The 42,545-nt window shown below is 32.3% G+C and carries 45 protein-coding genes, 1 pseudogene and 1 riboswitch (1 of these 47 running past the window's edge); of the genes and pseudogenes, 43 read left to right on the forward strand and 3 right to left on the reverse strand.

Annotation, left to right across the window (positions count from 1 at the left end; all coding sequences use genetic code 4):
• The 12 genes and pseudogenes from LD125_RS03760 to rpmA all read left to right on the forward strand — a co-directional run.
• On the forward strand, nt 1-1,006 hold the 3' portion of the coding sequence (locus tag LD125_RS03760) for an ATP-binding cassette domain-containing protein (protein ID WP_308700563.1). 905 nt of this gene lie to the left of the window's left edge; the window shows 1,006 of its 1,911 coding nt (coding positions 906-1,911); its start codon lies beyond the left edge, outside the window; it ends in the stop codon at nt 1,004-1,006.
• A 15-nt stretch (nt 1,007-1,021) separates the two neighbouring features.
• Nucleotides 1,022-3,439: an ABC transporter substrate-binding protein gene (locus LD125_RS02840; protein ID WP_250137488.1), complete on the forward strand. Its 2,418-nt coding sequence runs from the start codon at nt 1,022-1,024 to the stop codon at nt 3,437-3,439.
• Between the two features lie 396 nt (nt 3,440-3,835).
• On the forward strand, nt 3,836-5,281 hold the full coding sequence (locus LD125_RS02845; protein WP_250137487.1) for a DNA translocase FtsK: 1,446 nt from the start codon (nt 3,836-3,838) through the stop codon (nt 5,279-5,281).
• Nucleotides 5,282-5,375: 94 nt separating this feature from the next.
• Nucleotides 5,376-5,960, forward strand: a complete 585-nt coding sequence (locus LD125_RS02850; protein ID WP_250136415.1) for a hypothetical protein — start codon at nt 5,376-5,378, stop codon at nt 5,958-5,960.
• 7 nt (nt 5,961-5,967) lie between these two features.
• The gene (locus tag LD125_RS02855; RefSeq protein ID WP_250137486.1) at nt 5,968-6,702 is read left to right on the forward strand and encodes a hypothetical protein; all 735 of its coding nucleotides are present in this window, start codon (nt 5,968-5,970) and stop codon (nt 6,700-6,702) included.
• A 17-nt stretch (nt 6,703-6,719) separates the two neighbouring features.
• Complete coding sequence (gene uvrC, locus LD125_RS02860; protein WP_250137485.1) at nt 6,720-8,510, forward strand: excinuclease ABC subunit UvrC; 1,791 nt, start codon at nt 6,720-6,722, stop codon at nt 8,508-8,510.
• 77 nt (nt 8,511-8,587) lie between these two features.
• On the forward strand, nt 8,588-9,055 hold the full coding sequence (greA, locus tag LD125_RS02865) for a transcription elongation factor GreA (RefSeq protein WP_250136418.1): 468 nt from the start codon (nt 8,588-8,590) through the stop codon (nt 9,053-9,055).
• A 58-nt stretch (nt 9,056-9,113) separates the two neighbouring features.
• Nucleotides 9,114-10,010, forward strand: coding sequence for a 16S rRNA (cytidine(1402)-2'-O)-methyltransferase (gene rsmI / locus LD125_RS02870; RefSeq protein ID WP_250137484.1), 897 nt, complete (start codon nt 9,114-9,116; stop codon nt 10,008-10,010).
• 31 nt (nt 10,011-10,041) lie between these two features.
• On the forward strand, nt 10,042-10,419 hold the full coding sequence (locus LD125_RS02875) for a hypothetical protein (RefSeq protein WP_250136420.1): 378 nt from the start codon (nt 10,042-10,044) through the stop codon (nt 10,417-10,419).
• A gap of 162 nt (nt 10,420-10,581) precedes the next feature.
• Nucleotides 10,582-10,875 (forward strand): annotated as a pseudogene (gene rplU / locus LD125_RS02880) (50S ribosomal protein L21); the annotation flags it as partial.
• 89 nt (nt 10,876-10,964) lie between these two features.
• Nucleotides 10,965-11,279 (forward strand): ribosomal-processing cysteine protease Prp, encoded by a 315-nt coding sequence (locus LD125_RS02885; protein WP_250136421.1) that lies wholly within the window; start codon nt 10,965-10,967, stop codon nt 11,277-11,279.
• A 1-nt stretch (nt 11,280) separates the two neighbouring features.
• Nucleotides 11,281-11,571 (forward strand): 50S ribosomal protein L27, encoded by a 291-nt coding sequence (gene rpmA, locus LD125_RS02890; protein WP_250136422.1) that lies wholly within the window; start codon nt 11,281-11,283, stop codon nt 11,569-11,571.
• A gap of 15 nt (nt 11,572-11,586) precedes the next feature.
• Here the strand turns inward: rpmA and LD125_RS02895 are convergent, their stop codons facing one another.
• The gene (locus tag LD125_RS02895) at nt 11,587-12,285 is read right to left on the reverse strand and encodes an HAD family hydrolase (protein ID WP_250136423.1); all 699 of its coding nucleotides are present in this window, start codon (nt 12,283-12,285) and stop codon (nt 11,587-11,589) included.
• A gap of 127 nt (nt 12,286-12,412) precedes the next feature.
• Between LD125_RS02895 and LD125_RS02900 the strand changes: the two genes are divergently transcribed.
• The 20 genes from LD125_RS02900 (at nt 12,413) to LD125_RS02995 (ending at nt 32,051) form a co-directional block, all read left to right on the forward strand.
• The gene (locus LD125_RS02900; RefSeq protein ID WP_250137483.1) at nt 12,413-13,456 is read left to right on the forward strand and encodes a J domain-containing protein; all 1,044 of its coding nucleotides are present in this window, start codon (nt 12,413-12,415) and stop codon (nt 13,454-13,456) included.
• Between the two features lie 19 nt (nt 13,457-13,475).
• Nucleotides 13,476-14,309, forward strand: a complete 834-nt coding sequence (locus LD125_RS04020) for an aldo/keto reductase (protein WP_250136425.1) — start codon at nt 13,476-13,478, stop codon at nt 14,307-14,309.
• Between the two features lie 288 nt (nt 14,310-14,597).
• Nucleotides 14,598-15,443, forward strand: a complete 846-nt coding sequence (gene rpsB, locus LD125_RS02910) for a 30S ribosomal protein S2 (protein WP_250136426.1) — start codon at nt 14,598-14,600, stop codon at nt 15,441-15,443.
• Between the two features lie 17 nt (nt 15,444-15,460).
• Nucleotides 15,461-16,348, forward strand: coding sequence for a translation elongation factor Ts (gene tsf, locus LD125_RS02915; protein WP_250136427.1), 888 nt, complete (start codon nt 15,461-15,463; stop codon nt 16,346-16,348).
• Entirely contained in the window at nt 16,348-17,091 is a 744-nt protein-coding gene (locus LD125_RS02920) for a hypothetical protein (protein WP_250137482.1), read from the forward strand. Before tsf ends, LD125_RS02920 begins: the two co-directional genes overlap by 1 nt.
• Before the next feature lie 45 nt (nt 17,092-17,136).
• Nucleotides 17,137-17,242: riboswitch (TPP riboswitch) on the forward strand.
• Between the two features lie 49 nt (nt 17,243-17,291).
• Complete coding sequence (locus LD125_RS02925; protein WP_250137481.1) at nt 17,292-18,257, forward strand: energy-coupled thiamine transporter ThiT; 966 nt, start codon at nt 17,292-17,294, stop codon at nt 18,255-18,257.
• Nucleotides 18,258-18,302: 45 nt separating this feature from the next.
• Nucleotides 18,303-19,013 (forward strand): UMP kinase, encoded by a 711-nt coding sequence (gene pyrH / locus LD125_RS02930; RefSeq protein ID WP_250137074.1) that lies wholly within the window; start codon nt 18,303-18,305, stop codon nt 19,011-19,013.
• A gap of 11 nt (nt 19,014-19,024) precedes the next feature.
• On the forward strand, nt 19,025-19,576 hold the full coding sequence (gene frr / locus LD125_RS02935; protein ID WP_250136431.1) for a ribosome recycling factor: 552 nt from the start codon (nt 19,025-19,027) through the stop codon (nt 19,574-19,576).
• Nucleotides 19,577-19,815: 239 nt separating this feature from the next.
• Complete coding sequence (argS, locus tag LD125_RS04025; protein ID WP_250136432.1) at nt 19,816-21,495, forward strand: arginine--tRNA ligase; 1,680 nt, start codon at nt 19,816-19,818, stop codon at nt 21,493-21,495.
• Nucleotides 21,496-21,564: 69 nt separating this feature from the next.
• Nucleotides 21,565-23,100, forward strand: coding sequence for an MFS transporter (locus tag LD125_RS02945; RefSeq protein WP_250137480.1), 1,536 nt, complete (start codon nt 21,565-21,567; stop codon nt 23,098-23,100).
• Nucleotides 23,081-23,764: a hypothetical protein gene (locus LD125_RS02950; protein WP_250137071.1), complete on the forward strand. Its 684-nt coding sequence runs from the start codon at nt 23,081-23,083 to the stop codon at nt 23,762-23,764. Before LD125_RS02945 ends, LD125_RS02950 begins: the two co-directional genes overlap by 20 nt.
• A 92-nt stretch (nt 23,765-23,856) precedes the next feature.
• Nucleotides 23,857-24,342: a hypothetical protein gene (locus LD125_RS02955; RefSeq protein WP_250137070.1), complete on the forward strand. Its 486-nt coding sequence runs from the start codon at nt 23,857-23,859 to the stop codon at nt 24,340-24,342.
• Nucleotides 24,343-24,526: 184 nt separating this feature from the next.
• Complete coding sequence (gene guaA / locus LD125_RS02960; RefSeq protein ID WP_250137069.1) at nt 24,527-26,068, forward strand: glutamine-hydrolyzing GMP synthase; 1,542 nt, start codon at nt 24,527-24,529, stop codon at nt 26,066-26,068.
• Between the two features lie 4 nt (nt 26,069-26,072).
• On the forward strand, nt 26,073-27,206 hold the full coding sequence (guaB, locus tag LD125_RS02965; protein ID WP_250136437.1) for an IMP dehydrogenase: 1,134 nt from the start codon (nt 26,073-26,075) through the stop codon (nt 27,204-27,206).
• 204 nt (nt 27,207-27,410) lie between these two features.
• Nucleotides 27,411-28,253, forward strand: a complete 843-nt coding sequence (locus LD125_RS02970) for a segregation and condensation protein A (protein WP_250137068.1) — start codon at nt 27,411-27,413, stop codon at nt 28,251-28,253.
• Entirely contained in the window at nt 28,246-28,848 is a 603-nt protein-coding gene (scpB, locus tag LD125_RS02975; protein ID WP_250136439.1) for an SMC-Scp complex subunit ScpB, read from the forward strand. The genes LD125_RS02970 and scpB overlap by 8 nt, the downstream gene beginning before the upstream one ends.
• The gene (locus LD125_RS02980; protein ID WP_250137067.1) at nt 28,841-29,605 is read left to right on the forward strand and encodes a pseudouridine synthase; all 765 of its coding nucleotides are present in this window, start codon (nt 28,841-28,843) and stop codon (nt 29,603-29,605) included. The genes scpB and LD125_RS02980 overlap by 8 nt, the downstream gene beginning before the upstream one ends.
• Nucleotides 29,606-29,772: 167 nt before the next feature.
• A complete protein-coding gene (locus LD125_RS02985) occupies nt 29,773-30,402 on the forward strand; it encodes a deoxynucleoside kinase (protein ID WP_250136441.1) in 630 nt (209 codons plus the stop codon).
• Nucleotides 30,403-30,489: 87 nt separating this feature from the next.
• On the forward strand, nt 30,490-31,206 hold the full coding sequence (locus LD125_RS02990; protein WP_250136442.1) for a YebC/PmpR family DNA-binding transcriptional regulator: 717 nt from the start codon (nt 30,490-30,492) through the stop codon (nt 31,204-31,206).
• A 56-nt stretch (nt 31,207-31,262) separates the two neighbouring features.
• Nucleotides 31,263-32,051: a hypothetical protein gene (locus LD125_RS02995; protein WP_250137066.1), complete on the forward strand. Its 789-nt coding sequence runs from the start codon at nt 31,263-31,265 to the stop codon at nt 32,049-32,051.
• Nucleotides 32,052-32,089: 38 nt separating this feature from the next.
• Here LD125_RS02995 and LD125_RS03000 read toward each other — a convergent pair whose 3' ends face one another.
• On the reverse strand, nt 32,090-32,656 hold the full coding sequence (locus tag LD125_RS03000; protein WP_250136444.1) for an inorganic diphosphatase: 567 nt from the start codon (nt 32,654-32,656) through the stop codon (nt 32,090-32,092).
• Nucleotides 32,657-32,739: 83 nt separating this feature from the next.
• Here LD125_RS03000 and LD125_RS03005 point away from each other — a divergent pair, with 83 nt between their 5' ends.
• From LD125_RS03005 to LD125_RS03040, 8 genes are all read left to right on the forward strand, one after another.
• Nucleotides 32,740-33,510, forward strand: coding sequence for a hypothetical protein (locus LD125_RS03005; protein ID WP_250137065.1), 771 nt, complete (start codon nt 32,740-32,742; stop codon nt 33,508-33,510).
• 58 nt (nt 33,511-33,568) lie between these two features.
• Nucleotides 33,569-34,426 carry a hypothetical protein gene (locus tag LD125_RS03010; protein ID WP_250136446.1) on the forward strand — a complete coding sequence of 286 codons (858 nt, stop codon included), beginning with the start codon at nt 33,569-33,571 and terminating at the stop codon, nt 34,424-34,426.
• Nucleotides 34,427-34,526: 100 nt separating this feature from the next.
• Complete coding sequence (locus LD125_RS03015) at nt 34,527-35,198, forward strand: hypothetical protein (protein ID WP_250136447.1); 672 nt, start codon at nt 34,527-34,529, stop codon at nt 35,196-35,198.
• Nucleotides 35,199-35,209: 11 nt separating this feature from the next.
• Nucleotides 35,210-35,884, forward strand: a complete 675-nt coding sequence (cmk, locus tag LD125_RS03020) for a (d)CMP kinase (protein ID WP_250137479.1) — start codon at nt 35,210-35,212, stop codon at nt 35,882-35,884.
• The gene (gene der, locus LD125_RS03025; protein WP_250136449.1) at nt 35,884-37,197 is read left to right on the forward strand and encodes a ribosome biogenesis GTPase Der; all 1,314 of its coding nucleotides are present in this window, start codon (nt 35,884-35,886) and stop codon (nt 37,195-37,197) included. Before cmk ends, der begins: the two co-directional genes overlap by 1 nt.
• A 5-nt stretch (nt 37,198-37,202) precedes the next feature.
• Entirely contained in the window at nt 37,203-38,195 is a 993-nt protein-coding gene (locus LD125_RS03030; RefSeq protein WP_250136450.1) for an NAD(P)H-dependent glycerol-3-phosphate dehydrogenase, read from the forward strand.
• Nucleotides 38,196-38,261: 66 nt separating this feature from the next.
• On the forward strand, nt 38,262-38,537 hold the full coding sequence (locus LD125_RS03035) for an HU family DNA-binding protein (protein ID WP_250136451.1): 276 nt from the start codon (nt 38,262-38,264) through the stop codon (nt 38,535-38,537).
• Between the two features lie 92 nt (nt 38,538-38,629).
• Nucleotides 38,630-39,187: a DnaD family protein gene (locus LD125_RS03040; RefSeq protein WP_250136452.1), complete on the forward strand. Its 558-nt coding sequence runs from the start codon at nt 38,630-38,632 to the stop codon at nt 39,185-39,187.
• Here the strand turns inward: LD125_RS03040 and LD125_RS03045 are convergent.
• Entirely contained in the window at nt 39,162-39,668 is a 507-nt protein-coding gene (locus LD125_RS03045; RefSeq protein ID WP_250136453.1) for a Holliday junction resolvase RecU, read from the reverse strand. The genes LD125_RS03040 and LD125_RS03045 overlap by 26 nt on opposite strands.
• A 76-nt stretch (nt 39,669-39,744) precedes the next feature.
• On the opposite strand from LD125_RS03045, the gene LD125_RS03050 reads away from it, so the two are divergent.
• The 3 genes from LD125_RS03050 to LD125_RS03060 all read left to right on the forward strand — a co-directional run.
• A complete protein-coding gene (locus LD125_RS03050) occupies nt 39,745-40,128 on the forward strand; it encodes a DivIVA domain-containing protein (RefSeq protein WP_250136454.1) in 384 nt (127 codons plus the stop codon).
• A gap of 130 nt (nt 40,129-40,258) precedes the next feature.
• Nucleotides 40,259-40,678 (forward strand): hypothetical protein, encoded by a 420-nt coding sequence (locus LD125_RS03055; protein WP_250136455.1) that lies wholly within the window; start codon nt 40,259-40,261, stop codon nt 40,676-40,678.
• 1,221 nt (nt 40,679-41,899) lie between these two features.
• The coding region (locus tag LD125_RS03060) for a lipoprotein (protein WP_250137478.1) at nt 41,900-42,545 on the forward strand (646 nt) is incomplete at its 3' end.

Raw genomic sequence — 42,545 nt, forward strand, 5'->3', positions numbered from 1 at the left:
GATTGGTGATGCTAAAATCATTAGTGCGCTTTGTGCTCGTTCTCAACATAAACAAAAATATCTTCGTTATGTTAGTGGACAAATTAAAAAAAATGAAGAAATTGACAATAAATTACTGGTTGAAAAGTTCACTAAGATTAAAAAACTTTTAAAAGAACCATCAATTACTCAAATAGTAGAACAAACTCCAATTTTTAAAGATCCTATTCGAAAAGAAACTAGAAACTTAAAAAAATCAATGCAAATGATTTTTCAAGACCCAGCATCTAGTTTAAATGATCATTTACCAGTTGAACAAATTATTGGTGAGGGATTGGCTAACTTTCCCGAATTATATAAAAATCAGGAGGTTAAAGATGCTTATCTTAAGTGATACAATCACGATAAGCCAGAAGAATCCCAACTAAGTGCTGATCAAGTCAAGAGTAGTGATTTAAAACACTTTTTAGTCAAACAAACCTTAACTTCAGTGGGAATGCTTCCTGAACACTTGTCACGTTATCCTCACGAGTTTTCTGGGGGTCAACGTCAACGGATTGGGATTGCTCGGGCTTTAGTGATGCGTCCTGAATTTATTGTTGCTGATGAACCAATTTCAGCTTTGGATGCTTCAATCAGAGCTCAAGTGATTAACTTGTTAACACGTTTTCAAAAAGAATACGATTTAACTTATATTTTTATCGCTCACGATTTGAGTATTGTTCACTTCATTGCCGACCGGATTGCGGTCTTATATCATGGTGATATTGTTGAGCTTGCTCCTGCTGATACATTGTTTGATCATCCTTTGCATCCTTATACTAAGAGTTTGCTAAGTGCGGTTCCTTTACCAGATCCAGAACAAGAAAAAAAGAAAGTTCATTTTGTTTATAATCCACAAAAAGAACACCACGATTACCTGGTTGATTTTCCAGTTTGACAAGAAGTTCAACCAAACCACTTTGTTTTTGCCAATAATCGCGAATTCAAAGCGATGCAAAAACAATTAAAGAAAAGAAAAAAATAAAAGGAGGGCAGAATAATGTTAAAAAGAAGTTTATCAGTTTTAAGTGCACTTGGTTTAACTACAATGACAACTGCAACCGTTGTTAGTTGTGGACCGATGACTTTTGGCAAGTTAATGAATCGAGCAGTTGACACTTCTGTTTACAAGACATATTATGCTGCACCAATGTCTTCGTGATCAACAGGAGTGACGATGCAAAACGAAGATTTAAAAATCCTTGCTAATTTACAAGAAACACTTTTAAAAGCTAATGTTAATAAAGAGGTTGAGGGAAATTTAGCAACTGAATTTGATGGAAGTGATGCTGACAAGACTTGAACCTTGACTTTGAAAAATGATGCTCATTGGTTTGATTATAAGGGGAATGTTGCAGAGCAGAAATGAATTAAGGCAAGCGATGTTGCCAATACGTTACGTTATATTTATAATCCTTCAACCACTTCACAAATTAACGGGTTATGAGGAGTGGTTATGAGTCGTGCTGATGAGTTGTCTAACGCAATTACAACTGCAACAGGAGCTGATTATCAGTATGAAAATGAGGCGAGTCAGAACTTTGCTTTGGATGAGATTATCAAACATTACATTCAAATTACTAAAAATGGTTCAACAGTTGATATGCCCGGGTTTTGAACCGAAGGTAAGGCTGGAACTAGTGAAGCATTACCATCAATCAGTGACAAAACTGCCACTTATCCAGATTCACCAATGTTAACTGTTGAGGATGGAGTTAATGATGAGGGTGAAGTGGCAGGAGGAACAGTTATTTTTCATTTAGCTTCAACTGCACCTTACTTTCCAACCATGTTAACTTATTTAGCTTTTTCACCCTTACCAGATATAGCAGTTGACTATACAAAATCAATGACTGCTGGGTATAGTTATGGAAATGCTGCGAATAACTCTAGAGGATATGATCACGTTTATTATTCTGGTGCTTATGTTCCTAGAGATGTCAATATTTCTGTAGGAATGAAGTTAGTGGCTAATAAAAACTATTTTGATTATGATCAAACTTCAATTAAAGAAATTATTTATAATTACCCAAAAAATCAGAGTCCTTCTAATTTAGTCTTCTTGTTTGAAACTGGTGATCTTTCTGAAACGCCAATTTCACCAACTGATGCTCGAAGTTGAAGTAAGTATGTTGGAAGCGACCTGACAAATCCTAAATTTAAAGGGTTAAAAGATGTTTATGCAGGAACTCCAGCCACTTGAATGATTACTTATAATTTTGGTTATCGTCCCGAAGGCACTAGTTCAGGAGCTGATATTTCTGGTTTAGATGAAAATAAACTTTTAGCCCAAAATTCAACCCGGGCATTGATTTCTTATGCAATTAACCGAAGTACAGCAGCACACTATTATTCAAGTGCCTTGGACCCTCAAGGTGCGGTCAAATCTTCATTGTTAAGAAACATTTATACTGCTAATGACTTGGCTTTAGATGTTAATGAAAAAGATTATACTGATTATATTAAAACAAGTTATGGTGCTAAAGTGCAAGATGTTGCTACTCAAATGGGTCAAACTTTGACAGATGATGAACTTGCTGAGCAAGAAGCGTTGACTGATAATGGTCAAGACTTGTACTTGCAAAATGATTACTTAGCTTATTCTGCTCTAACTGATGAGAGTTTAAAACAAGAATTTATCAACGATCAAAGTGTGGAAGCAAAAATTCAGACTTTAATTAAGCAAGTTAATCTGGATCGGGATGCCAACGAGATTAAAAATAACGTTAAGTTTCGGTTCTTAGAAAACGGAGCGTTAAAAACTACTTTCCTCCCTTGACTTAATAGTATGATTGATGAATTTGATCAAATTCCTAACCTTCCATTTAGTATTACTTATAACGATTCTCAGAGTATTGACCAAGCTGATTTTGCACAAAAACAACGTCAAAGTGCTTATAGTATGAACATTACGGGATGAAGTCCTGACTATGCTGATCCTTCAACTTATTTAAATACTATTAGATATAAGGGTGATTATGATGCATATAACAACTTTAGTAAAGTTATTGATAGTACCACCAGTGATGGACAAGAAACTTTAAAAGGAAAAAATAGTAGTTATGATGATTTAGCAACTAAGCTAAGTGCTTATGGTAAACTGCTTGATGAAGCCAGTCAACAAGCAGATACCATTTCTCGTTATCAACAATTTTCTCAAGCAGAAATGAGTGCTTTGTATGAGACGCAAGTGATTTTACCACTTTACACCAGAACTCCTGAAACTCTACCTACCTTAACTTACTTGGATCACAGTACTGTTCCGTCGGTTGCTTATGGAACAAGTAACTACCGTTTTACTGGTGTTAAGATGATTAAGAAGTTAAGCGATGGTGTTGTTGAAACACAATCTTGACAAGAGCAATTAGTTAATAAGTTAATTAACATAAATTTTAAAGAGAAAGTTACAGATAGTTAGGTGTTTGGAATAAATTCCAAAATAAAACATAAAAAACAGAACTTTTTATTATTAATAGTTTTTTATCAAAACTTTTTCAAAATGAGAATATTATGTAAATGTGGTTGTTAATCACATGTTAATTTATTTCATAATTTTATACTAAATGTTGGGCGATAATTATATTTAAAATAATATTTTTGTCTTTGTGATATAAAACTCATTTTATAACTTGTTAACTATTTCCCTTAAAATTAAACGATTAAATCGTTCTTATCCATGTCCAATATTTAGTACCAAAGAACAGTTCTTTTCCCGACTGTTCTTTTTTTGTAAATTTTTAGTTTTAATATGAAACATGAAAATTAGTTAAAATAAGGTAGAATATAAAAAATAGTCTTGAAGAAGAGAGAAGCTATGAACAAAAAAATTAAAGAGTTTGTTAGTGACACTGATCAGAGCACAGTGTTATCAACCAAAAACTACAACGAAAACCGGACGATTATTTTTGAAACTAATAAAAAGGTTCACAAGAGCGATTCAATTGCTTGAGTGGTCGGGTCAGTGACCTTTTTCTTATTTTTAATTCTATCTGCAGGAAGGTTTTTAACCATCGGTGCTTTTTTTGACGATGTATTTTTCAACTTTATTTTCGGTTGATTAAAATATCCTATCTATTTAGTCTTAATGTTTATTGACCTTTCGATTTTATTTGGTTTACAACTTAAGGCTAAAAAACGATTTTTAGGAATGCTACTAGCGCTTGGTTTAGCAGTTGCCTGAATTTGTTCTGCGGCTTTATTAATTGGTTTAAAAGTTCACCACTTAGATGGGATTAAGTTATGACAAAAAAACATTTTTGTTAAATCAATGACGATTTATACTAGTAACTGGTTAGAAAACAGTCTTTTTAGTAGTAAGTTTAATAATGTCAGCGGTCACGCCAAGTTCTTAATTTACCCATTATTTGGTTATCTTAACTTATATCAAGGTGGTGGCTTTCTTGGTAATTTCTTTGCAGGAATTTTTGCTTATACTTCACTTCCGATTAGTTTAGTCTTGGGTGTTGTTGCTTTGTTTTTAAGTATTATCTGGACTTTAACTGGAAATCCACTTTTCTTATTCTTGCCTAAAGCAAAAAGAAAAGGAAAAAAAGTGAGGGTGCTTGCTTTAAGAAGTAATAACAATCCTCACGATCAAAAAAAACCGTTGTTTAATTTAACTAACCATAAAGACTCATCTACTAAAGTGTTATCTTGAGCAGAAGAATCAGAAGCGCCTTTACTAGATGTTGTTTCGCCTCCTGCTCAAGAATCACCATTGGTAATTAAAAAGGATTTTAGTGAAATTAATTGAAATGAACCAGAAGATGAGTACGAGACTTTTACGATGTTTGATGAGGAACAAGATATTGATCTAAAATATCATCAAGTTGAACCAACACAAACCTTAATAGACACTGGTGTAAAAATTGATCCTCAGCTTGGGGTCTATGGTTTTAAACCATTAAGAGAACCAAGCATGGAAACTTTTATAAACAATGATGGTCAAGAAGTTGATGATTCTTTATTCTTTGAAGAAATTTTAAAACCATCTCTTGATGGAAAAACTCAAACAGATGGGATGGTTAAATCATTGGTTTCTCTTCCTGATTCTGTAAATTTAAACCAAAAAGATTTGTTGTACAAACAAGCATTAGCAGAAGTTTTAAAAACCAGAAAGGCTAGTGCCTCATTTTTAAAACGTCAGTTAAAGATTTCTTTTAGTGAAGCAAGTGAAATTATTAACCGAATGGAAGCAGAGGGTCTAATTGGTCCTGATAACGGTTGAAAAACCCGAGAAATCTACTATAAACCAAAATAAAGTCGAAAAAAAATCAAACCAAAAGTAAAGGTTTGATTTTTTTAAATTTATAGCATATATTTTATTTAAAATAAAGCGGGTAAAGAATATGCAAATGGAACAAATTAGCTTAACTTGATCAGTGATAAACGATGAAAAAGCTGCTTTGACTTTTTTTAAGGAATTGGATCAAAAAGAAAAGAGTTTTAACCTTAATTTTCAAAAATCAGATGGGTTTGAAGCGGGTTTCAAAGAAAGTTTTACTAACTTTAAAAATGATTCTGATTTAAAATGAGATCAAGTCCAACCTTTAGTAATTTGCTGATCATTACGCTTAAACTTGAATAAACCAATCAAAGATATTTTAATTGATAAAACTGATAGTATTAGTGCAAGTTACGAACAATATATGAAAGAAGAAGATCACTTTGATTATTCTTTGGTTGATGAAATTGTTAACCGTTTAAAAGAACTAATTATTGAAGTTTATGAAACTCATATCCCCTTTAATTTCAACGAATTGTTTGAAACTTTTTTTGATCAAGAAGAAAGCTTTGGTTTTGACTTATACCAACTTAATGCTACTAATACAAGTGAAGATGAAATTTTTATTATTGATGTTGATTCAGCACAAAGTAATGGGGTCTTTCCATTAATTATTGATGAAGTGGTTAAACGAATCAAACTTCGTCGACGTTAAGGTGTTTATGAACAAAAGTGATTTAAAGAGTTATTTACATATCCAATCCAAGAAGTTTTCCAATACGCTTTTAATTAACCTAGTTTTTTTCTTGGGTTTAATGATTTTTTGAGCAATTAACCTTTATTCTTCAATTAAAAATGTTAATAATTCCCGACCAAATCAGATTTTAATTTATGATGGTTTAGTTTTTTTTACAGTTTGAGTGCTTTACACAATAGTTAAAAACTATCTTGGTTATTCCAAACTGCAACAATTGATTAAAATAGTTTCTCAAGATTATAATCTTGAAGTTTTGAGGTTGATTAATTTTCCCTTATATTGAACCTTTTATGGTGGTTATTATCATTTAATCGAACAGGAGTTGAGTGGTTTAGTTCCTCCCCAATATCTGTTTCATCAATTGAAGGTAAAATCAAACTTGAAGCATTTAAATTGAAAATCAGTAGTTTTAATGCTTGCTCTTTTATTGAGTGGTTTGGGGTTTTTTCTTTCAATGGTAATTTATTTTCCGACCCTTAACTTCAAGAGTCATTGACAACTGGTTTTTACTCTTTGCCTTCTTCTTGTTTTTTGTTTAGGAGTTTTTTGTTTTCTTCTTCCTCGTCAAGTTATTTTAAATTTGAAGGTAAAATTAAACCAAACAGCCCAAATTAGTCAAGATGCCTATTTTAATAATAATCGTTATTTTGGTTTAACCAATACTTTAACTAAACTTTGAATTCCGCCTCTAAAACACTAACTTGTCAGGAGAAACTCATGGATAAAACTTATTTTAATAACCAAACCCTAGAAGATAAAGTTAAAAACCTCCCTCATAAACCTGGATGTTATCTTTATTATAACAATGAAGGAAAGGTCATTTATGTTGGAAAAGCTAAAGATTTACGTAAACGGGTAATTTCGTATTTTAATCGTGCTCACAACATTAAAACTACTCGATTAGTTCGTGACATTCAGGATTTAGACTTTTTTGTGGTTAGTAATGAAGCAGAATCATTTCTATTAGAACAAAACCTGATTAAAAAATACCACCCTCGCTACAACATCATCTTAAATGATGATAAAGCTTATCCTTATATTATTATTACCAATGAAAGGGACCCCCAGTATAAATACGTTCGCAAGTATAACAAAAAAGCGCTTCGCAATTACGGTCCTTTACCACAAGGAAGTAATGCTCGAAACCTTTTAAGGGTGATGGAACGTTTATTTCCTTTGCGTCGGTGCAAGGGATATCAAGGAAAACCGTGTATTTACTACCACCTTCACCAGTGTTCTGGTGCTTGTTTTAAAGTAGTTGACCCCCAATATTACCAAGAACAAATTCGTCATGTTGACCGCTTTTTTAAGGGAAAAACTACCGAGGTTCGGACTGATTTATTAGAAAAAATGGATTATGCTGCTTCTAATTTACAGTTTGAAGAAGCAGGAAGGTTGAAAGAGTTGTTAGAATCACTTGATTATGCGCTTTCACGCCAAGAAGTAACCATTGATGATGAGGCTAATCGCGATGTGATTGCTTATGAAGTTGATGATGAACATCTTGTTTTTGTGACCTTGTTTTATCGGGCAGGAAGATTGTTGTATAAAGACCAGTTAGTCAGTGTTTATCATGATCAGGATTTAGAAGAATTAGTAATTAATTATGTGAGTCAAATCTATGAAAAAAACATCTTACCAGACCAAATCATTCTTCCTAAAGACATTGATTTATTTCAATTAGAAGATAAAGTTAAACCTTTGGCAACCCACCCGTTAAATCCTCAAGAACAGGCACTTTATCAATTAGCCCAAGAAAATGCAATTGAGGCTTTAAACCAAGTTAATCTTCAAAGTCAAAGTGTTAATGATAAAGAGAGTGAAGTTTTAAAGCAACTCCAAATTCTTTTGAACTTGCCAACCTTTCCAGAACATATTGAAATGTTTGATATTTCCAATTTGGGTGATGAGTTTGTTACTGGAAGTTGTGTCGTTTATTATAATGGTAAGCCTTCCCGGAATGATTTTCGGAAATATAACATTGAAATCGAAGCTCGTGATGATGCGAGTCGGTTAGAAAATTTGGTTTACCGTCGGTACCAAAAGAGTTTAGTCGAGCATCGTCCGCTCCCTGATCTTGTGATTATGGATGGAGGCTTAAAACAAGTTCACGCCGCTAAAAAGGTGCTTTCAGCCTTAGGTTTAGAACAAATTCCTGTGATTGGTTTGATTAAAAATAGCCATCATAATACAGAAAAAATTCTTGATTTAACCCAAAGCGAACAAGTTTTAGATAAACATTCAGGGTTGTATAACTTTTTAGCGAGCATGCAGTTAAGGGTTGATAGTTATGCTAAATCTGGTTTTAGACAAAAACAAAATCGTGCCTTTCTAACTAACGAGTTGTTGACAATTAAAGGGTTAGGATTAAAAAAGATTCAGGAGTTAAATAAGCATTACCAAACTAAAGGTGATTTAAAAAGAGCTAGTTTTGAAGAACTGGACCTGATTATTAAAAATCGGCAAACGACAATGAAACTTTATCATTATCTTCATGATGATGATTAAAATTTCGTAGTTTTGTGCTAAAATGGCAGAAAAATTAAGTTATAATGTAAAAATCAAAACGGAGGTAGTGAAAACTGATGGCAGAAGAGATTATTTTAACTAAAGAGGGGTTAGAAGAAAAAAGAAAGGAACTACGACATTTAATCGATGTAATTCGTCCCCAAGTAATTGATGAATTGGTAGAAGCAAGAAACCAAGGTGACTTGTCTGAAAATGCTGATTATGATGCAGCAAGAAACAAACAAGCAGAAATTGAAAGTCGGATTAAAGAATTAGAATCAGTAATTTCCAAAGCAAAAGTAATTAATACTGGTGGTAAAAAAGGGGAAGTGAAGATTGGTTCTCAAGTTGAATATCAAGATTTGAAAACTCAAAAAATTCATACGGTTAAAATTGTTGGTGCGATTGAAGCTGATCCGTTTGCAGGGTTAATCTCAAACGAGTCTCCCCTTGCTAAAGCAATGCTTGGTCACAAGAGCGAAGAGGTTTTAGAAGTTAGAGAAGTTAATGTTCCTTACAAAGTAAAAGTTGTCAGTGTTAAATAGTTTATTAAACCCAAAAACAAGTTTTGTTTTTGGGTTTTTCTAAGATAGAAAGGTTAAGATGTGAGTTCAACAAACGTTTAAAAACAGTTTACCAACCATTTATGTGGTCGGAACACCGATTGGTAACTTAAACGATTTTAGTCTTCGAGCGATTGAAACGTTAAAAGCAGTAGATTATATTCTTTGTGAAGATACCAGAACTAGTCAAATCCTTTTGCAGCACTTTCAGATTAATAAACCCTTAATTTCCTTGCATAAATACAACGAATTAGAACGTAGTAAGCGAGTTAAAGAATATTTAAATCAAGGTTGTGATTTGGCAATTATTAGTGATGCTGGAATCCCGACCATTAGCGATCCAGGGTCATGATTACTAGCGTCTTTGGTAAATGAAGAAATGCTGAAGTTCAATCTTAGCGGACTTAACTGTGGTCCTGCTTATATTCATGCTTTGGTTGCTAGTGCTTTGGTAGCGAAAAGCAATTACTTTCACGGTTTTTTAACTAGTAAAAATCAAGTAGCAAAGGTTCATGAATTGACAAAGATTGTGCACAATTATTCTGATACTTTAATTTGTTTTTATGAATCAGTACACCGAATAAAAGAAACTATCTTAGCTTTGGACCAAGTATTAATTAACCAACCCCAAACACTTGTAGTCATTGCTCGAGAATTAACTAAGATGAATGAAGAAATTATTCGGGGAACGATTCGCGAAGTTGCTGAGTTTATTCAGAGTCCTGAATTTGTTTTCAAGGGTGAATTTGTAATTTGCTTTGCTAATTCTTCTTTTAAGTTAGTTTTGTCAAAACAAGAACAAATTGCTTTAATTCAAGAACAAATTAATCAAGGATTAAAATTAAAAGCTGCTTGTCGAGTGGTCAGTGTTCAAACTGGTTTACCAATCAACGAACTTTATGCAGTATTTTTAAAAGAAAGTGGTAAAAAAACCTAAAACCTTCCTTATTCTTTAGGGGAGGAAGAAAATGAAAAAATTAACAATTCAAGCAAAAAAACAAATTAAGGCAGGAAAGGGTGTCAGTGGGAGTTTTCTTAGTGGTCTTGGTAGTATTTTTAAAGCAATCGGAGGGTTTATTACTGATACAATTTCAACGATTGCAACAACAGTTTTTATGTTTAATGATCATCAACACCACGATAAGGTCACTTATAAGTTAGGAAACAATCAAATCAGTATTGATGATAGCAAAAGTAATAGTTTAAACCATGATAATCACTCTGATGATGATCATCAAGTTAAACTTGCCCACACCACTCCGACTACTCAATTGCACTTAGAAGACCCTTACCAATTGGGTCAGGAAATAACAGGAGGAGATTATGGTGGTCCTGATTTTACCTAGATTTATTTAGGTGTAGAATTCTTGGTAATCTTTTTTATTGAATCAGATGGTGAAATTAGTTATAATAACTAACGTTGAAATGAGTTTCAACCGCTCTTTTTTGTGTCAAAAAGTTGGTGAAAACCCACGCAATAAGGCGAGTCTAGACTGGAGGAAATAGAAATGTTTGCGATTATTAGAACTGGTGGAAAACAAGTTAAAGTTGAAATCGGATCAGAAATTTATGTGGAAAAAATTTCTGGAGAAGCAAATGACAAAGTAACTTTTGAAGAAGTCTTGATGATTGATGGTCACTTAGGGAACCCAATTGTTAAAGATGGAGTTGTCAAAGGAACGGTGATTAAACAAGGTAAAGGAAAGAAACTTCGCGTTGTTCGTTATCATCCCAAAAAAAACATTCGAAAGGTTTATGGGCACCGTCAACCTTATACCAAAGTGCGAATTGATGAAATTTCGATTGCTAAAAATAAGGTGGTTAAAGAAATTCCTGCCGCAACTAAAACTGCTAAAAGTAAACCAGCAGTTAAAAGTGAAGGGAAATAAGAATGGTTAAGGTGGAATTAACCAAACAAAATGGTCAGTTTTTAGAGTTAAAGATGAGCGGACATGCTAATGGTGGTGATTATGGTCATGATTTAGTTTGTGCAGCTTTAACAGGAATCATGAGCGGCGCTTTAAATGCTTATGATGCTGAATATCGTGATGATGTAATCTTGATGGTGAAAGATAACTCTATCAGTATTAAGGTGAAAAACTTGGCGAACAAGGATGTACAAAAAACTTTTGGGTTTCTTGTTTACCAAATCAAAACCATTTTGGTGCAATATCCACAAAATGTTACTTTAAAGGAGGTCGGATAAAATGCGTTTTTTATTAGGATTACAATTTTTTGCTTCTAAAAAAGGAGTTGGATCAACTAAAAATGGTCGTGACTCAGAATCAAAACGTTTAGGAGCAAAAAAAGCAGACGGTCAATTTGCTAATGCTGGTTCAATCATTTTTCGTCAACGAGGAACTAAAATTCACCCTGGTGAAAATGTTGGTCGTGGAGGCGATGATACTTTATTTGCGTTAGTGAGTGGTGTTGTTAAATACGAAAAGTTCGGGAAGAACCGTACAAGAGTAAGAGTAATTGCTCAAGAAGCTAAATAAAAAATTAAAAAGCGCTTAATTGGCGCTTTTTAATTTTTCTAAATAATCACTAATTCCCTGATAGTTATCAGTGGTACTATCATTAGCTAGTGTTTTTACTTCATCAATAGCATTTTTCATGGCTATACAATAAACTTCAGGATCACTGAAAACAAGAAGATCGTTAAGATTATCACCAAAGTAAATAATGTTTTTCTTTGCCAATGAAACTTGATCAAAATGATTAATTAAGAGCAAACAACTTTCTAGACCTAAAATTTTGTTATTGTTCTTTTCTAAAGAAAGATAAATTTCAAAAACTAACTTATATCAAGTCTCAAAATTATGAACAATAAAGTGAAGAAAACTTCGGTTTTGAAGGTTAATGATTTCATAATTTTTAAAGTTCAATTTTTCAAAAACTTCCTTAATTTTGGTTTTATTTTGAGTATTTATTTGGAAATAACTATCGTTGGTCAAAAAATTATAGATAACTATTCCGTTTAACCCAATAAACCATTTTGTATAATTATCAATACCAATACTTGTGTTAGTCAGGATGTTATATCCATCTTTTGGTAATGCACCAGTATTCATCACAAGATAAATTTTTTGTTCACTCAAACCACTAAGAGTTTTTTGGTTAGCTTCACTCATATTGTGGTAGTTATCTAATAAAGTACCATCAACATCAACCATTATCATTCTGATGGTTTCTTTGATTTTTTTTATCATGATTCAAGTCTCACTTTACTTAGATTTTAGCATTGAAACAGTTGAGAAACGACAAGAAAATTTTTGTTAGCTTTCTTCTTAAATATAAAGCGATAAGATACAATAAAAGTAAGGCAGGTTGAAAAAAATGAAAACAACAGGGGTTATTATCACAATCGTCGTCATCGTTGCTTTACTAATCTTCGGGTTTTTAATTCAAAGTGTTCGACATAAAAAAAGTCAGAAAAAACGTGAAAAAGAGTTCAACCAAAAACATAATAATGCTTCAAGTTCAACTAAGAATCAATCCAGAAATTATTCTGCTTATAATCAACACTTGCGTGATCAGTTTTCAGCAAAACGAAAGATATGATTTACTAACATCCACCATCAAGTAGAAATTCCAGGACTTAATTATCAAGAGTTTATTCAAGTTTTCCCATTTTTTTCTAATTTAGAAGCTACTAAAAAGTATTTAGAAACTCGAAATTTAAGTAGTGAAAAACTTCGTGAAACCATGTTTTTTTTAGAAAAAGCACAAATAAAATTTAATAAAGTATGTCTTAGTGCTGATGATCGTTTATTAGGTCAATTTCAAAACTTAGTTACTTATCTTGATGCTAATGCGATTGAATTTTTTAGTAAATATTATCTTGAATTTTTAGGTTTTAACGCCTATTCATTGGTAAGTTTTTGATACGAAGAAGTTCTTGCTCATACTGTTAATTTAGCTGTAAGTAATCAAACTCCTGATCATAATTATCTAAAAGCAGGTTTGAAAAGTTATGAAAAGAGTTTAAATAGTTCTATTGACCAATTAGTGCAAAGAATGCGCTCAGATTTATATCAACAAACCAGAACTTCTTATGAAGAATTTATCAGCGAGTTCTTAAACCAGTTTTTCCACCAAGGTTCAAACTATAATCGCACTAAATTCAATTCTGGAGGTTATAATGGTTATCAAGGTGAGGAAAGTGAATATTTTTCTCATCAGGATAAGGTTGCTTTAAACGCTGCTTATAAAGAATTGGGTGTTGAATTGGATGCAAGTGATGAGCAGGTGAAAAGTGCTTATCGTCAATTGGCAAAAACTTATCATCCTGACAAAAACCCTTCCGTGCAAGCTCGAGAAAAGATGAGTCAAATTAACGCTGCTTACTCGCTGATTAAAGAACAAAGAAATATTAAATAAAATAAGGAGAAGACAGATTATGGAAAAATTTTTAAACAAAAATGTCAAACTAAATAATGGAGTAGAAATGCCTATGGTTGGTTTTGGTACTTATAAAATTACTGATCCAGTTCAAGGAGAAGAAGCAATTGTTGAAGCAATTAATTTTGGATATCGAATGATTGACACAGCTGATATTTATCAAAACCATGCAATTGTAAAAAAAGCAATTGCCAAATCAACTAAAACTCGTCAGGATCTTTTTATTACTTCAAAGATCTGAAACACTGACCAAAGTCGTGATAAAACCCTTGCATCATTTAACCGCATTTTAACCGAATTAGATACTGATTATTTGGATCTTGTTTTAGTACATTGACCAGCAAAAAGTGGAAACGAATGTTATCATGCTTTAGAAGAACTATATAAAGAGGGAAAAGTTCGTGCGATTGGAGTTTCGAACTACTTAGTTGATGATTTAAAAGGTTTAATTGCTGAAAGCGAAATTAAACCAATGGTTGACCAAGTGGAAATGCACCCAATGTATCCTGTTTTAGACTTACAAGTTTTTGCTAAAGAAAATGACATCCAAATTGAAAGTTGAAGAACAATGATGGGTGGTCAGTTTGATGATGCGTCTTACATCGTGGAATTGAGTGAAAAATATCATGTGCAACCTTCATCAATTGCTTTGCGTTGAGCATTACAAAGTGGAGTTGTAATTATTCCTAAATCAGTTCATGTTGACCGTATTAAAACTAATGCTTCGCAAATTGATGAGTTCGTGTTAACTGATGAAGAGATGGAAAAAATCAACGTCCTGGAACCTTCTAAACGTCTTGGACCAGACCCTTTAGTTTATGATCGTAAATAATTTGCTTTAAAATTGTTTGTAATCTAGACTAAATGCTTTGCAGTTTTGATTAAAAAATAACAAATTGAATGATGGTTAACTTGTCTTAGTAGGCAAGTTTTCTTTTCTGGTTTCTTGGTTGAAATTAAGGCATTTCTTCTTTAAAATAAAAGAGTTATATGATCGTTAAAGAGAAATAACAAGACACATTAGGGAATGACATACCACGTGCTCAAGCTTTTAATATTTGAGTGGAACTGTTTCGAACCTTCTGGAAGTTTAACAAATAAATTAGAAAAGGGAAAAATAATGGCAAAAGAATTAACACGCGAAGAGTTATGAGATGCAGGAGTTCAATACGGACACCAAACCAAAAGATGAAATCCAAAGATGAAGTCTTATATTTATGGGGTTAAAAATAAAAACCATATCATTGATTTACAACAAACAATGAAGGCATTGGATGATGCAAAAAAAATTGTTGAAGAAATCGGAAAAAACGAAGGGAAAATTCTTTTTGTAGGAACAAAGAGAAATGCTAAGTTAGCGGTTAAAGAAGCTGCTTTAAGAAGTCAAAACTTCTATGTTAACACTCGTTGATTGGGTGGAACATTGACTAACATGAAAACGATTTCTTTAAGAATTCGTGCTTTATGAAACATTGAACAAGAAGAAAAATCTGGACAATTGGCTTTAAGACCAAAAAAAGAACAAATTTTAATCTTAAAAGAAAAGGCTAAGTTAGAGAAAAACTTAGGTGGAATTAAGCAAATGCATAAACTTCCTCAAGCCTTGTTTATCACTGACCCAATCATTGATGAAATTGCTGTGAAAGAAGCTAAGAAACTTGGTATTCCTGTGATTGCAATTTGTGATACAAACGCTGATCCAGACTTAATTGACTTAGTGATTCCAGCAAATGATGATTTAACTGAATCAATTAATTTAATCGTGAATAATATCGTAGAAGCTTATGCTGAAGGCGCTAATTTGACGATGGCTCCAAGTGTTTTGAGAACCAAAATTGTTAAACGTGAACCACGTGAGGGTGAAAATCGTTATCCTCGTCGTCGTTTTAATAATGATGAAGTTGAATCTCGACCACAAAGCGAAACTCAAAACCAAGTTCCTAATGAAACTAAAGATAAAGAATAAGAAAGGAAACAAGAAAAATGGCAATTGATGCAAAATTAGTAAAACAGTTAAGAGACATTACTCAAGCAGGAATTGTGGATTGTAAAAAAGCTTTGGAAGCCACTGATGGTGATATTGATCAAGCAATTCTTTGATTAAGAGAAAACGGTTTGGCAAAAGCAGCTAAGAAATCTGATCGTGTTGCAGCTGAAGGAGTTACTTTGGCTAAGCAAGATGCTAAAAGTGTCGTGATTATGGAGGTTAACTCTGAAACTGACTTTGTGGCTAAAAACAAAGAGTTTATGAAGTTGATTGATGATTTGGCTGATGCTTTTTTAGCGCAAAATGTTGAAAGTTTAGAAGCTGCTAAAGGAATCAAACTTACTAGTGGTGAAACTGTTGAACAAGCGTTAGTTAATGCTACAGCAAAAATTGGTGAAAAAATTGATTTACGTAGATTAGAGGTGCGTACTAAAAATGATAACCAAACAGTTAGTGTTTATAACCATGCTAACAACCGGGTTTCAGTACTATTAATTTTTGAAGGAAAGATTAGTGATGCTGATGCTTATAATGTGGCTATGCATGTGGCAGCAATGAATCCTCAATATAAATCAAGAGCAGAAATTCCTGCTGAATTCATTGATCAAGAAGCAAAAATTATTGCTGAAACCACTGATGTTGAAGGAAAACCAGAAAATATTAAAGAAAATATCTTAAAGGGAAGATTAAACAAACGTTTAGCAGAAGTAAATCTTTTAGACCAAGACTTTGTTGTTGATGAAAAATATAAGGTTGGTGATTTTATTAAAGCAAAAGGTGCTACCTTAAAAGAAATGATTCGTTATGAGGTTGGTGAAGGAATTATCAAAATTGAAACTGACTTTGCTTCAGAAGTGGCAGCACAAGTTAAGGGTGGAAACTAATGATGTCGCTTACTTGAACCATTGATGCTGATAAGAATCAGTTACAAAACAACGGTCAAACAGTCACTCAGTTTCTAGTCTTGGCAGTGGTTTTAGCGATTGTTTGAGCAATTCTTAGTGCAATGTTTAGTTACTATTTTTCACGCTTTAGAAAGCTTCCCGCCAAAGAAAAAATTTATGGAAAAGCATCATTGCTAACTACGCTTAGTTTAGGTGTGGTTGTTTTAATTGCTTGAATTCTGGTTTTGGTATTCTATACCCAGCCATCAGCAATTTTTAAAACAGATGGAGTAACTGCTCAAGGGGCGATAATTGCAGTAATTGTGATCGGATTTGTGGCTTTAGTGGCAGTTATGTTGATGATGTGATTCTTTTTGCCTTATTATGGTATTGCTTTTGATGATGAAAGTATTGTGTTTATGGGAGAAGCGATTCCTTATTACAAGATTACAAAAATTATTAAAGATACAAAAACTAGTAATGTTTATGTTAACTATGCTCAAGGGAAACGTACCCATAAAAAGCAAAAATTCCGTAGCACTTCAGTTTTTGGCCAATTTATTTTAGCGAATGCTGCTCTAACAGGAGTTGAGGTAACTCACGAAGACGAACTTGTTTATTATAAGAGTTTGATTCAAGGTCATAAAGTTGAACAAAAACTTGATGATGTAGTGGTTGATCAAAAACTTAAAAGTAAAACTACAAAAACCACTTCTAATGAGAATGAAAAAAATAAAGAATAACCTTAAGGTTATTTTTTTTATCTAATATAATGATTATAATCAAAAGAAGATGAACAAGGGAGCTGGTAAACCAGCTGAGAGTTAGATGCAATCTAAGACCTTTGACCTGATGTGGATAATGCCAACGGAGGAAAGTTTATTTACTTTTTTTGTCTGCCTCTGGTTAAAAATGCGATTATGTCAGGAGTTAGATGAGTAAAATGTTTAATCAAAGAGAAAAAATTTTTCAAATTTTTGAACAAAAACGCAAAGCGTTTTTCATTTATTCAATACTTTGAACACTGGGAATTGGTAGTGCTTTTGTTTTTGGCGTAATTTTTTTAAACCTTCGCTTTAGCACTAATTTAAAAATTAATGGTCAAATAACCGTCTTTATTTTATGATTGGTGGTAGAAGTTTTTGCCACTTTAGTTTATTTAGCATTACTTATGATTAGTCTTTTCAGTCTTAATTATTCCTGAAATGCTTGAAAAGAGCGACTTTTTTATGCTTGTATTAGTTTTAATTTTTATGAAATAGTCAATATCTTAATTTATAGTTTTTCTCATCACTTTTTTAGCTGATCTCACCAAAAGTGAACGACTTATGATTTTTTAATTATCGCTTTAAGTTATGCAGTTTATCTTCTTTTAGTTTTACTTTTTAAACAATTATTAGGAATGGTACCTACAGTTTTTCTTAGTTTTAGTTTTGAATATTTAACCTTATTTTTTGTAGCCTATCTTACCAATTCTTTTGCTAAGACTTTTCTTACCGGATTATTAAGTGGCAGTTCGCTCTTATTCTTTCCTTCAACCTTTTTTATTAACTTCTTCCAGTTTAGTTTTGATTATTTAATTCCTAATTTAATGGTTAGTTTAGCAACGATTGTTTATTTTAACCAGACAAAGCCATCACGAAGTAAATGAATTACTTTCTTCATTTTACCTTATTTAGGAATTTACTTATCTAGAGTAATTGGCGGGGTATTGTTTTATCAAAACTTCACTTACCCTGGTTTTCCTTTATTTTTATATTCTTTAATGATTAATGGTTTAAATACTTTTTTTGATTTTCTTTGTGTTGGTTTAATTGGTGAAATGATCTTTTTACGCTTAGAAGTCTTGAAAAAACGTTATGATCAAAAAAAGAAGCGTTATAAAATGGATTATTCAATTTACAAGTAAAGTTATTTTTTTTATAATCAAGGAAAAGAAGGCGAGGATTAAGTTTTGAAATATCAACGGGTTTTACTAAAGTTAAGTGGGGAGGCTTTGAAAGATCAAGATAATATTTATGACGGTCAAAAACTTAACCAAACTGCTGACCAATTAATTTCGATGGTTAAAGATGGCTTACAATTAGGAATTGTTGTTGGTGGAGGAAACATCTGAAGAGGAAAATTATCAGATGAGTTAGGTATCGAACAAATCAGCGGTGACTATATGGGAATGATGGCAACAGTCATGAATGCTTTGGCCTTGCAAGCGGTTATTAACCAGAAGGGTTATGCTAAAGTAGTTGTTTATTCTGCTTTAAAGATTGAAAACTTAACCAAGGATTATAATTTTTATGAAGCACGAGATTTGTTAGCTCAGGGTTATATTGTCATTTTTGCTAGTGGAACTGGATATGCTTATTTCACAACTGATACTACTGCGATAATTCGAGGTATTGAAGTTAAAGCTGATGCGATTTTGATGGCCAAAAACGGGGTAAGTGGTGTTTATGACTCTGATCCCAAACAAAACCCTGAGGCGAAACTTTTTACTAAGTTATCTTATGATGATATCATTGCTAAAAACTTACATGTGATGGATCAAAGTGCTGCTTTGATGGCTAAACAAGCAAAAATGAAAATTGTTGTGTTTGATATGCAACAACCAGATAGTCTGACTAAGATTATTCAAGGAAGTTTAACTTCAACAATTATTGAAGAATAGGAATTAATGAGATGAGTATCGAAGAGACAACAGTGCAAACTAAGCACGCAATGGAAGACACAATTCAAGGGTTTAAACAACACTTGAATCAAATTCGGACAGGAAGAGCAAATGCTAATATGTTAAGTAGCGTGATGGTTGAAGCTTATGGTGTTTTAACTCCAATTAACCAAACTGCTTCAGTTGGTGCCCCAGAACCACAATTATTAGTAGTTAAACCTTATGACAAATCCCAAGTTGACAACATTATTCAAGGAATTAATCGTGCCGATTTAGGATTTAATCCAATTTTGGATGGAGAAATTATTCGGATTAATATTCCGAGTTTAACTGAAGACATTCGTAAAGATATTGTGAAAAAGATGTACAAGGAGTTAGAAAACTTTAAAGTAAGAATTCGCAATAATCGTCGTAGTGCACTTGACCAAGTGAAAAAGAATAGTGAAATTTCTGAAGATGTTCTCAAAGGATTTGAAAAAGATGTTCAAACTTGAACTGATGAAGCAATCAAACAACTTGATCAATTAGCAAAACAAAAAGAAAAAGAATTAATGACAATTTAACCTTCAAAAGAAGGTCTTAAGCAGAATTCATATAGGATTCTAAACTGGTAACTACTTCAAGTGTTTATCAAAATGGTGGTAATTAAACCAAGAGTTTAACCACCCCTGCTTCTTGCTGATGGTTGGTATAAAAAATTAGTAAGCATCAAAGAAAAAATAAGCAAGAAGACATTGTCGAAAAGAACAATGTTCTTTTTGTTTTCTGGTTTAAAATTAAAAGAAAAGAGAGTGAAAAAGCAATGACTACCAAAACAATTTATCAAAACTTTAAAGAGATGCTGATCAAAACTGCAACTAAACTTGGGATTGATGAACCCCGCCCTCAAATCGAATTAAATAAAACTGGCATTGATGCTCATTTTTCAACTACGGTTGCTTTAACAAACGCCAAGAAAAAACGTGTTGCTCCTCAAGTTTTAGCATCAGAATTTCGTGATCAACTTTTAGCTGATTATCAAGAAGTCTTTGCTGATATTAGTATTGCTGGACCAGGATTTATTAATGTTACTTTTAATCCGAGTTATCTTTCAAAAGTTACTGGTCAAATCAATACTGCAAAACTTGATTATGGAAGAGTAGAAAAGAATCACCAAATTGTTAGTCTTGAAGAAGTTTCAGTTAATCCGACTGGTTATTTGCACGTTGGTCATGCTAGAAATGCAGTGATTGGAGATTCTTTAAAACGTTTATTTGAATTTACTGGTTATGATGTTTTGACTGAATACTATGTCAATGATGCGGGAAACCAAATTAACATTTTAGCAGTAACGGTTTTTGTTTATTATTTAAATCAGCTAGGGATTAAAACTTCTTTACCTGAAGAAGCTTATAAAGGTGAAGGTTATGAATTAGTAGCTCATCGATTAGTCGAAGAGTATGGTGATAAGTTTAAAGATGTCACTTTTACTAGTAACCAAATTGATGATGAAAAAGTAAATGAAATCTTCCGCAAAAAAGCGACTGCTTATTTTTTAGAAATTATCAAAAGTCAATTAAAAAGTATTGGTGTAGAAATTGGTTATTACAATAGTGAGCAAAAAATGTATGACGACCACGAAATTGAAAAAGTCTTGGCACTTTATGAACAAAAAAAAGCGACTTATTATCAAGAAGGAGCCCTGTTCTTAAAAACAACTCAGTATGGGGATGACAAAGACCGAGTATTGGTTAAAAGTGATGGTAAGACTTATACTTATCTCACTCCAGATTTAGCTTCTCACAACGTTCGAATTAACCGTACCAAAGCAAATAAACTAATTAATGTCTGAGGTGGTGATCACCACGGGTATATTGCGCGGATGAAAGCAGGGTTAACATGATTGGGTAACGATCCTGATATTTTAGAAATTCAGATGATTCAAATGGTTCGAGTTATTAAAAATGGTACTGAATTTAAAATGTCAAAACGAAAAGGAACCGCAATTTGAATGATTGATTTAGTCGAAATGATTGGTAAAGATGCCCTTCGTTATATGCTTGCTGCTAAAGATGCTAATTCGCATATGGATTTGGATATCGACTTGGTTCAACAAAAGAACGCTTCTAATCCGGTTTATTATGCTCAATACGCCACTGCTAGATTACACTCTATTCTTCAACAAGCTAATGATCGTGATTTAGCACCAGACTTTAATCAAACTGCTTTATTAAAAGAAGAAAAAGAAACTACCCTGTTAATTACTTTAGATAATTTTCAAGAAGTGGTTAAACAAGCGACAAAACAACGTTCTCCCCACTTAATTACTGACTACATCCAGGTAGTTGCTCGCCAGTTTCATTCTTATTATGCTGAATTTAAAATCATTGATATCAGTCAGTTGGAACTAACTAAGGTTCGCTTGGGTTTAATTGTGAGTGTCTTACAAGTTTTAACTAACGCTTTTGCTTTAATTGGTCTTGATGTAATTGAAGAAATGTAATTTCTTAATGATTAGGGTAAAATAAAATTATTAGTTGTTAATTGAGACTTTAACTCAAGGAGGTTAAGTGTGGCGCAAAACTGAGATTTGTATTTACTTGACCCCTTGTTGGTACTTTTTGGTTTTCTTAGCATTATTTTTGTTATTTATAAAGAGCGCTTAAGTTTGAAGTGAATTGCTTTTGGAGTTGAAACGATTCTTTTTTGGGTTGCTTGTGGGATTATTATCCAATGAAACACCGCCCAGTTGGGGTGAAAAGTTTTTTCTACACCAGTACAGATAACCTTACTCTTTTTTGGAACAAACTCTCTCTTTTTAGTGTTTCTTAAACCCTTAGCAACTTTTTTAACCGGAAAGATTCATCATCGTCGGGTGTGAATGTACTTTGCAGGAATAATGCTCTTTTTAGCAACAATTTTTACCTTTGTTAATAAAAATGGTTCTTCGATTGCTCTGTTTGTAGTCATTGCCTTATTTTTAGCTCTTGCACTTTCAGCAAATTCGTTATTTTTCTTGTTTGAAAATGAACAGTTTTATTATCGAGCTGCTCCCACTTTGAGTGTGACTGTGATTTCGGTTTTTATTTTATTTGGTACTTTTTTTGGTAGTTATTTAGCAGGATTAGAAATTAATTTAACCCAGCAAAAATCTGGTTATAACCATGTTGTTCTTTATAGTTTAACAAGTTTTTTCCTAGTTTTAAGTGCGTTATTTTCGCTTGTCAATTTTAAAGAAGATGTCCATTATGTCAGTGATTTAGATGATCGGCTTCTTGCTGAATTACCTCAGTTTAACTGGAAAATTCTTGTTTGGTTAATCGGGGTTGTCTTTGCTTTTAGTTTAATTTTTGCTACCACCCAGTCAGATTTAATCACAACATACCTTACTACCAGGTTGTTGAACCGGACTAATTTCAACCTGATGAGGATAAGTGCTTTTTTACGTACTTATCAAGTTTTCTTTGTTGCCCCTCAGTTTTTGTTTGGATATTTAATTTACAAGTTCTTCATTGAAAAGTTTGGCTTTCGAAGTTTAATTGTCAATAGTATTGGAATTTGCTTTGCGGCTTTGATTGTCAGTCTTTTTGCTGATGAACCGATTGTTTATTTAATCTTTAACTTCTTTTTAGGGATGGGTAGTGCACAAATTTTCTACGCTTGTTTTGCTATGGCAATTTTATGGAATTACCGAACCCAAGGAATTCCTGCTACTGGTTTAGTGAGTGCTGCTCAAACTTTTGCTCAATTTATTATCAATACAGTTATTAAAGCATTAAAATTAGGAGGGGTAGGAATCTTTAACGTTTATCAATCGATTTGAAAAGATTCCACTCTTGATGTAGATAAAATTAACCAATATAACAACGAGGGCGGAAGGGTTGTAGTGATTCTGTTGTCTGTAATGTGTGGACTTTTGATTGCAATGACGTTAGTTTCTTTTTTTAGTATGAAACTTTACTTTGCTGATACTTTAAACATTAACGAAGCCAGAGCAAATGCTAAACGTTTATTAAAAACAGATTTACAAGCCAGAATCAACCACCGCTCTTCAGTTGAAGAATTAAATAGTTATGGAGCGAAGCGTTATGAATTTAGAAACCATTAATCAAGAGCAATTAACTGATTTAATGACTAATAATAAAACCTTTAAGTTGATTGATGCTGATGTACAAGCTAGATTGCAACAAATGATTGTTGATCAACCACAACCACTTGATCTGACTAGTGTAGATGATCAAAGGGTCGGGATTGAATTTTTAAAGTATCTTTTTAAAAAGAATAACTTTGATCCAACTGATTATTATGAAGATTTGTTAATGTTTTTAAAAATTTGTGCAGGAGTTAATCATCGTCACAATATTACCCAGTCTGATTTGGTTTTCCTAAGTCAAATTAGTTTACCTATTGCTAACTGGAAGACGGTTTTAATTGATACACTAAAATCGACGATGTTCAAGGAGTTGTATCAACAAATGGATCTTAATGGGGATTATAAAGACCAGTTAGTTTTTAAAATAACTGATAACAACCAGATAAGTGAGAAAGATTATCAACAAGCTCAAAAAAATATCACTTGAGGACAAAATGAGATTTTATCATTAACTGCAAGTTTGACCACTTTTCAAACCAATCCCCAAATGGTGAATGAAATTAACCAAACGGTTGTGAATGATTATTATCAAACATCAGTTGATCTAATTTTGCGTCGATTAAAATTTCAAACTTTAGGGTTTCAAGTTTTTTTAAAAAGCGCCTCAATAACAAAATAATTCTTTTATTTCTTCATTGTGTTATAATACAACTATATATTAGTGTGTATAATTTCTATGTACACAAAATTTTATAGATAGGAGATTATCTTGTGCAAAATACAAATATTAAACTACGAAGATTTTTAGCTTCTTTAGTTAACTGAGCGATTGTTATTCCGTTTGTTAACCTTGTCTTTTGAATTTTAAACAAAGAACCATTAGGACAAAAGCTTTTCAAAACTGAAGGGTTTCAAGGAAAGCCAAAAGGTGAACGTGCTGTTTTTGGACTTTTAACTTTGGTTTGTTTCATGACTTTAATTGGTTTATTAGCAAATATTTACTTCTGATTAAAAGAAGAAGATTCAATTCCAGTAATGTTAACTAAAATGATCTACAAGGATTCAACTAACACCACAACTCCTGGAGCAACTGGACCTAGTTCACAACCCACTCAAAGTGGATCTACCTCAACAACCAGTAGTGCTGGTACTTCAAGTTCAACAACTGCTTCAAAGACAACTTCAACTGCTAAACCCGCAAGTACTAGTCGACAAACTACTAGTTCTTCAGCAACAACCAGTAGTCCTAAAAACTAGTTTGATAAACATCGAAGAAAAAAATACTTGTGAAAACGAGTATTTTTTGTTTTCTAAGAGTTATCTTGACTTTAGTTTTTGAAAAAACTATAATTAGTACAATTAAAAAAGATGACAAAACCTAGTGTATAAAGTATCAGATGAGAGGGATGCTTTATACCTTTTTTAAAATAACGGGAGAAAAATGAAACAAACACAAATCATCATTTTAGATTATGGGAGTCAGTATACCCAATTACTGGCACGAAGAATCCGGGATTTGCATGTTTATGCAGAAGTTGTCAACCATAGGTTAACTTGATTAGAAATGCACCAACAATATCCTGATCTAAAGGGAATTGTGCTTTCTGGAGGACCAGCGTCGATTTATGATGCCGATGCTTATTTGGTTGATCCTGCCATTTTTGATAGTGGTTTACCAATCTTTGGGGTTTGTTATGGTCTCCAATTAATTACCCATCTTTATCACGGGAGTGTAGAACGTGCTTCAAAACAAGAATTTGGTCAGGCAAAGTTAAAAATTCTGCACCCAACTAAACTTTTTACTGATGTACCAGATAATCAGGATGTATGAATGAGTCATGCTGATCATATTACTAAAATGCCTGATACTTTTGAGAAACTAGCAACTTCAGAACATTCGATTGCCGCAATTAAACATCACAGCAAGGAAATTTATGGAATTCAGTTTCATGCTGAAGTGACTCACACCTTGTATGGGGAGCAAATTATTAAGAACTTCTTGTTTTTGATTTGTAACTCTACTCAAGATTGGTTTATGAGTGAGTTTATTAGTGCTAAAGTTGAAGAAATTAGAACATTGGTACGTGATCAAGAAGTTATTCTTGGTTTAAGCGGAGGAGTTGATTCTTCAGTTGCAGCAGCGCTAATCAGTAAAGCGATTGGTGACCAGTTGACTTGTATTTTTGTAGATACAGGGTTATTGCGCTTAAATGAAAGTGAAAAAGTGATGCATGCTTATGAGCAAAACTTTATGATGAAAATTATTAAAGTTGATGCTGCTGACCAGTTTTATCAAGCCTTGAAAGGGGTTGAAGAACCAGAAACCAAGCGAAAAATTATTGGTAAAGTGTTTACTGATATTTTCAGTGATCAAGCAGCCAAACTTCAACACGCCCACTTTTTAGCTCAAGGAACAATTTATCCTGATGTAATTGAATCCTCAACGATTAGTGGGACTTCAAAAGTAATTAAATCTCATCACAACGTGGGAGGTTTACCTGATGATTTAAATTTTAAACTTCTTGAACCGTTACGTACTTTATTTAAAGATGAGGTTCGTAAAGTTGGGGTTGAACTCGGGCTACCTGAATCAATGATTTATCGTCATCCTTTCCCTGGACCAGGATTAGGGATTCGAGTAATTGGTGAAGTTACCAAAGAGAAGTGTGATATTTTAAGATTAGTTGATGATATCTTTTTATCAATGATGGTTGAGCACGATTTATATCACCAAGCTTCGCAATCTTTTGCCACTTTGCTTCCAGTAAAAACTGTTGGAGTTATGGGAGATAACCGGACTTATGACTATGTTTGTGCTTTAAGAAGTGTCCAAAGTGTTGATTTTATGACCGCAACAATTAGTCATTTTGATTGAGAGTTTTTAGAAAAGGTTACTACAAGGATTATTAACGAAGTTGATGGGGTTAACCGGGTAGTTTATGATATTACCTCAAAACCCCCAGGAACAATTGAATGGGAGTAGAATAATGAGTGCAATTGAAGAAAAAATTATAAGTGAAGGAATTACTTTTGATGATGTTTTATTAGTTCCTGCAAAAAGCGACATCCTCCCTGGTGATGTTTCTTTAAAGACAACTTTAACTAAAAACATTCAACTAAATATTCCTGTTCTTTCAGCAGCGATGGATACTGTAACTGAAAGTGAAATGGCTAAAGAAATGGCAATTCTGGGAGGAGCAGGAGTTATTCATAAAAATCTGACCCCTGACCAACAAGCTTTAGAAGTGAGCAAGGTTAAAAAAATTAAGGTTCGGAAAACTGATAGTCAAACTGCAGCAATTGATCAGGAGGGGAGCTTGGTTGTTGGAGCGGCGGTTTCCACTGGTGAGGACACTTTAAAACGAGTAGAGGCTTTGGTGAAGGCAAAAGTCAATTTTATTGTGGTTGACTCTGCGCATGGTCATTCTGATGGAATTTTAAAAACAGTTCGATCAATTCGTGAAATTTATCCTGATTTAGATATTATTGCAGGAAATATCGCTACCAAACAAGCAGCTCAAGACTTGGTTGAAGCAGGAGCTAATTGTGTTAAAGTTGGAATTGGACCAGGAAGTATTTGTACTACTAGGGTAGTTTCAGGAGTTGGAGTACCCCAAATTTCAGCAATTATGGAAGTTTATGATTATTGTCAAACTCACAACATTCCTTTTATTGCTGATGGTGGAATCAAGTATTCAGGTGATGTAGTCAAAGCTTTGGGAGCTGGAGCGAACGTCGTGATGCTTGGAAGCTTATTGGCAGGAACTAAAGAAGCGCCAGGAGAAAGCATCGAACTTGATGGAAAACTTTATAAGACTTATGTGGGAATGGGATCACTTGCAGCGATGAACCGTGGGTCAAGTGACCGTTATTTTCAAAAAGGAAATCAAAAACTTGTCCCTGAAGGAATTGAATCAATTGTGGAATATAAAGGTTTAGTAAGTGAAGTTATCTTTCAAATTATGGGAGGATTACGTTCAGGGATGGGTTATACTGGATCACACAATATTGACCAATTGCGCACCCAAGCCCGTTTTGTGAAGATTACTAATGCAGGGTTGGTTGAGTCACATCCTCACGATGTAAGAATGTTTAAACAAGCACCAAACTATAGAAAGTAAACAAAGAGCATAAAAAAGTCTGCTCTTTTTTCTTTGATTTAACTATAATTAAAGAAACTGGATGAATGGAAAAGAAGTTAGAAAATAATAATTTCAAAATAATACTATTAATTAATTTTTGTGATTAAAATTAAAGTATCAATATTAAACCAACAAGAGTTAGAGAAATTAAGGTTTGGCCACCTTAAAAGGAGCATTAAGTTCGTGCAACGTTGAGAAGAAGTGCAGATTAGTAACTTTTCTGGACCTTTAGATTTATTATTAAATTTGGTCCGTGAAAAGAAACTAAACATTTTAGAGTTAAATTTAATTGAATTAACTCATCAGTATTTAGATTATTTAAATCACCAGCAAGAATTAGACATCGAGATTGCTTCTGAATATTTATTGATGGCAGCGACTTTGATTGAAATGAAATCACGATTGTTAATTCCTCAAGAAACCTTGGTGTCTGATCAAAATGATTATTCTTATGAAGATTTTGTTGAGCAATTATCTCGTTATGAACAATTTCGGACAGTTAGTGATTTTTTCACTCGTGCTCAAGAAGACTATTTCACCACTCGTTCGCCTAAAAAAAGTCAACGAAAATACCAGTTTGACTTTGCTCAATCATCCCAAGAACTTGATGCTGATGAATTTTTATCATTTAATTTAGAAACTCTAAGTAAGGTTTATGCTCGTGTTGCTCAAAAATATCAAAAAAATGTTCTAACGTTTAGTGATGAGGATATCAATATTGATGAAGAAGAGTACCATTTGATTGAAACTAACCTCCTTTCTCCTCGTCAAGTTAGTGATTTGATTTTAGAAAAAATGCAAACCCGTCGCTTGGAAGAGTGGTCGATGTTTGATTTACTAAGTTTTGAAATGATAAATTTAACTAATTTAATTTCAGTTTTTCTCGCAACCTTGGATTTAGTAAAATATCAGATTGTGAGCGTTCGTCAAAATCAAGAACAAACTGATTTATACTTACGTTTTACCAAATATGCATTAGAAAATCCCGATCAATTGAACGGGCTGGAGGTTGAGAATTATGAATAATCAAGAACTACAAGCAATTATTGAAGGTTTGCTTTTTATTAGTGGTGATGACGGGATTGAATTGGGTCAAATTGCTCAAGTTTTAAGTGAGGAAAAACCCTCAGTAATCAAAAAAACGATTAAAGCATTAGAAGATAAATACAATCAAGACGAAGCGTCGATTTTCTCAATTCAAAAATTTAATCAGAATAAATACCGTTTACAAACAAAATCGAAGTATAATAATTATCTAGCGAGATTAAAAACTATCGACCAACCTCATAGACTTACTCCTGCTGCAATTGAAGTGCTTTCAATTATTGCTTATGATGGGCCAATTTCTCGTCATGAAATTGACTTAGTGCGCAAAAGTGATTCTACTTATCAAGTTCAACGCTTAAAAGAAAAACACTTAATTAAAGTGGTTGCTAGGGACAGAATAAATCGTTCTGCATTTTATGAAGTTACTGATAATTTTTATAAAATCTTTAATTTGACCAACGGAAAAGCTGATTTACCATCCCTTAATTTTGATGACTCATCTCTTGAAGATGAAACCTTAATTAGTAATGATTCGACTGGTCAAAATATTTTTAAAGGAGATCTTAATGAGTAGTCATCAGATTGAACGGGTTCAAAAAATTATTGCCAATCGTGGTTATGTTTCACGTCGGAAGGCTGAAAAATTAATTAGTGAACACCGGGTAAAAGTAAATGGAGAAGTGGTTCAAGATTTAGGAACTAAAGTTTCAGTTGATGCCCAAATTATGGTTGATAACCATCTGGTTGAACCTGCAGCCCAAAAGTATTACTTCATTTTTTATAAACCCCGAAATGTAGTTTCCACAATGTATGATCCCAAACACCGTAAAACGATTGCTGATTATTTTAAAGCAGTGCCAACCAGAGTTTATCCTGTGGGAAGGTTAGATTATGATGTTTCTGGATTAATTTTGGTTACTAATGATGGTGAAATGGCCAACTTTGTAATGCACCCTAGATATGAATTTATTAAAACTTATCAAGCATTAGTTAATGGTAAAACTAGTAAACAAACAGTTAACCAACTTTTAAAGGGAGTGACTATTGATGATGATAATTACTTCACTAAAGCTTTAACAGCTCGCATTGTGAACTACAATCCTGATAAAAATGAATCAATTATTGAATTAAGCATTGCTGAAGGACGTAAGCATCATGTTAAAAAAATGCTTGCCGCTGCTGAAATTGATTTGAAAAAATTAATGCGAACTAAAATTGAGAATATTGAACTTGACCAATTAAAACCAGGTGAATACCGTTCTTTGACCCCATACGAAGTGCGAAGTTTTTATGGAACTTATAAAGCTGTGCGTCGAAAAACTGATTCCTAAGCTTAAAAAAATCTCATTTTTAAAAAGGATCAAAAAGGTCCTTTTTTTGTGGTTTTTCCTTAATGAAACTTGTTAAAGAACAGGTCTTATCCAAACGGTTTTATTATGAAACAAAATTATATAAGATATAATAAATTTATTAATCTAATTAAAAGGGGTTTTAGAGGATGCGAATCGCAATTTTTGGAACGGTTGGAGCAGGTAAATCAACAGTATCTAATGAAATTAGTAAAAGATTAGGGTACGAAGTTTTTCCTGAACCAATTGATGATAATCCTTATTTTGACGACTACTACAAAGACTTAAAAAACACAGTTTTTAAGATGCAAATCTACATGTTGGCAGCCAGAAGTAAACAACTAAAGCAAGCCCAAAACTTAAAAAACATTATTTTTGACCGAACTATTTTAGAAGATCCGATTTTTATGCAAGTCAATCACGATTTAGGAAACGTTAATGATACTGATTTTAAAACTTATAATGACTTTTATGAAAACGTTATCTTAGAAAATTTAAAAATTCCTGATGAACGGGTAAAGTTTGATATTGTTATTTACTTGAAGGTTTCAACTAAAAAGGCTAAGGAAAGAATTGCTAAACGAGGAAGAGCATCAGAAATGTTGGTTGATGATGATTATTGAGAAAAGCTTAATAAACGTTATGTAGATTTTTATGAAAAGCATAAAAATGATTTCTCTTTTGCTTTAATTGATGCTGAAAATGATGACTTTGACCAAGAAATGCACGATGTCATGGAAGCAATTTATGCTAAAGAACCATCTCTACGTGGTAAATAAAATCAAGAAGAACACAGTTTAATTTGTGTTTTTTTATTTTTTTTATAAAATTAGTTTGTTGAAAAACTTTAACATACAGGAGGAATTATGGGAAGAGCACACGAAGTTCGCGCCGCTTCAATGGCTAAGACAGCAGCAAAAAAATCAGCAGCAAACGGAAGAGCAGCTAAAGAGATTTATATGTTAGCTAAACAAGGAGGAGCTGATGTGACTGCGAATTTGGCTTTGCGAGCTGCAATTGATAAAGCAAAATCAAATCAAATCCCCACTGATGTTATTAATAGAGCAATCAAACGTGCTGAAGGTGGAGATGCGGAGAATTATGTGGAGAATCGCTACGAGGGTTATGGACCTGGATCAGTTGCAATTATTGTTGATTCTTTAACTAGTAATGTCAACCGTGCCATTGCTGAGATTCGCGATACCTTCAATAAAAAGCACGGAAAGTTGGGTTCAACTGGTTCAGTTTCTTTCTTATTTCAAAATGTGGCCTTATTTAGTTTTGAGGGAAACCAAGAAGAGATTTTGATGGATTTGTTAGACCGTGATGTTGATGTTTTAGATGTTAGTCAAGATGATGATGTTGTGGTAGTAAAAGCGCCATTCACTAGTTTTGCCTTAGTGAAACAAGCATTAGATGAAATTGGTATAAAAGAATACTTGGTAGCTGAAATTAGAATGGTACCAGACGAGGTGGTTGTGATTAATGATCAAGAAACCAAAGATCAACTAAACCAACTTTTAGATAAACTTGATGAGTTAGAAGATGTTCAAGCTGTGTATCATAATGCTAAATTAGACTAAAATGACAATCATTGGATGGTGATTTTGTTTAAAATTAAACACTGAAAAGAGGACTTATGAATTATTGAATAACAGTTAATCTCGTCTTTATTCTTTTGCTCTTATTTGGTTTAATAATCTATCTTACTGTTTGTTTAGTTTTTACTAAAGCGTATCAGCGATATCATGTTCTTAAAATTAATTCAACTAAAGAAACGATAAGCGGTGATGAGAAGCAAGCAATGATTAGTTTTTTTGCTCAACAATGAGAATTGACTGATTATGAAGTGATTTTAACAAAAGCGAAGTTTTTAAATATCGGTAAAAGCTTAAAAAGAGGTTCGCATAAAATCATTCTTTCGCACCAAAACTTTATTTCTCTTGGCTATGAAATTGACTACTTTTTGAGTCGCTTGTGATTTTCTTCCCAACAATTAAAGAAGAATCGTCAGGTGAAAATTTATGCTTTGATTATGAATTATTTAGTTTTGCTTTTGATAGTTTTATATTGTTTGTGTTTTTTTCTTCAAGTCGTGTTCTTTGTTGTCATGATTGTAATTAATCCCAATTCGGTCCACGATAATTTCTTCTTATTCTTATGAAAAGTCCCTTTATTAACGATTATTGCTTTATTTAGTGGTGGATTAATCATTGGTTTAGTTTACTTTTTAAACCAATTAAAAAAAGTTCTTGAATTAAACTATACCTATGATACTTTGACTTTACTTAAAACAAATTTTTTGGCTTATGTTGATGATTTTAAAATTGCTCGCCAATATGCAAGTGAGAATAAAATTGCTTATAATTTTGCTTTTAAAACAAAAACTCATTTCTTAAAATGATTGGGTCCATTTGTAAAGTATTAAAAAAGACCAGTTTAGCTAAACTGGTCTTTTTTAACGAATTATTTTCCTAAACCCAAACCTTTTTGATGTCATTCTTCAACAATTGAATCTTTTTCACCTTTAAGAATTCTATCCTTGTATTCTTCATAACGTTCATAGCATTCTTTTAACTCTTTAAGAGCTTGTGCTTGATCGCCTCACCCATCAATTTTTACAGTCTTGTTTTGAAGTTGCTTGTATTGTAAGAAGAAGTTTTCAATTTCTTGACGCCAATGCAAAGGAACATCATTTAAGTTCTGGTAAGTATCAAAACGAGGATCGTTAGCAAAAACCCCAAATAATTTTGTATCAATTTCTCCATCATCAATCATGTTAATTGTTCCTAAAATTCGAACATTTACTTGAACGCCTGGTAGAGTTGGGTATGTTGCTAAAGCGATAACATCCAAAGGATCGCCATCTCAATCTAAAGTGTTTTCTACCATTCCATATTCGCCAGGATAAAAGTTCGCTCCGTACAATACTCGGTCTAAAATAATCCGGTTAGTGATAGCATCAACTTCGTATTTATTTGATGAACCTTTTGGGATTTCAACAATCATGGGAATTACATTTTCTTTTTTCATCTTCTGAAACCTAATCCTTTCTTGTTAATTTTATAATAGGAATAAAGAAAAACATATTATACTTTTATAAAAAAGGACGCAGGATGAAAAAGAAGCAAAAGCGGGTAGAAAAAGAGCACTTTAATCAAGATTACCAAATCAAGACAAAATCTGCTTCTGGATTAGTTTATAAAATTTGAAAAAATCATTTTGATATTGCAGAAATTAATCACAGTAATTATCACCAGTTGAAAAAACAATTTAAACTAACAACTAGAAAGATTAGTTTTTTAGCAATGTTACTGGTTGTTAATGTTGTCTTTTCAGTCATTTCTTTTTTTGCTTTAGGACTACTTCCAATTGGTGGATTTTTGACTTTTAATATTACCTTTTGAATTTATTTAATTAGTTATATGGGTGTGGGGTTTTTTTATACAGTATTTCTTTTAGAAATTGGTACTTGGTTTAGAATGGCTTTGGGAACCGATGCAATTAGTTGCTTAGCGATTAATTTAAGTGATTTAACGATGCTAATTGTTTTTTTTCTGGTGTGCTTTTTAATTAATTATCTACGGATTAGAGTAATGGAGATTAAAACTCCACAATCACGAGTGCTTGGTTATTTATTTTCAATTATCATAAGTTATCTTTTTGCAAGTTTAATTGCTGCTGGTTTTGATGTGCTATACAATAAATATTTTCTTATTGATGTGTTCTATTCAAATGGGGGGGGTAGACCAACTGAAATCAAACCTTTATTGATCATTGTTTTTTGGTTTAATCTTGTCCAGTATTTAATTAACCTATTAATTTTTCTACCAACCTTTAAAGTTGATTACGTACTTTTAAACCGGTATTATCAAAAACCAAGTTAGAAAGAATAGATTTTTATTAACTTTTTATTTATAATTTTTATAAATAAGTGAGAAAACAATGTTTAAGAAAAAAAAGATTAAAGAAGCAAAAACGCAATTGAACGAAGCGTTAAAACCATCAGAACAGTTACAAATTAAGGATAATCAACAAGAGCATTTTCAAGAAGAAGTTTTGCTTGACCAAGAACACCATCATCAGGTAGATCATTATCACGGAGTTCACCATTTTGACCGGTATGGAAATCATGATGATGTCCAAGCAACAGACTTTTCATTAAAAAAACAGTTTTCTCATTCTCGAAAATCAGAAATTTTTCGAATTAGTATTGCTGCAATTATTTTGGCCTTATCAATAGGATTAAGTGCTCTTGATGGTTTGTTAGAAAAATTTCAAGTTAACATTGGTGGAGTTATCATTGAAATGCGTGTCTTTGATATTCTGATAATCATTTTAGCCATACCTTTAACTGGACTGTGGTATTCAATGTTAATTGCTATGGTTGAACCTTGGTTTCATTTTTTAATTGATGGTGATCATTCGCCGATTCAAATTGGGTTTGATAGTCTTGGTTATTTAATTGCAGTGTTAATGTTTTTCTTTATTTTTTATGGATTATTCCATAACTCTCCTTTTCACGAGAGTCCAAATAAACACCAACGTCGATTGAAGATGTGATTGCCTGGCTTGATTATTGTGCCTAGTTTGGCTGTTATTTTTACCTTAATCTTTGTTTTATCTTTATACTTAACTTTTAAATCGGGTTATCAAAATACTAATTGAAATGATTTTAAAAAGGATGGCATCGGAATCTTTTTTGCTGCTTTTGGTATTCAAGCGGCACGTTTCTTGGTCTTTTATTTACTTTTTGCTTTGGTTCAAAAGAAATTAAAACCGATTAATCACCGTTATCGTTAACAAATCCTTTTCAATTATCTTAATGCAATCAATTAGAGAAACATTTATAATCAAGTTGTTATCATCAGTGTTGTGATTAAGGAATGGGGTTGCTTTTTAAATGGCAGAATCAAGAACTAAACGAAATCAGGAGCTTTACGAAGCTTTAGCAGAAGATAAAGTTCGCCAAGAGAACCAATGGACACAAAAAACTAACCAGTTAAAGAATAATTTGTTATCAATTAACTTCGCTTTTTTTAATAATGTTTATGAGAATGTTGATGCTGATACAAAGATTGATAACTTTTATAACATTAATTCTTTAACTTATAAAGAAAAACTTGTCGCCATCAAGCATGAATTAAGAGAACTTTACTTAGAGTTAGTTGAAATTAATGACCTAAATCCTGATATAAATCTATTAGCAGAAAATAACTACAGCTTAAAACCAAATCAAAATGCTTTGGTAATTGAAACTAAATTAGAAGAGATTAATCGTGATTTAGATAATCTTCCTTCGTTTGGCAAGCTAAAGAAAGATTTTGAAACTGATTTTCGTGCGATGATTGGTGAATTGCGTGATAGTGTGATTATTCACGATAAAATATTGAATAAGGATAAAGCTGACTTTAAACAAAAAGTTGATTTACAAAATAAAACTAACAAAGAAAGTATTTCTGAAATTAAAAGATCGTTGAATGCTTATCGATTGAAATGGATTTGGTATTTAGTAGTCAGCGTTTGTTGTGTGATAGGTACCATTTTAGCGATTGTGATTCCATCAGTGTTGTAGGGGAGATAAATATGAAAAAAATTTGTATTGCTGTAGATGGTACTGCTGGATCGGGAAAGACATTCATTTTTAACCAAATAGCAAATATTCTAGATTATGATCTTTTTGATACTGGGCAACTTTATCGTGCGTTTACCTACTATCTTCATTTGATTAAAACCAATTTCGATAATCAAGAATCAATTATTGCAGGATTAACAAACTTTAGTTTCAATATTAAAGATAAACGTGTTTTGATTAACAATGATTTAGATGTTACTGATAGTTTAAACGGCAGTATGGTTACAGATAATATTAACCAAGTAACTGTTATTGCTCAAGTGCGTGATTATATGACTAAAATTGAACGAGAAATTGGTTATCGAGAGGGAATGATTGAATTGGGACGTGATATTACAAGTGTAGTTCTTCCTGATGCTGATTTAAAAATTTATTTAGATTCACCCATAGAGATACGCGCTCAGCGTCGGTATGAGCAGAATATGAACGAGGGGATTGATGAATCTTATCAAGCTGTGCTTAAAAAAATTGAAGCTCGAGATACAAATGATAAAACCAGATTAGTTGGACCATTGGTTCAAACTAAAGATTCTTGATACCTTGATTCTTCTCAATATGAGCGAGTAGAAGATTTGGTTAATGTGATTGTGCAACGGGTACGAGAATTGGAAAAGGAAAAGAAATAATGGCAAAGCAAAAAGGCATCGTGGCGATTGTTGGTCGTCCCAATACTGGTAAGTCATCGTTATTTAACCGAATTATCCAAGAAAAAAAAGCAATTGTTGAAGATAAAAGCGGAGTGACTAGAGACCGGATTTATGGCCATAGTGAGTGATTAACACGTCAGTTTATGGTAATTGACACAGGAGGAATCACCCTATCAGATCAGCCTTTTGCTCAAGAAATAAGAATACAAGCAGAAATTGCGATGCAAGAAGCTGATGTCATTATTTTTGTTTTAGACTATAAAACCGGGATTACTCCTGATGATGAAATGGTTGCTAAAATTTTATATCGTACTCATAAACCAGTCATTTTGGCAGTCAATAAGTATGACCACCATACTAATGACTATCAAGGGTATGAATATTTGAGTTTAGGATTTGATGAACCGATTTTAATTTCTTCGACTCATGGAATTGGAATTGGGGATTTGTTAGATAAAGTTGTGCACCAGTTGCCAACTGGAGAAGAAAAAACCGATGAGAATCAAACTCGAATAGCAATTATTGGTAAACCAAATGTTGGTAAATCTTCGTTGGTTAATTCAATTCTTGGTCAAGAACGAATGATTGTTTCTGATGTGGCAGGAACAACTAGGGATGCAGTCGATAGTGTAATTAAAAGAGATGGCAAAGAATATGTTTTGATTGATACAGCTGGTTTGAGACGTAAAGGAAAAATTTATGAAGATATAGAAAAGTACAGTTACTTAAGAACAGCTGCAGCAATTAATAGTGCTGATATTGTTCTTTTAATTTTAGATTTGTCAGTAAAAATTAGTGATCAAGATACCAATATTGGAGGGATTGCTTTTGATGAAAAAAAACCAATTATTATCATTGGAAATAAATGGGATTTAATCCCTGATAAAGAAAAAGCTATCAACCACCAAACTGAAGAAATTCGTGCTTATTTTAAATACTTACAGTATGCTAAAATTATTTTCGTTTCTGCTACGGAAAAAACTCGGGTTTATAAAATTTTTGATGCAGTTGATGAAGTTAACAACGCTTTAAAACGTAAGATTAGAACTAGTGTTTTAAATGAGGTTTTGAATAAAGCTCAATTACTAAATCCTGCTCCTAATCATAATGGTGGTAGATTGAAGATTTATTATGGTTCGCAAGTACAAGCTTATTTACCAACCTTTGTAATGTTTGTAAATGATCCTGCTTATGTTCATTTTTCTTATAAACGTTATCTTGAGAATCAAATTCGGTTACAGTTTGGTTTCGAGGGCGTTCCTATTAATATTATTTTTCGAGAAAGGAAATAACAAAAATGAAAAAAACGATTGCTATCATTGGAACAGGAGCTTATGGAACTGCTCTTGCCAATGTTCTTGCTGATAAGGGTCATCAAGTAATTATGTACGGAATTGTTTCATCTCAAGTTGATGATTTGAATTTAAATCATGAAAATGGACAATTTTTTCCTGGAGTTAAATTAAATAAAAATATTAAAGCAACAACAGATTTGGTCGCTTGTTTGGAAAACGCCCAATATATTATTCTAGGAGTGCCAACCAAAGCATTATCAAATGTTCTTGATGAAATTAATAAATATTTAAAACATGAAGTTGTCGTTATTAATACTGCAAAAGGATTTGACGATCAAAACGTTGATTTATTAAGTAAGATGATTGTAGATAAGTTGAAAAAATCTGGTTATTTAAAAGGTTATTGTGGTTTGTATGGTCCAAGTATTGCTAGTGAGATTGTTGATCGCAAACCAACCTTTGTTAATGTTGCTTCAGATCGATTCGAGTTAGCTGAACAAATTGCTGAAGAGTTTTCTAATGAATACTTTTTTGCCAAACCATCTGATGACTTACCAGGGTGTGAAGTTTCAGCGGCCTTGAAAAATGTGATTGCCATTTGTGCGGGAATGTTTGATGGAATGGAACTTGGTGATAATGCTCACGCTAGTTTATTGTGTTTGGGATTAAATGAAATCATGATTATGGCTGAACAATTTGGTGCCAAAACTGACACGTTTACAAACTTTGCAACGATGGGAGATTTGATTTTGACCGCTTCTACAAAGAAATCACGAAATTTTACCTTCGGAAAAATGATTATTGAAACTGGTTCGACCACGCAAGCTCAAGAGCGTTACGGACTGACTGTTGAAGGGGTACAAAGTGCCGAAGTAGCACATAAAATCTGTCTTAAATACCAAATTTCTTCGCCTTTGTTTAGGTCTATTTATGAGATAATTTATAAGAATAAGAACCCACACACGTTATTAAATACACTTTTTGTCTTATATTAATATAAATGTAATTTGAAAATGTTATAATGTGAAAGAATACTTATTAAATAGAAAGTGGTAAATATTATGACTAAAAAAGAATTAGCTGAAAAAATTGCTGAAACTCATGATTTAAGTAAAGCAGAATCAGAAAAAATTATCAGTTCAGTTTTTGATGAAATTAGTGCTGCTCTAAAAAGCAATACTGAAGTAGCTATTCCTGGTTTTGGAAAATTTAGCGTTAGCCAAAGAGCTGCACGTCAAGGTTTAAATCCTCGTACTAGAGAAAAAATTACTATTCCTGCTTCAAAATCTGCGAAATTTAAATCTGCTAAACAACTAAAAGAAACTATTAATAATTAATTAATCGGTTTTTATTTATTAGTTAATTAAGGTGCTTTCAAGAGCATCTTTTTTATGTAAGAATATTGGTGTATAGAAAATGGGTAAACTTGATGATTGTTGAATTATTAAAGAAAAATTTGATTGATAAAAAAACCTTTTTGTTAATGAATTATCAAAAGGTTGATCTGAATGAATTACAGTTAACGATTGTTTTATTAACTTTAGAACTGTCTGGTCAAAATGGTGGCAAAAAAGTTGTTACTTCTGGAGATCTTGGTTTGTACATGAGCCTTTCACCAAGTCAAATTGATAATGAAATGGATGATTTAATTCAAAAGGGATTAGTAAAAATTACGTCAAAAAGCATTGATTTTACGAGTTTGTTTTTAAGTATCGCTGTTTGTTTAGATAATCTTGAGGTTGAAAAATTCCAGAATACTCAGCAAGATTTTTTCTCGCAAATTAGTCAAGATTTAGGCGAAAATTTAACCTTTGAACAAATTAGTTTTTTAAGTCAAACAATTTATGAAGATTTAACTTTAGAACAAGTGCTTGGTTTTTCTCATCAAAAGAACATTAATAACTTTGATGATTTAAGAACTAAAATTAATCAAGAAATTAGTAAAAAACCAAAAGCGTTATTTAAATACAATTGATTAAATAGTTAAGTGCTGGTAAATAATCAAGGCATAGATGGTGATCAAGTTTTAATTCATGTCCAAATTGTGTGAACCATTCTCAGGGAATGGTTTTTTTAGTTTTTGAAAAGTGTGTTTTTAAAACTCGTCAATCAATTAAAAAAAATTTTTCAACAATATCAAAATAAATAATCACAAAAGCTAATCCACGATGGTTAATGACTTGATCTAGTTCGTTAATTTGGTTCTTGCGCAGATTTTGATATTTAAAAACCGAATCATAAGTTTCTTTAGCTTCAAATTCTAAATAAACTCCGTGATAAATTCCTACATAATCACAATTACTTCCTGGACTAAAAACTGCTTGATGAATAATGTCTCCTGTCTTTTTGAACATTTTAATATTGGTAGGAATTTTATTTACTAATGCTTGGTTAGTTTGTAAATAATGATTATGGGTTAAATTCAAAATCTCTTCTAAAAATAAACCTTTGTTTTTTAGTGGTAACATGTTATTTTCTCCCCACTATACTATAAGAAGAAAAAGAAAAAAGAGTATCATTAAATTAAAAAAAGTGAAGGTGATAATGATGGCTAAAACGTTGAACTATGATAAAGAAGAGATTTTGAATAAGGATTTTCAAGTTGTAAACAAAGGATACAACCCTCAAGAAGTGGACTTGTTTTTAGATGAAATTGCAATTGATTATGAGTATTATCAAAATCAAATTGATAGTTTAACCAGTACTTTAAACGAGGCTAACCAAACTAATAGTGATCTAACAGCTCAAGTTGAAGAGTTAAAGAATTCCTTCACTCAAAAAATTCAAAAAGAAAATAAACAAACTCGCGAAAATTTTGGGAACATTGATATGGTTAAACGGATCGCTTCAATTGAGAAGGAACTTTTTGATTTAAAGAGCGAAATTCAAACTTTAGTAAAAGGTCTTGACCAAAGTTTAACCCGTTAAATTATTAGTTTCATTTTATTACTTTTCTGGTTTAATATAATATAATCGTTTTGAGACAATGGAAACATGCTCAATTTTATTACTTATAAAAAATATTTTGATTAAACTTAGAAAGGAAAACTGTTTGTTAATGAAAAAATTTTTAGTGATGCTTAATGTTTTTGGTTTAAGTCGTATTACCATTCCTAATATCTTTTCTTCTTCCACCATTAGTTTAAATTCTGATAATGTAATTCTAACTATTGATCATAAAAGTGCAGTCGTTGATTTGACTTATTCTCAGGCAGAAAAACTTGCTTTGTGTACAAAAGATAGCAATGGTATTTATCAAAAAGGACGAACTTTTAATCAAAGTATTGATGCGCAAGGATTAGTAGATGGTGTTTTAATTTCTGCTTTACTTTCTCCTCCAGACCTTAATGGTCGGGTACGATTAGTGATTAGTACCACCAGAGCTATGAAAAAACCATCAAAAGTAACCTTTAAATTTGGTACTCAAAGTCTAACGATTAAAGAATTGCATCTTGATTGAAAATTTGAACAAAATTAAGGACATCTTAAAAAAGAAGGCTCTTGCTTAAAACTTCAAAAATTAAAAAAAGTTAAGAAAAAAATCTTAACTTTTTTTATCTTGTTGATAACTTTATTTGACTGTTTATTTATACAGGCTTTTTTATTTTTTCAAACTATTTGTTCGCTGTGGTCGAAACAAAAACTTTTAAAAACTATATTCTTTTCAAGTTAATTTTTTTATAATCAAAGCAAGAAGTAAACATCCGAAAACTTTGCTTCTGCTTTTAATGAAAAGTTCACTAGTAGTGGTTTTCTAGTTTTTGCACTTATGGATGAAGTGCAAAGAATTACTAATAAACTTTAATAAAGTTATCAAAGAAAGAATAGATTAACATCGTCTCATCCTAACCCTTCCAAGTCAGGATTACACTTAGCCTTTAACAACCCAACCCAATCAAATTATTAGTTCTCAACTACTGCTTTAGTTGAGAACTAATGGTCAATTAAATAATTTTTATAAGTAATAAAATTTTTAAAAGATAATTCAAAAGGTTAAATTTTCGACTATTGTTAGTTAAACTTACTTTCTTAGTTTAGTAAGCAAGATCACGCTAGCTTAATAGTCATTTTTTAACCATAATTAATTTTTTGGTGAGCAATCAGTTTAAGTCATCTTTTTAATTATCATTAGACTTATTTTCAATCAATTCTAAACAATCAGAAGTTTGGGTAGTAATTAATCTTTAAGTAGTTTCATTTGATTAATAATAGCCATGTTTAAAGATTTGCGTGTTTACTGTCTAAATGTTTTAGGAAACATAAGTCATATAAAATTAGCACAAACTTAATTTTAAAGTTCTTAAACTTTCACCTTTTGAAAAATGACTTGGTTCTGCAAAAGAAAAACAATTCGTCTTGATGTTTTATTCTTTTTGGAAACTAATTAAATAAAAGATATTTTCAAAATTATTGTTTCTGTCAAACGTTGAAATATTTTTAACCAAAACCCCAGTTATTAACCCTGACTGGGGTTTTATTATGGCAAAAATCAAGTCATGATTCAGGGGTAAAAATGACATTTTAAGAAAGCGATAATTTCTTCTTAAAAGATTGACACCTTATGGATATAGATATATAAATACTGTGGTGTGAGTTTGTCAAAAGAGCATCCGATTTATCTTTGGAGGCAAACATTCTTTTTTGGCGACCACTCTAATAGAGTCTCTTAAAAGACTATAGGAAAGAAGGATAAATAATAATGAGAAAAATTTTATCAGTTTTAGCAGCGATAGGATTAACTTCGACTGCTGCAAGTGCTGTGGTTGCTTGTGGGAACAAAGATAGTTCTGAAGTAACCAAAACAGATTTAAGTTCAGTGCCGATGATTAAAGCGCTTGAAAGCAAATTGACGATTAATGGTACTGCAGATATGGGAGTGGATGATGCCTATGCTTCATTTTCAAACATTTCTGGTGTTAAAGAAGCTTTAGCGTTTGTTAATTTGGGAGAAGCAGATTTTGAATTTGTTCTTACTGTACCAAGTTATGTTGCAGATGGTTCATTAAAGATTACAGTTAAAAGTGAGAATTCTAAATACTCAGGAAGTCTTAATGTAAAAATTAGCCAGCTTGTAAAAGCAGAATTAAGTTCTGTATCAGGATTGATCACAACAATCAGTGGTAGTTCAGACATGAATGAAACTAATGTTCTTAACACTTTCTTAGCAGTCGAAGGTAATCAAGGATTGCAAGGTGAAGTTGAGGTTAAAGCTGGTAGTTTTGAAGCTCCAGGAACTGAAACAGAAGGTTCATTTATTCTTGAAGCCATTGCAGGTAACCATAAATATACTGGATCTATTACTGTGGTTATTGAAAAATTGAGTGACAACAGCACAAAAGTCAAGT

The sequence above is a fragment of the Mesoplasma sp. JKS002658 genome (assembly GCF_023566355.1).
Taxonomy (GTDB): Bacteria; Bacillota_I; Bacilli_A; order Mycoplasmatales; family Mycoplasmataceae; genus Edwardiiplasma; species Edwardiiplasma whartonense.